The organism is Pseudarthrobacter adonitolis (genome assembly GCF_055412845.1).
The window spans coordinates 1-54,342 of sequence record NZ_JBVAYW010000015.1 but is presented as its reverse complement, the minus strand read 5'-3'; the positions used below and the strand labels follow the sequence as shown (position 1 = coordinate 54,342).

The window sequence follows — 54,342 nt, the reverse complement described above, 5'->3', positions numbered from 1 at the left end:
CGATGAACGCCTGCGCTACCTCCGCGAACTCGAGGACCGCCGTCGTGCCGTCCTCGAAGCGATTGCCGCGCAGGGGCAGCTGACCCCCGAGCTGCAGGCCGCGATCCTGGCCGCGGACACCAAGTCCCGGCTGGAGGACATCTACCTTCCCTTCAAGTCCAAGCGCCGCACCAAGGCCCAGATCGCCCGTGAAGCCGGGCTGGAGCCCCTCGCCGACGCGCTGCTGAAACGGCCCGACCTGGATCCGGAACGCGAGGCTGCCAAGTACCTGAACGCCGAACACTCCATTGATGACGCGGTCGCCGCGCTCGCCGGCGCCCGTTCCATCCTTGTCGAGCGGGTTGCACAGGATCCGGACCTGGCCGCATCCCTCCGCGAGCGGCTGTGGACGCAGGGACGGATGGTGTCGCGGGTCAAGAAGGGCAAGGAGGCCGACGGGCAGAAGTTCGCCGATTACTTTGAGTTCGCCCAGGCGCCCACCGGGATGCCCTCGCACCGCGTGCTTGCGCTGTTGCGTGGAGAGAAGGACGGCGTCCTGGAGCTGGATCTCGCCGAGGCGGATCCGAACGACGACGACGCCCTGGCCGCCGCGCGTTCCCGCTACGAAGCCGCCGTGGCCAGGTGCCTCGGGGTCGCCGACCGCGGCCGGCCTGCTGACGCGTGGCTGATCCAGACCGCGCAGCTTGCCTGGCGCTCGCGGGTGCTGGCCCGGCTGACTGCCGACCTCCGGGGACGGTTGTTTACGTCCGCTGAGGATGAGGCTGTCCGGGTGTTCGCCGCTAACCTCCGCGACGTGCTCCTGGCCGCACCCGCCGGAAACCGAGCCACTCTTGGGCTGGACCCCGGACTGCGGACCGGCGTGAAAGTGGCCGTCGTGGACGGCACGGGCAAGGTGGTGGCCACCGACACCGTGTACCCGCACGCGCCTGCCCGGAAGTGGGACGAGGCCCTCGCCACCTTGGTCCGGCTCGCCCGGAAGCACAACGTTGAACTGGTGGCCATTGGCAACGGAACAGCGTCCCGGGAGACAGACAAACTTGCCGCGGAACTGATCAAACTATTGCCGGCCGCGGAGGCGAAACCGCAGAAACTGGTGGTTTCCGAGGCCGGAGCGTCGGTTTACTCGGCCTCGGCGTTGGCCTCGGCGGAGCTGCCGGGCATGGATGTTTCCCTGCGCGGAGCCGTCTCCATCGCGCGGCGGCTGCAGGACCCGCTGGCGGAACTGGTGAAGATCGATCCCAAGTCCATCGGCGTGGGGCAGTACCAGCACGACGTCACGGCGTCGAAGCTGGACCGCAGCCTGGACGCAGTGGTCGAAGACTGCGTGAACGCTGTGGGCGTTGACGTGAACACAGCGTCACCCGCGCTGCTGAGCCGTGTGGCCGGCGTCGGACCTTTGCTAAGCGAGAACATTGTGGCGTACCGGAATGAACACGGACCGTTTGCCAAGCGCAGCGAACTGAAGAAGGTGCCCCGTCTGGGTGCGAAGGCGTTTGAGCAGTGCGCAGGCTTCCTGCGGATCACCGGCGGAGCAGAACCGCTGGACGCATCGAGCGTGCACCCCGAGGCGTATCCGATTGCCCGGAAAATCCTGGTGGCCGCGGGCTCGGCGCCGGCGTCGTCCCTTGATCCCCGCGCTTTCGTCGACGGCACCTTTGGCCTGCCCACGGTCCAGGACATCCTGGCGGAGCTGGACAAACCCGGCCGCGATCCACGACCCGCTTTTGCCGCGGCGACGTTCTCCGAAGGCATCGAGAAGATCTCCGACCTCAAGCCCGGCATGGTGCTTGAGGGGACGGTCACCAATGTGGCCGCGTTCGGCGCTTTCGTGGACGTGGGAGTGCACCAGGACGGCTTGGTTCACGTGTCTGCGCTGGCCAACCGCTTTGTCTCCGATCCCCGCGAGGTGGTGAAGTCCGGGCAGGTTGTCCGCGTGAAGGTGCTGGAAGCCGATCCGGAGCGGAAACGGATTTCGCTCACGCTAAGGCTCGACGACGAGCCATCGCCTTCCGGTGGGCGCGCGCCAGGCGGGCGTTCGGAAGGTACGCGTTCTGAAAGCGGTCTGTCAGTTGGGGGCCGCGCTGAAAGCGGTCGTCCGGCTGGGGGACGCCCTCCAGGGGGCCGTCCGGCAGATGCGCGCCGAGACTCCGGTGGGCGCGACTCGGGTGGGCGCGACTCGGGTGGGCAGCGCGGATCCGGGGCGCCGCGCCCGGGGAACAAGAATGCGTCTTCGAAGCCCGATCCGAAGGCTTCGGGCGGCCGGCCGCCGACGCCAAATCCGGCGCCCGCAAACACCGCTATGGCCGAGGCGCTCCGTAAGGCTGGCCTCGGCAAATAGCCAGGTGCTGATCGGCGCGCGCACGGAGTAACTCGTTCAGTCAGACGGTCATGTTGGCCGTAACGGCTATAAAGCGCGCTCAGTCGGGGAACGCGACTTCTGGCGCGGCCGGTCTGGGAGGTCGCCGTCACACAGCGGCAGTGCAGCAGCAGCTTTCGCGCATTTCGAGGTCACGATCCAGCTCACGGTGTTTGGACAGGTCTCGGTCCGGGCATCGCGGGGTCAGGATGTTCGGCCATATTCTTGGCCGTATGTTCGGCCATTGCCTGAAGGTGGTCTGGCCAGTGGGGTGGTTCCCAGTCGGGGTGTTCGCTGGGGTAGCGCCGTCCCGTGGGTGATGTCCAGCCGGGTGGTTTGTTCTTTGTGGCTGTGGTGGGTTTCCAGGCAGTGGTGTGCCTGAGTCTGTGGTGTTTGGGACAGGGCTGGCCTAGATTGCTGATGCTGGTGCTGCCGCCCTTGCCCCAAGCGAGGAGGTGGTCCGCTTCGTTGTCCAGAGAGTGGTTGCTGCTGCCCGGGAACGGACACTTCCCGTCGCGAAGCCTGAGCCATTGGCGTTGTGCTTTCGTGACCCGGTAGCTGGTCCGCCCGATTTCCAGCGGAGCCCCGTCCCGCGGGTCGATGAGGACACGGTGGAACGACTCGGCACCGTCGGCTACGAGACGCCGGGCCATGGACGGCGGGATCGGCCCGTACCCGTCCAGGGTGGCCGGTTCATCTGTGGCACCTAAAAGCGAGAGTGCGGGGACCGTGATCAACACCTGCGCCCGCGGCGACGGAACACCCCCGCTCATGGTGACGTCGTTGCTATTGGCTGCATCACCTGTGCCGCCGATGAGCCAGGTGGCGGTGATGTCGGCGCGGAGCTGGCTGAGGGTCCGGTCCTCATGAGGTCCTTGGAGCGCTCGGGCGGCGGTGGTGGTGCGGTCCCAGATCCCCGCGGCTTGATCGGCAGGGAGGTACGCGGAGAGCCAGGCCATACCGTCTCGATCCGGGGCATACTCCAACCGCCGGTCCGCCGCGCTCCGGGTGTGGCGTTTTTCGACGCTGACCGGATGATGCCGCTCCCGCCACGTACGGGCCTTGTGCCGAAACCTCCCGGGGATGAGCTCACCCGCCGGGCACCCACGTGCCGGATTTGCGACGTCCGGGTCCAGGAAGTGCGCCTCGAGGGCTTGGGCGCCGTCAGGGTCCAGGTTCACGGTTTCGTCGACCATGACCCTCGCGTGCTGCCACGAAATCTGCCCCGCCTGCAGCGCGGACATCGTCAGCGGCAGTGAGGTGGTGAGCTCATAGGCTTCCGCGAGCAGGGCAGCCGCGGTGCGTTCGCTTACCGTCAGCACACATGCGATCTCAGCGACCACCGCCATCTCCTGTCCGGTGTGGTCCTGCGGCGACTCTGCCGGGGCCGCCATTTCGCTGGCAGAGTCGGCATAGTCGGCGGCCGCATGGACTTTCAGAGCCGCCATTTTTGCATCCGCGCGGGCGACGGCGGCCAAAGTTTTCAAGGCAATATCGGCTTTACGGCGAAGCGGATCAGCACACGGACCCGAGGCTTCGGCAGCTTCACGTATCACAACAGCAAGCTCAGCGAAGGACGCCGAAAGGGCCTCCGCCGTCTCCACAGCTGCTCTGCTATCCATACTTAAAGGGTCGCAGTAGGGTCTGACAAAAACGGCGTGGATGAATGGCTACGTGCATAACTCTGCGAAGCAACGATCCGAGCTTCCAGACGGTCCCTTCAGTTCAGGGCCTTAAGTGTCCGTTCGCGCCCGGGGTTAGGGGTGGCGGACTCCGGTCCGCGCCAGAACTGCCCGGTAACCTTCACGGAACGTCGGGTAGGTGAACTCGAGCCCGGTCCCACGGAGCAAAGCGTTGCTGCAGCGTTTGTTGCCGCCGCGGGCCTCGCTGGCCCGACCGACAGGCGGTTCCGGATAGCCCATTTCGGCAGCCAGGAACCGCAGCACATCCCCAAGGTCAGCGGGAGAGTTGTCCACACCGACATATACCGGCGCAGGCGTAGCTTCCATGCAGGCCAGGTGGACTATCGCCGCAGCGGCGTCGTCCCGGTGGATCCGGTTGGTGAAACGTGGCTCGTCGGGAAGCTCGGCAGTCCCGTCGCGGACCTGGTCGATCAGCCTGGTCCGGCCCGGACCGTAAATACCGCCCAGCCGCAGCACAACGGGAGAAGTACCAGTGCCGCGCAACCGCGACACCAGGAGTTCCTCCGCCTCGAGGAGGATACGTCCGGAAAAACCGCCAGGTGCCGCCGTCGTACTCTCATCAACCCAGCCACCACCAGCGTCGCCGTAGACAGCGGTGGAGGACACAAAAAGCACGCGCCGCGGCGTCACGCCGTCGCGTTCCAAGGCGTCCAGAACGTGCGCAAGCCCGTCCACATAGGCGGCACGGTAGGCCGCTTCCGTGGGTGAGTCAGCCGCAACGGCAACGACGACAGCGGCCGTGTCCGCCGGGACAGTGGGCAGATCCGTAGAGCCCAGGTCCGCCGCCACGCCTTCGATCGCAGAGGGCAGTTTTTCGGGCGAACGGCGCCAGCCCACCACCCGCTGCCCTGCCGCGGCGAAGCGCAGGCCCGCTTCAGTGCCCAGGTCGCCGCAGCCGGCCAGGAGTATGGTCACGGACTCAGGGAGCGGGAACCGGGAAGAACACCCGGGGGTCCTGCAGGAGGGCCGGGTAATCGAATGCGGACCGGTCGATCACGTCGGTGACGCTGAAGGTGCGGCCGAACCGGCCGTCGTCGAGCGTGATGGGACGGCCAAGCACCTGTCCCACGGCGAACTTGTTGCCGTCCGCAAACGAAACCGCGACGGTGGTTTTGCCGGGGAGGGTAGCAAAAGCTTCCTCCTGCGCCTGGCGCTTCCGGGTGGGCTTCTTCACGAGCTGCTTGGGCGGCAGCTTGCGCGGCTGCTTGGACGGGCGGCGGGAACCGTCGTCGACGTATACGGGGGAGTAGCCGTCCTCAGGGGCGGCGGGTGCAACAGCGCCGCCGCGGCGGATCGGCGGCAGCGCCACGGTATCCAGCGTCTGCGGATCTATTTCGGCGTGCGGGTCGCGGAGGATCCAGAGGATGTCGCCCTCGGGTTCTGCCGGGTAGAACTCGTGCTTGGGCTCAGGCCAAATGAAGTCCAGGTCCAAGTCAGCGTCGGGGAACACCGTCTTGTAGAACTTTGGTTCCTTGCGGAGCAGCTTCGCGCGGTGGCTCAGGTGGAAATCAGGATTTCCGAGCCACTCCGGCAGCGGGATTTTGGCCGCGTAATCCGGGTGCGCAGCTTGGGGCGCGAACTCGGTGATGCTGGCGCGAGTGTTGTCTTCATGGCCGCGGGTGGTCCATTCGTCCACCATCGCCAGGCCGTACATGGTGAGCGCCGGAACGTGGCCCATCCACATGCGGACGGCCGGGTGGTCCAGCCAGCCGTACTCGGGAATCACCAGAGCCCGGAGGGTCTGCAGCGCCTCGACGCGCTGCTTGCCAAGCCTGGCGGTGTCCAGTGCTGCGGCGCTCTGCCGGAAATCGGGATACGGAAGGAAGGTTTGCATCCCTTCAGTCTGACGGCATGCGGCGGATGTGCCAATTGCAGTGCCCGGCGCCACACGCACGCGTTCCGGTGGCAGCGCCCTTAGGCGTGGCGTCGCCGCGGAATAGTTCACATAGTGGACCGATACATACAGCGGGTGCCTCTAAGCACTAAGATCACCGAAACGCCCCACCGTCCTGGAAGTCCTCTTATGACAATTTCACCTGAAGCGACCGCCGGTACAACGCAGCTTTTTGTGCCCAAATTCGGGCAGATGCTCGATCCGGAGGCCAAAGGCATCCTGGTCCTTGATGAATTTACCCTTGACCCGGCCGCGGCGCGGACAGAGCAGCACGGTTTTCGTGCGGCCATGGCCTCCGTGGCACTGACCCTTCGCCGGATCGTCGCGCTGCGGATCGTGATCGCGCTGGTGGCCATCGGCAACCTGCCCCTGTTCCTTATGTCTAGCGGCTGGTGGATCTACGCCGTTTCCCTCGCGTTGGTGATTGGCGTGCATCTTGCCGTCTCCTGGCTGAACAAGCACGAGCCCAAAATACGCCAGCGCCAGATGCTGGAACTGCACCTCCACCGCGAACGGAGCGCCAACTACCGCAAGGTCCGTGACGCCGTGAAGTTCATGATCGACACCCCCAGCCGCATGAACGAGCACCTCTACCTTGAGCTGCTGGCTGCTAAGCGTGTGGCGCTGAACCTCGCCCACGGCACGGTCGCCTTGCTGGACACCACCGACGACGCCGCGTGGAAGGTTCGCATTATCCGCGAGATTCCGGCCGTGGCCAAAGCAGCAGCCTAAGCGGGCAGGATCGCGGACAGGCGGGCAGGAAGGTCAGGCGCCTGCCAGTCATTCAGCACACAACAACGGACGACGCCGGAGCTCCCCTGTGAGGGGCGCTCCGGCGTCGTTGTTTCCCGGGGTTGTTGCTGCCGGGCTTTGTTGTCTCCGCGGGCCGTCGTTCTTGGGGAAAAGGGCGGTTCCCACGGAAAGTGTTGAAGCTTAGGCGGGAAGCTGGAGGACCTGCCCGGAGAACACGAGGTCCGGGTTGGCAATGGTGTCAAGGTTGGCGTCCGCCAGGCTCTGCCAGCCGCCCTCAACGCCAAGCTTGTCGGCGACCGTGCTCAGGGTATCGCCGGGCTCAAGAGTGTAGGTCTCGCCACTCAACTCCACGGGCGCCGCGTGCTGCGGAGCGGTCACGGCATCAGTCGCGGCCGGCACGGCAGGGGCCTGCTCCGCCGGCGCATGGACCGGAGTACTCTCCATCGGTGCCTGGACGGGCGCGCTCTGGACCGGCACGCTCTGGGGAGTCACCGCCGTCGTGCCCCCTCCACTGCTCAGGCCAAGCTCCGCGGCGCAGGACGGCCAGGCTCCCCAGCCCTGCGATGCCTGGACCTGTTCGGCCACGGCGATCTGCTGCTCGCGGCTGGCGTCGGCCGCGGAACCGGTGCCGCCGTAGGCAGCCCAGGTGCTGGCGCTGAACTGCAGGCCGCCCGAGTAGCCGTTGCCGGTGTTCGTGGCCCAGTTTCCGCCGCTTTCACACTGCGCCAGTGAATCCCAGGTTGAGCCGTCGGTGGCCGCGTTGGCTGCGGTGACGGAGAGTGCAAGGCCGGCTGCCGAAATGGCGGCAACGGCTACGCCACGGCGTGCGGCAGTACAAATGGTGGTGTTTTTCATAGTGTGATGCTCCTGAAGGCCACCAGCGCTCGGTCCGTCCCCGGAGGTTATCGCGCCACTGCCCGCCCCTGACGATTAGAGGTCAATTTTCGGTGTCTGCCGGCCGGGCAGTTCTGGTGGAGGCAGCACCGGGCATTCATTCGCCCGCTTGGCGGGCTTACGTTCCACGCTAGGACATCGCCGGTCCGTTATCAAACCGAGATGATTTCTGGTGGTTCGCTGACGACCAGCTGGGGAAGCGCAGCCGCCAGGTAGGGCGCGGTGCGGCTGGCGGTGGAACTCGCGACGTCGGCGGCGGTTCCGGCCGCGACAATCCGGCCGCCTGCGTCCCCGCCCGAGGGGCCCAGGTCAATGACCCAGTCCGCCGCCGCCACAACGGCCATTTCGTGTTCCACCACCACCACGGTGTTGCCGCTGTCCACCAGGCCATGGAGCTGGGCCATCAGGACTTCAACGTCGGAGGGGTGGAGCCCGGTGGTTGGCTCGTCCAGGAGGTAGAGGGTATGTCCCCGCTGGGCACGCTGAAGCTCGGTGGCCAGCTTGATGCGCTGGGCCTCGCCGCCGGAAAGCTCCGTGGCGGGCTGGCCCAGCCGGAGGTAGCCCAGGCCCACATTCCCGAGGCTCTTCAGGCTGCGGGTCGCGGCCGGAATGTCGGCCAGGAACCCGGTGGCCGCATCGACCGTCAGGCGCAGCACTTCCGCCACATTCTTGCCCCGGTACGTCACCTCCAAGGTCTCGGGGTTGTAGCGGGACCCGTCGCACTCAGGGCACGGCCCGTAGCTGCCCGGGAGGAAGAGCAGTTCAACCGCCACAAAGCCTTCGCCCTGGCAGGTTTCGCAGCGGCCTCCGGCCACGTTGAAGGAGAACCGCCCGGCGCCGAACCCGCGTACCCTGGCCTGCTCCGTGGCCGCGAATTCCTTGCGCACCGCGTCGAACAGGCCTGTGTAGGTGGCGAGGTTGGAGCGGGGGGTTCGCCCGATAGGTTTCTGGTCCACCGTGACCAGCCTGTCGATCCGTTCCGCGCCACTCACCGGTCCCACAGACAAGGCCGTGGCCGGGCCCGCATCATCATCATCAGGTTCGGCCAGCTGCGGAGCCTGGTGATTCTTCAGCCCGGATCCCACAACTTCCCCGAGGACATGCGTCACCAAGGTGGACTTGCCGGAGCCGGACACCCCTGTCACTGCCGTCAGAACGCCCAGCGGGAACCGCGCATCCAAGTCCTTGAGGTTGTGCCGGCTAATCCCCGCGAGCTCCAGCCATCCGTCGGGCTCCCGGGTCTGGCCTGCACGAGGTGCCGTGCCGCCATCGGATGTCCCGCCGTCGGGCCCGCTGGACCCTCCGCCGCCGCGCGCCCCGCCGTCGTCGAACAGGAAGGGCCGGGTGGCCGACGCCTCGATGGCCGCGAGCCCGGCAACCGGCCCGCTGTAGAGGACCTTGCCGCCGGCTTCCCCGGCGCGGGGCCCCACATCCACCAGCCAGTCGGCCCGGCGGACCACGTCCATATTGTGTTCCACCACGAACACCGAGTTGCCGGAGGCCTTGAGCTGGTCCAGTACCGCCAGGAGCGGTTCGGCGTCGGCCGGATGGAGACCGGCGGACGGTTCGTCGAGCACATATATCACTCCGAACAGTCCCGACCTGAGCTGGGTGGCGATCCGGAGCCGCTGCATCTCGCCGGGGGAGAGGGTGGGGGTGGCGCGGCCCAGCGCCAAGTATCCGAGGCCCAGATCCAGGAGCACGGTGATGCGTTGCAGGAGGTCGGCGGTGATGGCCACTGCCACCTCGTTTTCCTCGCCGGAGGACTGCCGGCGTGACGCGGTTCCGGCTTCCTTGAGCCCGGCGGTGGGGCGGATGATTTCGGCCAGCTCCGCCATCGGTGCGGCGTTGAGGTCGGCGATGTGGCGGCCGGCGAAGGACACCGCAAGGGCTTCGGGCCGGAGCCCGGTGCCGCCGCAGGGCGGACAGGGGCCGGACTCCATAAACGCCAGGACGCGCTCGCGCATGGCGGCGCTCTGGGAGTCCGCGAGGGTGTGCAGGACGTAGCTTTTGGCGCTCCAGAAGCGACCCTTGTACGGCTTGGCTACGCGGTCCCGCTCGGGCGTGACTTCCACGACGGGCTGTTCGTCTGTGAACAGAATCCAGTCGCGCTGCTTCCTGGGCAGCTTCCGCCAAGGCACGTCCACGTCGTAGCCCAGGTGGCTGAGGATGTCGCGGAGGTTCTTGCCTTGCCAGGCGCCCGGCCACGCCGCGATGGCACCTTCTCGGATGGTCAACGCGGGGTCCGGGACCAGGGATTCCTCGCTGACGGTGTGCGCGACCCCTAGCCCGTGGCATTCAGGGCAGGCGCCCGCCGCTGTATTCGGCGAAAACGCATCGGAGTCCAGCTGATCGGCGCCGACCGGGTAAGTGCCCGCCCGCGAAAACAGCATGCGGAGCGAATTGGAGAGCGTGGTCACCGTGCCCACGGTGGAGCGGTTGCTGGGTGCGCCGCGGCGCTGCTGAAGGGCGACGGCGGGAGGCAACCCGGAGATCATCTCCACCTTGGGATTATGGCCCTGCTGGATGAGACGGCGTGCGTAAGGGGCCACGGATTCGAAGTAACGGCGCTGGGCTTCGGCGTAGATGGTGCCGAAAGCCAGTGACGACTTTCCCGAGCCGGACACCCCTGTGAAAGCCACGATGGAGTCGCGGGGCACATCGACGTCCACGTTCCGCAGATTGTTCTCCCGCGCGCCCCGGACGCGGACGAAGCCGTCCGCCAGATGGCCGGGTGCGGGAAGGGAAAGATCCTCAGCCTGCTTAGGGTTGCGCATCGATCCGATTCTAGCCGCGAACCGGCCGGCGGGCGATATCCTGACCAGATGGACAACAACCGGGACACTGCAGCCGATCCGCTGCCACAGACGGAACCACCGGGTACGAAAGTGCCCGAGACGGAAGTTCCAGGGGTGGAACCTTCGGAGACGGATCTGCCCGAGACCGAAGCGGCGCGGTTCCTGCCCGTCGCAGAGCTGCACCTGCACATTGAGGGCACGCTGCAGCCGGAGCTGATCCTCGAACTGGCCGAGCGCAACGGCATCACTCTTCCGTACTCCGGCCTGGAGGAGCTCCGGGGATTGTACGAGTTCACTGACCTGCAGTCCTTCCTGGACCTGTACTACGCCAACATGGCGGTGCTGCAGACCGAGCAGGACTTCGCCGACATGACCCGCGCCTATCTGGCCCGCGCCGCCGCCGCGGGGGTCCGGCACGCAGAGATCATGATGGACCCTCAGGCCCACCTGTCGCGCGGCATCAGCCTGGAAACCTGCGTCAACGGGGTGGCGTCGGCCCTGGCCACCTCCCAGGAAGACTTCGGTATGTCCACCCTCCTGATCGCCGCGTTCCTGCGGGACCTGCCGGAGGAATCCGCGCTGGAAGTCCTGGACGGCCTGCTGGCCATGAACGCCCCCATCGCAGCCATCGGCCTGGATTCGGCCGAGGTGGGCAACCCGCCGGCCAAGTTTGAGCGGCTGTTCGCCAAAGCCCGCGAAGCGGGCCTGCGGCTGACCGCCCACGCAGGCGAGGAGGGGCCGGCGTCGTACATTATCGAAGCGCTGGACATCCTGGGAGTGGAACGGATTGACCATGGCATCCGCTGCATGGAGGACCCCGAGCTGGTCGAGCGGCTGGTGGAAGACCGGGTTCCGCTGACGGTCTGCCCGCTCTCGAACGTCCGGCTGCGTGCAGTGGACGCCCTGGCGGACCACCCGTTGCCGGCCATGCTCGCCGCCGGGCTCAACGTCTCCGTGAACTCGGATGACCCGGCCTATTTCGGTGGGTACGTGGACGACAACTTTTCCCAGCTGAAGGCCGTTTTTGACCTTTCAGACTTCGACAGGGCACGGCTCGCGGCCAATTCCATCCATTCGTCGTTCGCCTCCGAGGAGCGCAAAGCCGAGCTTCTGGACGAGCTGAACGGCGGGTAGCTCCGCGGGTCCCTGCTCGCTACACTGGTGCCCGGGCGCGTCCGGGAAGGGTCCGGCGATACCCGGAATTTGCGCTCCAGGTTTGAGGAATCAGCCCCCTAGCCGAGACTCCTGCCTCAGTTCTGCTGTAATCCGCGTCATAGTCGGTCACGACACGCAGAGTTAACCATTTCAAGTCGCGCGATTAACATGCTGTTGGCAGGATGCCTAGTGACAGATCGCATTATGCAAGGGGAATCATGGCCAAGTCCATCGCAGATAACACCGACGTCCGACTCAAGACCGTGCTGCACGTCCTGACCGAAGGCGTATGGTCCGGCGATTCACTCAATGCCGGCGAGGTCCTGGCGGAAGCCACCGCGCGCGTGCCGTTCAGTGATCACGAGGCGGCGCTGCTCAGCGGCGGCATTCCGCGTGGACACAAGACGCTTACGTCCGCCACGGCCAAGCTGGTCAAGGCCGGCTGGCTGATCAAGGGCCGTTCCGGCTGGACCATCACCGAGGACGGCATGCGCGCCACGGTCGCCTTCCCCGATGCGGATTCCTTCGCGGCAGCGCTCGACGCCGGCACTCCGGTTCCAGCCAATGTCGCCATTCCGCCGGCACCGGCAGTCAAGACGGCTCCCGCCAAGAAGGCTCCGGCGAAGCGGACTCCTGCTAAGAAGGCCGCCGACGCCGTCGAGAAGGCAGCCAAGGCCATCGAGGACGTTGTGGAGCCCGTGGTCAAGGCAGTCCGCTCGCGCAAGGCACAGGCTAAAGCTGCGCCCCAAGCAGCGCCTAAGGCAAAGGCAGAAGCGTCTGCTGTGGAGACTTTCCCGCAGCCTGAGGCCGTGGCGGTGGCCGGCGACTTCAACACCATCCTGGGCGCGCCGGAAAACTGGGCCCCGCAGTACGACGAGGCCCAGCTGACGCTCGATGCCCTGGACCAGCTGTGGAAGATCAGCGCCGACCTGCCCGCTGGCTCTTACACCTTCAAGATCGCCCTGAACCGCTCGTGGGACGTGAACTACGGCGCGTTCGGCACGTTCGATGGCCCCAACCACGAACTCCACCACGACGGCGGAACGGTCACCATCCGCTACGACCACCGCACGCGGGACATCACCATCAACTGACCGGGCCCGCCCCACCAGTTCCGTTCCAGGCCACACCTGCCCCCGCCTAGCCCCCGGAGTTTCGTCAGATAATGGCCGATGGGTGCGGATTTGGGGTCAGTACCTGGACAAAAACTGCGGAGTGAAGCAGTGTGGAAACCGGTCGTCCTGGCCGGTTTCCACACCTCTGTTTCCCACAAAGGAGTTGCAAAGTGACCCTACCTTCAGGCCTGACATCAGGCGTCTGGACCCTGGACATGTCGCACAGCGAAATCGGCTTCACTGTCCGGCACGCGGGCATCAGCAAGGTCCGCGGGCGTTTCACGGACGCCTCGGCCGAAGCCCGCGTTGGCGCATCCCTCGCTGAGGCTTCGCTTCACGCCACAGTCAAGACGGCCAGCTTCGATTCCGGCGACGCCAACCGCGACGGGCACGTGAAGGGGGCGGATTTCTTCGATGTGGAGGAGTACCCCGAGATGACGTTCCGGGCCACCTCGGTGGAGGGCGACGGCGAGGACTACACGCTTACGGGCGATCTCACCATCCGCGGAATCACCAAGCCGGTGGAGCTGGAGGTCGAGTTCACCGGCGTAGCCGTGGACCCGTTTGGTGCCACCCGCGCAGGTTTCTCCGCGGAGTGCGACATCAGCCGCAAGGAGTTCGGCCTGACCTGGAATGCTGCCTTGGAAGCCGGTGGCCTGCTGGTGAGCGACAAGGTGAAGATCAACGTCGAAGCTGCGCTGGTAAAGCAGTCCTGACTGCCATGAGTTTTTCCGGGCGCCTGGATGACTCCGGCGGCGATAACCCTAGCCGGGAGAACGGCGATATCCGGCTCTCTGCCCGCGTCTTTGGCGTGGTGCAGGGGGTCGGATTCCGTTTCTGGACGATGGGCAAGGCCGACGAACTGGCACTCAAGGGCGTGGTGAGGAACCTCGACGACGGCTCGGTGTCCATCGTGGCCGAAGGGCCGGAGCAGCAAGTCCAAAAGCTCCTGGACTGGCTGAGGTCGGAGAACGCCCCCGGCCGGGTGGAACGGGTGGAGGAGTCCATCTCCGCTGCCGACGGATCGTTCCGGGATTTCAGGGCCCGCTGAGAGGGCCCGCTGACAGCGCCCGCGGAGAGGCTCCCGCCAGCCCCGGGCGGGAGGCTATGGGGACGTGGCTTCTGCCAAGGCGGCGTGGTGTTCTTTCGGCCCCGGCGGGTAGGCGTGCCGCCGTCCGGCGAGGATCAGCACAAACGCGGCGACGGCGGGAATGGCGGCGGCGATCGGGATCAGGAGCGGCCCCGCGATAGTGAGGGCGGCGGCGCCGAACATCGCACCGATCATGATCCCGATCTGGATGGTCAGTACCGTGAGTCCGTTAGCGGCGTCCCTGTACTCGCCGCCGGCCCGGAGGATGGCGGACTGGTTGTAAATCCCCATCGCGCCGACGCCCGTGCCCCAGACCAACATCAGGATTAGCGTGACCGGCAGCGCCAAGACCGGCAGGACGCTTCCCACCAGCGGAAGCAGGGCCAGGGACACCACGACGCCGGCGACGGTGATCAGGAGCCAGCGCCGCGGCCGGGAATCCACGGTGGTGCCGGCGATCCAGATGCCCACCAGCCCGGCAACACCAAGAACACTGATGGACAGCGGGATGCTGAGGTCAGGCAGCCGGACCTCGCGCAGGAACGGCGCAATGTAGGTGAACAACGCGAAATGCGCCATAAGCATCAGGGGCCAGCCAACTGCGACTGCCTTCACTCCCGGCTGGCCGATCGCTTTGCGAAGGGACGGGTGGGGAGCGTCGGGGATGCGCCGTATCGGGGGAAGCAGCCAGACGGCAAGGAGCGCCAGCAGCACCCCCGAGGCGGCCAGGACCAGGAACGCCGCGCGCCAGCCGACGATGTTGCCCAGTGCGGTGCCCACCGGGGCGCCGATGGCCAGTCCCAGGCTGTTGCCGCTGAACACGATGGCCAGCGCCTTGCCCACTTTGTGGGCGGGGACGATCCGTGCCACAAACGGGGCCATGGCGGACCACAGCAGGCCGTGCGCGATGCCGCCCACCACCCGTGAACCCATGGCGGCACCGAAATCGGACACGATGGCCACCAGCGCGTTGCTGGCCGCGAAGAACAGTATTAAGGCGATGAGCAGGTAGTGCCGCGGGACCCGTGACAGCAGCAGCGACAAGGGGATTACGGTGACCACGATGATTGCCGCGTAGCCCGCCGTCAGGTACCCGGCGGTCGCCTCGGAGACCCGGAAGTCGGCGCTGATCTGGGGCAGCAGGCCGGAGGGCAGGAGTTCGGTGGTGATGGCGGTGAAGCCGATGGCGGCAAGGACTATCAGGGCGCCGACTGGCAACCTGTTGCTCTGGGATGTCACCCCACGAACTTACCCTGATTCAGCGGTGAGAACACGGTTTCTCAGGGTGTTGCGCGGCCGTGGATACCCGCGCTGAGGCCGATGAAGGCGCCAAGTTCCTCCAGTGCCGCCGGTTTGGCCGGCATGTAATTGGTGAGCTCGGGGGAGCGGATGATCACGGCACGCCACTGGCCCCGTGACACGGCCACGTTGATCCGGTTCCGGTTCAGCAGGAATTCGGCCCCGCGCGGAGCTTCGGCAACCGCGGAGCAGGCCATGGACACCAGGACAACCGGCGCCTCCTGGCCCTGGAACTTGTCCACAGTGCCCACCCGGACACCCGGCAGGCCGGCGTCGTGCAGGGCCTGCCGGATCAGCTGGACCTGGGCGTTGTAGGCGGCCACCACCAGGATGTCTTCCGGGTTCAGTGGCCTGGCCGGCTTGTCGTCGCCGGGAAGCCATTTCAGCCCGATGTGCCGCTGGGCCTGACGGACCACCTCGGCAGCTTCTTGAGCGGAGGACTTGGTGTTCCCGCTGTGGTCCACAAAGACTGTTTCCACTCCGGCCGGCAGTTCCGCGAGGCCGCGGAGGGATGCCGCCGGCGCAGCCTTGAGCTTTCCGTCGTAGCTGAGGACGGACACGGCCCGGCACAGGTCCGGGTGCATGCGCCAACTGTCCGCCAGGAAATAGCCCAGTTCGCCGGGGAGCGTGGCGTGCCCGGCAGCGAGCCAGCCCAGGGCCGACTCGTCCACGGGCTCCGGGTGCGAGCCCTGCGTGACCTGCGGCAGCTGCTGCGGGTCACCGAGGAGCAGGAGGCGCTTGGCGGCACGGGCCACGGCCAGGGTGTTGGCCAGTGAGAACTGGCCGGCCTCGTCAATGACCAGCAGGTCCAAGGATCCTGCGGGGACGGACTTGCCCGTCATGGTCCAGGCGGTGCCGCCCACCAGGCAGCCGCCTGCGGAGCCCAGCAGGGCCGCGACGTCGTCGTCGGACGTGCGGTGCCACAGCACCGGGTGCGGGGTGGCCAGCTTCTTCGCCACCCGCGCCGGATCCAGACCGGCGGTTTCGATCGCGGTGCACAGCATGTTCTCCACCACCGCGTGGGACTGCCCAACCACCCCGATCTTCCAGCCCTGCTCCACCAGCCTGGCAATGACGTGCGAGCCGACGTAGGTTTTGCCCGTCCCGGGAGGGCCCTGCACGGCAAGGTATGAATGATCGAGGTCCATCAGGGTGGCGGTGATCGCCGTGACGTAGTCCGCTGCACCGTAGACGTCCTTTCCGACGGGTGCGGGACCTGACATCGAATGGAAGCGCGGCGGAACCTTGCGCAGGATGTCGACGCCGGGATGTTCCGGAAGCGTGGGCACCGAGGCACCGACACTCTGCGCCAGCTCGGCCAGGGCGGCTTCGATGCTGGCGGTGCGGATCGGCTGGTCCTCGGTGAGCGCCGCCGGGATGTGCGGATAAGCGGGGACCTTTCCTGTTTCCCGTTCCTCGATCGTGATCATGGTCTGGCCGGCAACCCGCGGGTGGTCCTCCACCGCGGTCACCAGCGTGCCAAAGGTGAACCCGCGGCCCGTGGTGGTGCCCAGCGGATCGTCCAGGCCATCAGGGACAGGGGAGTCGTAGAGCCGGCACCAGGTGCTCCCGGGCTTGAACTCCGAACCCTCGCTCATGACTCCCGTCAGCCTCAGCGTGCGGGTGCGCATCCGGGCCGCAGGCTTTGCGAGCTCCCAGTCCGTCAGTATGTCCGCGGTATCCACAACGAACACGTTGCGGTGCTCAGACCAGTGGTCGATCTCGGACTCGGTGCGGTCGAAGTGCTCCCACCAGAACTGCTTGCGCTCGCGGCTGTGGTATCCCGTGGCCGCGGCCACCATGGCGATGGCCCGTTCGTCGTTGCTCCAAGTCCGGTCGTCCGGTAGCCCGGTCAGGTAAGCCTGCAGGCGGCGCTCGTCCGGTGTTGGCTCCGTTTCCGGAAGCGGTGGCGGGGCCGCAGCAGCGGACGACGACGGTGCTGGCCGCCCGCCGTCGGACGTTCCAGTGGGCGCCGCGCTTGAGGGGGCCGTTCCGCGGAGCTGGAGCAGCCAGTCGCGCAGGCGGAGGGTGGAGAGGCAGTCGTACTCGTTGTAGTCGGAGATGGAAGCCAGGATGTGTGCGGCCGTGGCGGCGTCGCCGTCGTCCCGGGCAGCGCAGTATCCGGCATACGCCACCACGGACGCTCCGGCGTCCTTGACGTCCCCGGAGCGGAGGTTTTCGCCCATGTACAGGGGCTCAAGCTTCTTGATGGAGTAGGACGGTTCGGAGATCCGGAGCGAATGCCGGGCGGTGGCGTAGAGGTCCACGAGCACGCCTTCGCGGAGCCAGTTGTCCACAATGTCCTCGCCGGCGAGGTGGGTGACGGACAGGTTCCGGAGTGCCGATTTCTCGTAGGCAGCGTAGTGGTAGACGTGCATGTCCGGGTACCTGGCGCGGCGCTCTTCCACGTAGCCGAGGAAGTCCAGGAAAGCCTGCCGCTCCTCGTGGCGCGAATGCGCCCAGAAGGGCCGGAAGGCGGGCTTGCCCACTGCGAGCGCGGCAGCATCCGGCGCCTCGATCACGCCGAACAGGTACTCCAGCCCCCACTTGCTGGTGGTGGGGTCCTGCCAGAGGGGATCGCCCTCGAAGTCGAAGAAAATGTCGCCGGGGCTGGGCTGCGGAATCCCTGCCAAGGCATTCTCCGGCAGCACCTTGAACGTGACGGTGTGCTCCTCGCCGTCCTTGGCGAAGGTGCGGGAACCGTCCGGAACGTCCCGGCCAAGCTGCATTCTGGCCTGGTCGCGGAGCCGGACCACCGAGCCGTTGGCCTTGCCTGCCGGGAGATCGGCCAGCGCGTCGATGGTGGTGATGTGATCGGCGATGAGTTTCTTCCGCCGGAGGGTGGTCATGCCGCCCACCATCAGGAGGTCGCGGTGGGACTGGACCTGCTCGGCGCAGTAGTTGCACCGCCCGCAGAACGCTACGCCGGGCTGTTGCCATTGCACCGCCGAGCCGGCCTCCCGGTGGGCGGCTGTCAGGGCACGGAAGCGGTCGCGGCGCTCGCGGAAGACCGGCAGCAGGTCCGGCAGGGAGTGGTGGCTGCGGACGTAATCGCCGTCCACCACGGCGCCCAGCACCAACGTGACCCGAGGCGACGGTTCCAGGCCCATGCCGATTAGCTGGTCGCCGTAGGCGGCAAGCTGCAGCAGCGCGCCCACCTTGGCGTGCCGTGCCAGCTTGGTGTCCCACACCTCGTAGCGTCCAGGGTTTCCAGTGCCTGCTGCCTCGTTGACGATGAAGTCCGCGTAGCCCAGGAACTCGCCGTCGAAGAAGGTTGCCTGGAAGACGACGTCGGCCCCGGCACGGAGCGCGAGTTCCGTTTCAGCGTGCCTGGCCAGCAGCTCGCCGCGCGTGTTCTCCCCACGCGCGATCGAGTACACCCCGGCGCCGCGTCCGGCGTCCCACTCGCCATACTGCGCGATCAGGCCAGCCAGGACCTTGGCCTCGTGCTTGTCACCGAGCGCCCCGGCACGGCGCTGCATTTCGTCGTCGGGAAACTGCGCCTTGGGGGACCGGCCCAGTTTCTCGTCCAGGATGCGGAGCGTGCGGTACTCACATTCGCTGGCTGCCACAAGATCGCTGGCGGAAAACACCAGGTCCTGCGGCGTGCCGGAGCCGGGACCAACGGTCCCGGGATCAGCGCTGGCTGGATCGAGCAGAAACACGGGGCCTCCCCATTGACGTGCCTGGCCGGAGGACAGTTTCCCTGGCGCTGGTTTGAATCTAGCAAGAGGGGCTGACAGTCAGGCCCCGGCTACTCCTGGTCTGCCCGCACCTGGGCTTCGTCATGCTCGGTGTGGGCTTTGCGGAGGAGGTCCATGAATTCGGTTTCGTTGCGGATGAGCCGTTTGTACTTCTCCGGCAGGCTGCGGAGCTGGTCTTCCTCGCGCACCATCCGGGCGAAGAGCTTGTCCCGTTCAGCCATGTCCGTCTCGTAGTTAAGATCCAGGTACTCGGTGGCGTGCCGTTTGGCGCCGGACACCGCGGTCTTGGCCTTGCCCTTGGGGCTGAAGATCGAGGCCAGAACGGTGACCGTCAGGACACCGAGGATCACGGTCAGGGAAACACCGGTGCTGACCTCCACCACGTTGACGTGCTCGCCGTCGTTGATGAACGGCAGGGTGTTCTCGTGCAGGGCATGGAGGATGAGCTTGACGCCAATGAAGCCGAGGATGGCGGCGAGGCCGTAAGCAAGGAAGATGAGCCGGTCCAGCAGCCCATCGATCAGGAAGAAGAGCTGGCGCAGGCCCATCAGCGAGAACGCGGTGGCCGTGAAGACGATGAAGACGTTCTGGGTGAGGCCGAAAATGGCGGGAATGGAGTCCAGCGCAAACAAGATGTCGGTGCCGCCGATGGCCACCATTACCAGGAGCATCGGGGTGAGGACGCGTTTGCCGTTCTCTTGGGTGAAGAGTTTGTCGCCGTCGTAATGGGCCGACGCCGGGAGGTACTTTTTGGCGAGCCTGACCACCAAACCTTCCGCGTCGTCGTCGTGATTATCCGGCTTGAGCAGGTTCCCTGCGGTGATCAGCAGGATCAGGCCGAAGATGTAGAACACCCACGCGAAACTGTTGATCAGGGCGGCGCCGAGGAAAATGAACGCCGTCCGGGCGATCAGCGAGAAGACGATGCCGAACAGCAGCACCTTCTGCTGGTCCGCGCGGGGGACCTTGAAGCTGGCCATGATGATCAGGAACACAAAGAGGTTGTCCACGGACAGGGCCTTCTCCGTGACGTACCCGGCGAAGTACTCGGTGCCCATGGTGGTGCCGCCGAATAACAGCACGCCTAGGCCAAATAAGAGGGCGATACCCACATAGATGGAGGACCAGATGGCCGATTCCTTGAGGGTGGGTGTGTGGGCCTTCCGGACATGGAAGAAGAAATCGAAGGCCAGCAGGCCCACGATTCCGACGATGGTCAGGGTCCAGACAAAAGGGGGGACGTCCATCTGTCCACCCTACCTAGGCGTTTGCCGTTAGTCCTGCTTCACTTGGATGACCCCCTCAATAAGGGTGGACTCGGACCGTCACACCGGGGAACATCGGTGCGTTGACGGTGAGAGCTTGAACCAAGGAGAGTGCAACGTGGCACGCAAGAATCCGCGCGTGGAAGAGGCCAACGAGGCTGACATCGAGGTCAGCGGCCACCCGAAGACGTGGGCCGCCGGCGTCCCGGGCGTCTACCATTCCCTGGAGCCGGCCCTGCAGCACATGGGCGTGGCCAGGACGGGGAAAACCCTGCTGGCGCTGAACCAGAAGGATGGCTTCGACTGCATGAGCTGCGCGTGGCCGGACCCCGGGCACCGGAAGACGTTCGAGTTCTGCGAAAACGGCGCCAAAGCGGTCACCTGGGAGGCCACCCCGGTGGTGATCGGCCCCGAATTCTGGGCTGAGAACCCTGTCAGTGAGCTGCGGCAGCGGTCCGAGTACTGGCTGGGGATGCAGGGGCGCCTCACCGAGCCCGTGCACAAGCCCGCGGGGGAGGACCACTACCGTCCCGTCAGCTGGGAGCAGGCCTTCACCATCGCGGCGGACAAGCTCAAGGTACTGCCGAGCCCGGACCAGGCCGCTTTCTATACCAGCGGCCGGACCTCCAACGAGGCCGCGTTCCTCTACCAGCTGTTTGTCCGGGCCTACGGGACCAACAACCTGCCGGACTGCTCCAACATGTGCCACGAATCCTCGGGCTGGGCGATGGGCCAGACCATCGGGATCGGCAAGGCCACCATCTCCTACGATGACTTCGCAAAGGCGGACCTGATCATTGTGATGGGCCAGAACCCGGGCACCAACCACCCGCGGATGCTGACCGCGCTGGAGGAAGCCAAGGAAGCCGGCGCCAGCATTGTGGCCGTGAATCCGCTGCCGGAAGCGGGCCTGATGCGCTACAAGAACCCGCAGAAGGTCAAGGGAATCATTGGCCGCGGCACGGAGATCGCCGATCAGTTCCTGCAGGTCCGCATCGGCGGGGATATGGCCCTGCTCCAGGCAGTTTCCAAGCGGGTCCTCGACGCCGAGGCTGCGAATCCGGGGACCGTGCTGGACCACGCCTTCCTCGCCGAGCACTGCCAGGGCCTGGAAGAACTCCGCGAGCACCTTTCCCAGCTGGACGAGGCTGCCGTGCTGGCGGCCACGGGTTTGCGCACAGATGAGATCGACGAACTTGCCGACCGCTACCTCAGGGCCGAGAAGGTGATCATCACCTGGGCCATGGGCATCACCCAGCACAAGAAGGGGGTGGCCACCATCAAGGAGATCATCAACCTCCTGCTGCTCCGCGGCAACATCGGCAAGCCCGGCGCCGGCGCGTCGCCTATCCGCGGGCACAGCAACGTCCAGGGCGACCGCACCATGGGCATCTGGGAGCAGATGCCGCCGGCCTTTATGGACGCCCTCGGCAAGGAATTCAGTTTCGAACCGCCGCGCGAACACGGCGTCGACGCCGTGGAAACCATCAGGCAAATGCGCGACGGCGGGATCAAGGTTTTCGTGGCCATGGGCGGTAACTTCGTGGGAGCCATTTCGGACACCCACGCAGCGTTCGCGGCGATGGAGAACACCGAGCTGTCGGTCCAGATTTCCACTAAGCTCAACCGCTCGCACACCGTCACCGGGGCAGAAGCGCTGATCCTGCCCACGATGGGCCGCACGGAGATTGACATGCAGGAATCCGGTCCGCAGTTTGTGTCCGTGGAGGACACGGTCTGCGCAGTCCACGCCTCGCACGGAACGGTGAAACCGGTGGCGCCGGGCCTACTGTCCGAGGTTGCCATCGTCAGCAGGCTGGCCCAAAAAGTGGTGGGTGGCTCAGTGCTGGCGGACTGGGCCGGGTTCGAGAAGAACTACGACCTCATCCGGGACCACATCTCCCACGTGGTCAGCGGCTGCGAGGACTACAACCGGAAGATCCGGCAGGACGGCGGCTTTGTGCTGCCGAACGGGCCGCGGGATTCGCGGACGTTCACCACCCCGACGGGCAAGGCCATGCTCACTGTCAACGAGCTCGAACATATGGAGCGGCCGGCCGGAACGCTGATCCTGCAGAGCATGCGCTCGCACGACCAGTTCAACACCACCATTTACGGCAACAACGACCGCTACCGGGGTATCAAGAAGGGTCGCGAAGTGGTTTTTGTCAGCCCGGAAGACCTCGCTGAACTGGGACTCAGCGACGGTCAGCACGTGGACATCCACGGCGTGTACCTGGACAACGTGGAGCGCGTGCTGCGGAATTTCCGGGTGGTCTCGTACCCCACTGCGGCTGGTTGCGCGGCAGCCTACTACCCGGAGGCCAACGTGCTGGTGCCGCTGGACAGTGTGGCCGAGGGCAGCCAGACGCCGGCGTCGAAGGCCGTGATCGTAAGGCTCGAGCCGGTTGCCGGTTAACGGTGGTCGAGACGGGTTCCGGTGGTTGAGCCTGGGGCCACGCCGCAGGGTTCCCTAACCGAGCTTGCGAGGAAAGGGAGCAGGTGGGGAGCGAAACCCGCTACTGACCGGTGTCCGCCCAGCCCTCAGCCGCCGGGCCGCCGTCGTGCCCGTCCTCGCACAGTCGGAAGGCGACGTCGGCCGCTTGGGTGACTGCCGCCGTCGACTCGGCCTTGGACCCGGCGCTGCCGTTGCCGGCGGCCAGCCCGGCTGCGTAACCCACCAGGAATGTCGTCACCGGTGCGGCCGCATGGATCACCGAGCCGGCGGACTTCCTGGCCAGGTCAAGAAGGAGCTCCTGATCCACGTGCAGGTCCAGGATCTGCAGTGCCTGGGCCAGCCGGTGGGTCCACTGGTCCAGGACCTGCGCTTCGTTCTCGTCAACAGCCATGTTCGCTCCTAAGTTCCCGGTTCGCTGCTCGTGGGCGGCAGGGGGAGTCCTTGCCCATTGCCCACGACACTACAAGGCCAAGGCGGCTACGTCACCGGGCTGCCGCAGCTTCCTTGACAGTCCGTTTTGCCGTGAGGAACATCGAAGGTGCCGGTGCAGTTGGCGGCCTCTTGGGAGTCCAGTTACTGACCGGCCCTGTGAAGGGACGTGGGATGCAGGCAGCCGTTCATGGTTCCAGCTCCTCCCGCCTTGCGGCCGCCGTGGCAGCGGCCGCGCTGGTGGGCTCGCTCGCAGGCTGCACCAGTGCCCCCGAGCCGCCTGAGCAGCGGACCCCGTCCGTTCAATCCACGGCGACGGCGACGGCCCCGAAGGAGCGGGCTTTCGTGGCAGTGCTGGAAAAGTACAGCGAGGAGATCCGCGCCGGAGGAGCGACGGCGGTCATCATCCAGTTGAAATCAAGGCTGGGCGAATGGTCCTCGGCCGAAGGCGTCCGCAGCCTTGAGACCCTGCAACCCGTGCAGTTGAGCGACCAGACCCATATCGGTGACATCACCATGACCATGGTGGCGGTGTCGGTCATGAAGCTGGTGGAGGAAGGAAAAGTCCGGCTGGATGACCCCATCCAGAAATATCTGCCGGACTTCGAGAGCATCATCAAGCCGCCCGGACCCATCACCATACGCAGCCTGCTCAGCCACCGGTCCGGGATGCCCCACTATTGGGTTTCGCCCATCCACATAGGGAACGGGCCCTTCACGCATGAGGAACGTGTGTCGTTTGTAGCGGGCATGCCTTGGACCGGCGGATCGGGCAGCCTTTATAGCTACTCCGCCACCAATTATTCGGCGTTGGCCCTCCTTGTGGAGAAGTTGCGGGGCCAGGACATAGGAGCTGTCATTCACACCGACAACGTGGAGCCTTTGGCCCTGCAGGACACACTCATGACGGGGGACGAGCCTGGCCCACAGAGGTTGCTCCACGGCTACACCCGGACGGAAACCGGCGAGCTGGCGGACAACACGCTGGCTCCGTTCCACGCAGGTTCCCCCGATACGGGGATGATCTCCACGGTCCCCGAACTCAACACCTATTTCGCGGCCCTGCAGAAAGGGACCTTGCTGACGCTCCAAAGCGTGCAGGAGATGCATCAGCCAAAATACGAAACGTTCGGCCTTGGACTCGTCAGGCAGTACGACTCGTGCTCCAACAATGACTACTTCGGCCATGTCGGGGTGGTGCGGGGATACGCGGCGCTTGCGTTGATCAGCGCGGACGGGTCCCGGCAGGTGGCCATGGCGGTGGCCCGTGCACCCGTCCCGGATCCAGTTGGTTTCGATGACTGGCGGTCGCTCGAGATGGCCGAAGCAGCCGTGAAAGCGCTCGATCTGGCCTGTTAGACGGGATCGAAATAGGGCGGGGTGCCGGGGTTAGGCTGTACCGGAAGCCGAACCGAGGAGATCCCGTGCACGATGTCACCATCCGCCACAACCTGGAGCGGCAGCGCTTCGAAGTGCTGACCGGCGGGAACGTTATTGGTAAAGCCGTGTACAAGGAGTACGACGCCGGCGGCTCACCTCAGCGGATTTTCTACCACACGGTGATCAACGAGGAATACGGCGGTCAGGGGCTCGCGGGCAAGCTCGCCAAGGTGGCGCTCGATGAAACGGCTGACGAGGGGCGTGCCATCGTCCCGGTATGCCCGTTCATCAAGAAGTACCTCGGCAAGCACCCGGAGTATGCCGCAGCAACGGTGGCTACCACGCCGGCGCACCTGGAGTTCCTGGACGCGGCCTTGGCCGCCCGGGCCTGATCCTGCCCGGGCCTGATACGGCGCGGGCCTGACCCGGCACTGGCGGGAGGAGAAACCTTAGGGCTCTTGACCCTAGACCCCTCGGAGCCGCCGTGCCTACACTGGCCGGACCTCCCAACTTCAGGAAACATCCAGCTGCTCAAGCAACGGGCAGGCCCTGCACCTTGGGGGATCCATTGCAACACTTCACAACTCACGGCTACCCCACGAGGGCGCGCCGTGCCGAGGAGAGGAAAGCAGGATGTCAGGAAACAAAGCCGTTGCCTACAAGGAACCCGGCAAGGTGGAACTGATCGATATCGAATACCCCACCTTTGAACTCAAAGACGGGCCGGGCGTCAACCCGGCGAACGTGGGGCGCACGGTACCCCACGGGGCCATCATCAAGACCGTGGCCACCAACATCTGCGGTTCTGACCAGCACATGGTCCGCGGACGCACCACCGCCCCGTCCGACCTGGTGCTGGGGCACGAGATCACCGGCGAAGTGGTGGAGGTGGGTCCCGGCGTCGAGTTCATTAAAGTGGGGGACATCTGTTCGGTGCCCTTCAACATCGCCTGCGGCCGGTGCCGGAACTGCAAGGAACGCAAAACCGGGATCTGCCTGAACGTTAATCCGGACCGTCCGGGCAGCGCCTACGGCTACGTCGACATGGGTGGCTGGGTGGGCGGCCAGGCCAACTACGTGCTGGTCCCGTACGCGGACTGGAACCTGCTGAAGTTCCCGGACAAGGACCAGGCTATGGCGAAGATCCTGGACCTTGCCATGCTCTCGGATATCTTCCCCACAGGCTTCCACGGCGCGGTGTCGGCCGGGGTGGGCGTGGGCTCCACGGTATACGTGGCGGGGGCCGGACCTGTTGGCCTCGCAGCGGCCACCAGCGCTCACTTGCTGGGTGCCGCCGTCGTGATTGTGGGGGATCTGAACGAGGAACGGCTGAAGCAGGCGCGCAGTTTCGGGTGCGAAACCATTGACCTGAGCAAGGGCGGACCGGCGGAGCAGATCGAGCAGATCCTGGGTGTTCCGGAGGTGGACTGCGGCGTTGACGCGGTGGGCTTCGAGGCCCGCGGCCACGGCCATGACGCCAAGGAGGCCCCGGCAACCGTTCTGAATTCACTGATGGAGATCACCGCGGCCGGCGGGGCCCTGGGCATTCCCGGGCTCTATGTCACAGGTGATCCCGGCGGTGTGGACGAGGCGGCCAAGAAGGGTGCGCTGAGCCTGAGCCTGGGCACGGGCTGGGCGAAGTCGCTGAGCTTCACTACGGGGCAGTGTCCGGTGATGAAGTACAACCGTCAGCTGATGATGGCCATCCTGCACGACAAGGTGAGCATCGCCAAGAACGTCAACGCCAAGGCGATCAGCCTTGAGGACGCGCCCAAGGGCTATGCCGAGTTCGACGCCGGCGCGGCCACCAAGTACGTCCTCAACCCGAACGGATACATCAACTGAGCCCCTGCCGGGTTTGGTGCGTTGGAGCCGGGTGACCTGGTGGCGGGCGCCGGCGGCGGGTGATTCACCAAAGCGGCGGTGCCTCCACCTCATGTGGGGGCACCGCCTCTGCCAGGTGTATGGTCCACGCTAGAGTTGCCGCGGATCCAGCGGCTGCGGAACGATCGGCTGGTCGTTAGCCGTGAGGTCGATGCCCAGGTCCTTGGCGAAGACCAGCCGGGTGTCCTTGTAGATTCCGGGGTGGTTCTCATCCAGCTCAAAGACACGGGCCCCGCGCAGGCGGTTCCGTTCGGCGCCGGAGAGCCCATAGGCGCCGAACCCGGTTCCGGGCGCATAACCAAGCTGCACCCCGTAGTAGTTGCCCACGTACGTGTTGACGTGGTCGTGGCCCACAAAGTAGCCCAGCACATCCCCGCGCTCCAGGAAGGCGTTGAACAGGCCGGAATTGATGGGGCCCGGGCACTCGTCCTCGTTCCGCTCGCCAACGATGTTGTGTTTCGTGACGGCACGGGCGTGATCGGCGTCCGTCCGCGTGTCGAGGCTGGCGAACCACATGTTGCGGTGCTCGTGGAGCGCGATGTGGCCCCACATGAGGGAGGGGACCTTCTTGCTGTATTTTTGCTCGGTGGCGATAGAGAGGTTGCGGTACCAGGTGACCTGGTCCATGCGTACCCAGTCCCAGTCGGGGTAGCCCTCGAAATCCTGTCCGTTGATGGCATCCGGAGCATACCGGCCGGTGTCGATAAGCCAGAGTCCGAACGCCGGTGCCTTGGACTTGGCGGACTGCACCAGGAGCAGCGAGTTCGATGTCCCGGTGAGGCCCGGGGTGGAGTCGCTGTTCATATTGAATTCGTAGGTCTGCAGGAACTGCAGCATTTTGGCCTCGGTCATGCCGGTCCGGGTTGCTGAATCCTCGTCGTGGTTGCCGAACGTGATGGCCCAGGGGATCTGCCGGCGTTCCATGGGCTGGACCACGTGGTTGAGCGCCTGCTTGACCTCCAGCTCGGAATCGCAGCCGCCGTTGATCACGTCACCGTTGATCACCACGAAGTCCGGCTTCTCCGCGTCCAGGGTCTTATCCATCAGCTCGATAGTGCGGCGGTCCGTCTGCTCGTCGTCCTGGGTGTCGTTGAACTGGACCACCTTGAAGCGGCCGTCGGTCCGGAAGGCGAGGCTGGGCTTGGGTGCCTTCGGACCCGGGGCCGCGCTGCTTCCGGCGGCTGCGGCCACTGTGAGTCCCAGCGCGCCGAGCGTTCCGGCAGCAGCCAGCGCGGCCCTCCGGCTGAGGTTGTACTGATGGAGTCCGGTGGTCATGGTTGCCTCTTTCACTGGTGCGGCCGTACTTCCGGCCGTCGACCCTGTGACAGTATGCAAGCCAAGTTTCGGGTTCCGGAACACTTGGTGAACGCCACATGCGGGACTGAGTGATTACCGGCCAAGTCCGCCGATGATGGCCGCATGTCATCTTACGCAGTCACTCGCTGCGCTCTCGGCGGCCGCGATGGCCAACAAAGCCTGACCCGGCGGGCCGACGCTGGCGCTTGCCCGGCGTCAGCCGTTGAGGATCTGTTCCCGAAGGATGTCTGCGTGCCCGCAATGCTGGGCGAGTTCGCGCAGCACGTGCAGGTATACCCAGCGCAGGGGGAGCGGGCCGCGGCGGTTACCGCGGAGCACGTCGTCGAGATCTAACAACGACGTCGCGTGGCGTGATGCCTCGCAAGCCTCCCGGTGAGCCTGCCGGACGCTGGCGATGGTGTCCTGGTCCGTGAGGATGAACGACTCGTCCGGCGTGGCCGGGATGCCGATCTCTGGGCGCGACCGGCACGTGATGGCTTCGTCGAACCAGACCTTCTCCACCATGATCGCGTGCTTAACCAGGCCCAGCAGCGTGGTGCGGGATGCCACCAGCGACCGGCGCGCCTGCTCCTCGGTGAGACCCTCCAGACATGCATTGAGCATGTTCCGGTGGTCATCAATGAAGGCCTCGAACTGGGCGCGGACGGGCTGGTGGATGGCGTTCTCGGCGAACGCGGCTGAGGGAGCAGACATCCCCGAAGTATTACAAAGGCAGGGCCCCGCGGCAATGCGCGGCTCGCTGGGGGGGGAGGCCCGACGCCGGCCGCCCACCCATGGTGATCGCCGCGCCGCGCGCCTACGGTGAAGTTATGTCTGATACCTTTTCGTCCTTTGTGGACACCTTCAAAAACATCGGCGTCACCAAGGCCTATGGCCCGGCCGTCCAGGTGGGCGGGGAGGAAATCATCCCGGTTGCCCTGGTGTCCTTCGGGTTCGGGGGCGGCGGCGAAGCTGGTGACGGTGCCTCCGGCGGGGGTGGCGGCGGGATGGTGCTGCCGCTGGGTGTGTATCGGAGCGTCGGGCCGCGCGGCGTTCCGTCCGAACACCTTGGTCACCCTGATGTGCCTGGTCCCGGTGATCCTGGCTGCCGGCGCCGCTGCGGGCCGGGCCATCCGCGCCGCGCGGTCCTAGCCATACTGCCCGTCCAGAAGCCCGCCTAGCCGGAGGCGCGGCGGTTGCGTGCCTGGCGTGCCAGCCGGATGAACGCATAGACAAAGACGGCCTCGATCAGCACCATCAGCCCGAGCAGCAGCCACTGCCCCTGGGCGATGAAGACCACCGCGCCGGTGAGGACCAGCGTGGTGCCGAGCGCCAGCGCGTACACGGCGAAGCCGAGGGCCACTTTGGCGCTGCGCACACCCGTCCGGAAGCCAAAGCCCACCGGTTCGCCGCCGGGGTAGCCTGCCACCCGGTCAGGGACTGCGGGCTTTTGCCTGTCGAACTCCTCCCAGGGGTCCGGGTCGTGTGTACTCATACTTCCATTATCCCGCGGGGTCCCGGCCCACCCGCCGCGAGACCAAGGGCTCGCGGCGGCTACGTCACCGCCTGGCCAGGGTCCCCTGGCTCCGGCTTGAGAAACCGTCACCTAAGGGGTCGGAGAGGGCCGGTTCCTGGTGGGTAATTACGACGGCGTCGCTCACCACGTCAGCCAGCCTGCCGTGGCGCGCGTAGGCCTGCCGCTGCAGCCTGGCGCCGGTTCCGTTGCTGAAGATCCGGTGCAGGGATTCCTCGACGTAGGCTGCGTCGCCCGCCTCGACCAAGGCGTCGCGGACATGATTATGGAGCGCGGCGATGACATTGCGTGCGGACTCCGGCTTGTGGGTCAGCGGGTGGAGCAGCTCGCCCTGGATTCCCCACCGGCTGGCCAGCCAAGACCCCTGGCGCAGGATGATGGCCGAAACCAGGTCCGGTGCCTGGCCAGATTTCCATTCCCGGGCAGCGGTCTCCACCAGGCCCCGCACCAGGGCGGCGATCAGGACGGTGTCGCGGGGATCGAGGCAAACATCGGACACCCGGATCTCCACGGTGGGGTGGCGGGCAGACAGGCGGGCGTCAAAATCAGGGTTGTTGACTACGCCGGTGCCGGCGAGGTCCGCCACCCGCTGGTGGTAGGCCTGCGCCGAGCCGAAGATTTCCGTCGGCCCGGCCGAGGACCACCGGTTCCAGGCCTGGGTGCGGAAACTGGCGTAGCCGCTGTCAGCGCCGTCCCAGAACGGGGAATTTGAGCTCAACGCCATCAGCGGCGGAAGCCAGGATCTGATGCGGTCCAGGACCGCGACGCCTTCCTCATCGGAGTCGACAGAGACATGGATATGGCATCCGCAGGTCAGTTGCTCACGGGCCGTGAGGGCAAACTTTTCCAGCAGCGCGTCATATCGGGTGTTGCTGGTGGAATGGGGTGTCACCGCCAGCGGGGACGTGGCGAGGGCGGCGATCCTGGCGCCCGCTTTTCGGGCAAGCGAGTCCGCGAGAGCGCGGCCGGACAGGATCTCGGCGGAGAGCCCGCTCAGGGTGATGTGAGGGTGGGTGATCACTTCGATCTGTTCCTGGTGAAGCTCGACGGCGAGCATCGGGTGCCTCGAAGGGTCCGCCGTCTCGCCCGGGTCCTGGAGTCGCACCAGATCTGCGGCCAGGGGCAGGGGACTGCCGTTGGAGGGATCAACGATCAGGAATTCTTCTTCAACACCAAAAGTACGCACCTGCTAAGTGTGCGCCAACAAAAGGAGCACCAGACGCCACACTTGTTCCCGGCAGCCGTGGGGGCCTCCGGGAGGGCCGCCCGAAGCGGTTGAAATCCCCTATATCCGCAGGCGCCCTTTCAGTTCCATAATGGCCACATAGGCTTCGGGGACCCTCGCGCCGATGATGGCTGGCGCGGCGCAGGAGGGTCCCAGGTGGCCGCTCTGGCACTTGGCGCAAGGGGCGGCCACGCGGCACCGGACAACGAGGTTCCGGGTCCGCCACCGGGGGAGAGCATCGCCACCAACGCGAAACAAGGCACAAAGGAAATCATCATGCTCAAGGATTCATCGATCATGGCCGTCCTTCCCGCGAAGGACATCAACAGGGCGAAGGATTTCTATCGGGACAAGCTGGGGCTGGAACCGTCCGATTCCATGGAGGACGACAGCCTGCTGTACCGCGGCGGCAACGGGACGGGCTTCCTGATTTACCAGACAGAAAATGCCGGGACGGCCAAGAACACCCAGATGGGCTGGGAAACGGACAACCTCGAACGGGAGATGGAGGAACTGCGGGGCCGCGGCGTCGTCTTCGAAGACTACGACCTGCCCGGCCTGAAGACGGAGAACGGCGTGATTGATGATGACTGGGGAAAGGGCGCCTGGTTCCTGGACAGCGAAGGCAACATCCTCAGCCTCACCCAGCGCAAGTAGCAAGCCGCAGGACTATTGGCGCACCAAGGGGCCGCACCTGCCGCGAAGGCAGGTGCGGCCCCTTGGTGGCTACTGGCTGCCCTTGATCTTCCGCCAGCCGCCGGCGCGGTTGTTGGCGATGATCGCCCGGAACATCGCCACCAGGGCTTCCTCGTTCACCGGCTCACCCTCGTGGAACGCAACGGTGCGGCCGGTCTTGTTGTTGTGCCCGGCCGTAATGATGCTGTGCGGATCCGGGACGATGCCGCCGTCGTACAGGAAAACGTTGACGTGATCCTTCGCCGAGAGAAAGGCGCAGATATTGCCCTGCAGGACGAAGTAGGGCTGTACGGTGCGTTTGATGGTTTCTTCGACGTCGGGATCGGCGGTGTGAACCAGCCCCCGGACCTGTTGGCAAATGACCTGCTGCCAGGCCGGGAGGGCTTCGATGTAGTGGTCAACGCGGGGATCTTTGACGTAGTCCATGGCTTCAATCCTTGATGAAGGGAGACCTGTTGGAAGTATCCCAAGACCGAGGCCTAGCAGCAATCACCCCGCCTCACGCTTCGGGAACAGAATGGCCGCCATGGGCGCCGTTGACGATTCCTTGGCCGACGTGTCTGAGCCGGACCGCGGCTGCCTGCAACATGTGATCGACATTGCCCGGACGTTGGTGCCCGAAGCTGTGGAGGGGATGAGCTACGGGATGCCCGCCATGAAATTTGAGGGAAAGCCACTTCTGGGCGTCGTCCGGGCAGCAAAGCACCTCTCCGTCTTCCCGTTTTCCCCGGCGGGGATTGACGCCGTCGCCGGCCGGCATCATCCGGCTGCGCCGCGCGGAGATCCTGACATAGGGTCTGGAACCGGCAAGGCGTTCCCTTGAGCGGGGACCAGCCGGTGGGCTGGTCCCTGGCACTACAGTGGTTCAGTGTTTCAATAATGACTCTTGAAGCAGTCCGAGCTGTCCCAAAAAATCCATCTGATCAAAGTAGAAGTGGTGAGATGTAATCAGGCCACCCTCCACCTTGGCGATGTCGCAGCTTCTGACTCTGATGTGCTTGCCGGTGGGCTGAAGGTTTTCCCCGGAAGGCAAGCTCAACGGCCCGGTGTTGGTTCCGGTGACGAAACCCTCATCGATGGCCACATCCCCGGCCTCATGTTTATCGGCGTACTCATACGTGACGTCCGGCAGTGCTTCCCAGAAGTGGTAGAGGTAGTTGCTGATTCCCTCCCGCCCGGTGATCTCGCCTTCATCAGGGGTGAAAGCGACGGCGTCCTCGGCGTAGCACGCCGCCAGCGTCTCTTTGTCTTTTGTTGACATGGCCGTGGTTAAGCGGTCCATGACCTCGCGTGCCTGTCCCATTTCGACCTCCATTTGTTAGGGGCGGCCTCACGGAAGCGTGGGCCGCTTCGTGGTGTGCGTTTTGTGGTTTGGCTTCTGCTTCGCAGGCGCCATTTTAAGTACACGTCCGCCGTAGTGGCGTGTCAACGAACGGGGATACCCTCTCTGAATACCGCGGAGGAAGGGGGAACCATGGACACAGCTGAGGCAGTTCTGCATGACGGCTCCACCATCCCCGGCACCGTTCAGGGAGACGGGCCTGCCATCCTCCTGCCGGTCAGCCTGGCGCCGCACACGACGGCGGAGGCGGAGGCACTGCGCCAATGGGGCGGTTACCTGGGCCTGGGACCTAACCTCATTCTGGAGAGCATCGCGAAGGATCTGCTGGCAATTGCCGATGCCGCCGGCGTCGACCGTTTTGCACACCGACCGAGTCGGGGCGCTCGCGATGGGCGGCTTCCTGCCGCTCGAGGGGCCGTACCTGAGCATGCTGGCGGTCACCCGGGCAGCGCATGCTATGTCCGTCAAGGCTGCCGGCGAACCGGCCGGGCCGGACCCCAAACCCAATCCGGGCGACTGGGACCCGGTTTCGGTCCAGACCACCGAGGCACAGACGCAGCAGTTCGTCACCCTGTACGAAGCGCTGCAGGATTTTGACGATTCGCCCACCGTCCTCCCGGGGGACCTGGCCAAACTCGCGTTTTCAAACCGCTGGGTCAAGTAGCAACTGGCTAGGCTGTTGACCATGGACTTTCTCATCCGGCAGGCCACTCCCGAGGACGCTGAGACGGTGGTGCGCATGCACACCCTGGCCCACGAGGAGACCTACCGGGACCAGCTGTCAGCGGAGTTCTTCCGCACCCGGCGGGCCGGCATTCCCGAACGTGTGGAACGTCGCCGACCATTCCTGGCCGGCAGCGACCCGCGGATCATCGCCGTGGACGCCAACCATGAAGTGGTGGGGTTCTCCGACGCGGGTCCCGGACGGGATGAGGACGGCCCCGAGGCGCTGGAGCTGTATTCGCTGTACACGCTCCGGCGGACGCACGGCAGCGGGCTGGGGGCCGCTTTGCTGAGCGCAGCCATCGGTGAGAGTCCGGCATATCTCTGGGTGCTGGAGAGCAATCCCCGGGCACTGGCTTTCTACCTTAAACACGGCTTTCGCCCTGACGGCAAGCGTGGGCTGCTGCCACCCGAGTGGGAAGAGCTGCCCGAAATCCGGATGGTCCGGTCGGCGCGGGCCGGGTGGTGACCATGCGGACAGGGTCGTGGCCGGGTCAAAGGTCCCTACCGCACTGGGCCAAGATCGCCGTCGTCGTTTATCTGTCGGTGACGGTTGCCGTTGTTGCCGCTGCGCTCCTTACCGGCTCCCTCGACCTGGATCTGGATGCGACGGTCAGGGAGTGGCTGATGCGGTCCGTGGTGGTTCTGACGCTGCCCGTTTCGGCGGCGTAGTTCGCCATTGGCTTCCTCCTTGATTTCTCGCGTCCGCCATCGTCGGGCGGGGTGAGCCCGACGGCGGTCCTCTACCTGGGATACGTCCTCCTTGCGGTGGTCAACGCAGCGCTTTTCCGGCGGATCATCCTGAGCGTCCGGAAGCCGGTGCCAGCCGCCGGCATTCCTGGCACTCTGCCTCAGGGTCCGGGCGTGACAATGCGCGGGGTCACTCGGAACGTTCGGAACCTCTGGTGGACGGTACCTCTGGCAGTTTTGCTGAGCCTTCCCCCGTGGCTGGTGGCGGGTCTTGCCTGGTGCGGGATCAGCGGTTGCAGCGGCGGAGGTTTCGGGGTTACCCACGGGAACCGAATGGTTGGCGGTCACTATGAGCGTCGTGAACGGGTTCATCCTTGCCGTGGCCGTTTTCGCAGTCCGCTGGCTTTATCCAACGTGGAGGCGCGCCCTGATTGCCATCGCGGCCGGAACGCTGTTCGGGCTTGTGGGTGCTGCAGTCACGCACGGGTAGCAGCGCGGCATCGGGCGGACTACCGGGCCACGCCGGATTCGGGACGGACGGTCCGGCCTGAAGGGGCCTGGTCCGTGACTGTAACGATGGGCCGGTGCGGGATCGACGAGGCGAGGGCCAGCACAACAACGAACGACGTCGCCAATACGGCAACCCAAGCGCCGCGCGGTTCGGTGAGGGCGAGCGCAGGGCCCGCGATTCCGGGGCCGGTGAGCGCAAGTGCTGCGAGGAGTGCTCCGCTGGCGAGGCCGGAGACCAGCCTGCCCCAGAGCGGACCCCGACGCGAGAGGGCGTACCCCCCGCCGAGCGCCATCAGGGCGACGGCGATCGCCCCTCCGCCGAGACCTTGGGTCAGGAGGGCGGCAACCGCGCCGGGCATCAGCATCGGGCCGACGGCAAACGCGAGTGGGACAAGGGCGAGCCAGCGCCATCCGCGCCGGCCGCCGGTGCGCCGGAGTGCTTCCGCCCAGCCCAGCAGGCCGCCCGCAATGGCGCCCGGCAGGAGGATCGCGCCGAACGTCCCCCACCAGCCGAAGGTGGATGCCGGCCCCGCGAGCTCCACCATGTAAGCCCGGAAACCCGCGGCCCAGGCAATCCCGCAGATTGTGCCAACTGCTGTGAGCCCTCCACTTTGAGCGCGGTATGTACGCATGCGGTTCTTTCCTTACGAGGCGTATTACGGCGCCGGGTTGGGCAAGGAAGGGCGTTGGCTCCGGCCGCCCTGTCGTGGCTCCGGATTTTTCCGGGCCGTGCCCTCGGAATGCCTCATCAGTGCCCAGCCCAGGGCCGCGAAGAGGAGCATCCAGCCGGCTATCGCGAACCTGGCGCCAACGAAGGACAGTGCCAGGGCCGGGAGCATGGGAACAAAGACCCACACGCCCAATGTGAGCGGAATCCAGCGCCGCCAGCCCTGCCAGACTTTGGCCTTCAGAACGGAGATGCCCTCCAGCACCAGGGCGGCACCGAGCAGAAGGCTGAAGACGCCATATGCTGCGCCAAGCAAACCTACGAGTGGCGAGTCTGTGGTGTCGTGGGCGGCCGCAATGGCCGCGAGTTCCGTCACTGCGAACCCGAGCATGCAGGCGACGGCAACGGGATGTCCGATGCGTGCAAGAGTGCTTTGACCCAGAGCTCCGGTCCACCCCAGGGCAAGCAGGCCGAGCAGGAGGCCCATATGCTGCAGGGCGAACCACACCTGAATGGCGGTGAAGGCCGTGACGTTAAGGGGGTAGCTCCATTGATTTTCAGGTACCGCGGGCTGAACGAAGGCTAAAAGGACACCCGAGGCTGCACCCAGAACGCCAGCCCAAAAGCAGAGCATGCCAGCGGCCCGGATGGTGGGGAAGGAGTGCTGGGTCTGCGTTTTCATGACACATTCCTTGTCTATGAATTTCACTGAAGTAACGCTCTAGTGAGATACTCCAAATATGGACCCGGAGACACGACCCGTCAAGAGCATCCGCAGGAAGAAGGCGGACGCCACAAGGCGCAAGATCATTCAGGCGGCGCACCAGGAATTTATTGCCCGCGGGTTCCATGGGGCCACCATGGCGGGCATCGCTGCCCGTGCGGGAGTGGCCTCGCAGACCGTGTACTTCGTGTTCCATACAAAGCCCGAACTGATCAGTGCCGTCATTGACGCCGCGGTCCTCGGTGAAGAGGATCCCCGCCCGCCGCAGGCCCAGCCGTGGTGGGCGGAAATGGTGGGTGAGCCCGGCGCGGTGGAGGCTCTGCGGATCTTTATCCGTGGCGCCGGCGGCGTTTTTGCCCGCGCCGCAGCCATTGCCGAAGTGCTCCGCGCTGCCGCCCTCACCGACGACGAAGTGCGCCGGACCCACCAGTATCATGAGGCCCTCCGCAGGGACGGGTTCGGCCAGGTCCTGGCGATACTGGCGGCTAAGGGGCCGCTCCGGGACGACCGGTCATTCGACGAGCTGACCGACGCGTTCATGACCGTTTATGGCGACAGCACCTACAACCTGCTCGCCGCGGAGCGCGGTTGGAGCCACGACCAGATCATGGCATGGCTCTGCGATGTCCTTCCCGGGATGCTCCTGGCCAGCCCGGCTCCGGTTGGAAATTGATTCGACGGCCGTGCTGTTTCACGGTGGTCAAGACCGACCGCTAGCCCGGGCACCAGTACGTGATGCGTTCCTGTCACCGGCAGGGCTGGTTAACTGTCAGGTGAGCCGAGAGAAGGAGCACCCATGTCCGCTTTGCCCGCATCGCCGAAACTACGGGTCAGTCTGCCCCGCCAGAACCTGATGGCGGCACTTGAGCCGTCTGCCGACGTCGAACTCTTCCTGTGGGACCTGACCGGCCCGGCACCGGCGGAGCAGTTCGACATTGTGGTTCCGCCCTACATGGGCGGGGCGGGGGCGCTGACGGTGCTGGACTCCGTCGACGTGGGGCTGGTGCAGAGCCAGTCGATCGGGTACGACGGCGTTGCGGCAGTCCTGCCCGCGGGGTGCCGTTTTGCGAACGCCGCCGGCGTGCATGAGACGTCGACGGCGGAACTTGCGTTAGGCATGATCATCGCCAGCCAGCGGGGGATCCCTGACTTTGTGCGCAATGCCGCGACGGGAACCTGGGACAACTCCCAGCGCCCCAGCCTTGCCGACCGGCGCGTGCTCCTGGTGGGTTACGGGGGAGTGGGGACGGCGATTGAGGCCAGGCTGCTGCCGTTCGAGACCGAGGTGACGCGGCTGGGCAGCCGCGGCCGCGAGGATGAGAGCGGCAGGATTTACGGGATTGACTCCCTGTACGAGCAGCTGCCCTTGCACGACATTGCGGTGGTCAGCGTTCCCCTGAGCGAGCAGACCCGGCACCTGGTTGACGACCGGTTCCTGGCGGCGATGCCGGACGGGGCACTGCTGGTGAACGTGGCGCGTGGGCCGGTGGCTGACACCGAGGCTCTGCTGCGCGAGACGTCGTCCGGCAGGCTCCGGGCCGCCCTGGATGTCACGGACCCGGAACCGCTGCCGCGCGACCACCCCCTGTGGACCGTGCCCGGCGTCCTGATCACCCCGCACGTGGGCGGGGCGAGCACGGCCATGCTGCCGCGGATGGCGCGGCTGATCCGGAAGCAGATCGGGTTGCTGCAGGCCGGGCAGGAGCCGGTGAACGTGGTGCTGGGCGGGGCACTCAGGAGGTAGCCGACGCAGGGGAATTCCGGAGGTCAGCCGTGTCTTGGACTTTTTCTCCAACGAATTGCGCCTACGAATTCCTTACTGATTTTGCAATCCAGGGGAATCGCACAAGTTTCGTGGTGCCGGACCTTCATCTTCAGCCACCTAAGGATCCAATGCGCAACCGCGATTTCTGCCTGTCCGGTCCGCGCTGGTCCGCCAGGTTCGGGCTAAATGACGCCGTCGCTGGACCGGGCTTGACCAACGCCGAGCCTCAGTCGAGGAAACCGAGGAACGCCGTCGCATCTTCTGCCACCTGGTCCGGGCACTCCCACAGCACCAGGTGCGCCACATCGGGGTAGACCTTCAGAACTGAGCCGGGGATCCTGGCGGCCAAGGATTCCTGGTCGCGGTGTGGCAGCAGACCATCCTGGCCGCCCCACAGGATCAGCGTGGGGGCGTGGATGGTGCTTGATTCCGTGGGCGGTATGGCCTCGCATAGGCCATTCAGGATGCCTTTCCAGGCACGGGCGGGCATCCTGAGACCGTCACGCACGCGGTCCTCGATGTACCGGGCCGGGACCTCGTGCAGCAGGGGAAACCAGGTCAGGGAATTCTGTACCCAGTCCTCGTCGAGGGGGTCGGTCAGGGCGTCCACCTCGTCTGCGAAGGGGACCCGTCCGTGGAGGCTGAGGGGAGCACCCACCAGTACCAGCCCCGCGACCTTTTGTGGATGGGCAATGGCGAGCTGCTGGGCGACGTAGCCACCACTCGAGGAGCCTACGACGAACGCCCTCGGCACGTTGAGGGCGTCCAGGATCGCTGCGCCGTCCTCAGCCTGGTCCGCGAGGGAATACCCGCCCTCCGGTTTGTCTGCCTCGCCCTGACCGCGGAGGTCAGGCGCGTAGACCCTGAAGCCGGTCAGTAGGGGTATCACGCGGTCAAAGCTGTTGCGGGATTCGCCCCACGCGTGCAGCAGCAGCACTGGTTTCGCGTCTGCGTCGCCGTGGACGAGGCACGGCACCGTGATGCCCGTGCGGAGCCTAAGATACCGGACTTCGGAGTCCATAGATTCAGGCTACGCCGGGTGCCCTTCCCGGGTCAGCCGTTCTTGTTTTTGCCTCTGCCCTCGGTGCCTTTTCCCTGTTCCGGTGCAGGGGCTGGTGCCGGTACAGGTGCCGGCACGACGGGCGCAGTGTCTTCCTGGGCGGCCTGCGCGGCGGCTTCCGCGTCGGCCTTGGTCTTCTCCGCTTCTGCCGCGGCAGCCACTGCTTCTTCAGCTGCTTTCGCTGCCGCTGCGGCGGCTTCTACGGCGGCATTGAGGTCGGTCCTGACGGCGGTGATGCTGGTCATGATGCTCCGGCGCCGTTCCTCGGAAACCTGGCCGTTGCCGGCTGCAGTCGCCACGTCCGCTTCCAGGCTGTCCAAGGTCCTGAGCGCGGCCGTGTGATCGTTGGCGGCCGCTGCCTGGCTCACGCCGAGCACGAGTTCCTGGAGCTCGTGGGCGGTGTCGCGCTGCATGCCGGTATCGGCCAGGCCGCAACCAGCGAGCGAGGCGGCCAGCGCCAGGGCGGCGGCAAGGCCGGCTCCCCGTGCTCCGGTGCGTTGGTTCTTGGACTGAAACGGGGTCATGGTTCCACACTCCTCTGAAGTTCCACGAGGTGGTCACCGAGCGTGCCGGTGACCGCAGGATAAGGCACGACGCCGGATGTGGACTCTGGGGCCTGGCCCGCTGTGAGTGCCGCGGCCCCGCCTGCCAGCGCAAGAAGGATCAGGGTGGCTACCACCGGGAGCCGCACCTTCTGTCCCGCACGGGATGACCTCCGTCGGCGCGTTCCCGGGGGGCGGCTGGGCTGATCTTCTCCGGGCGCCAGCCTTGACTGGCCGGCGTTGGCGGAATACCCGCCGTTGGGGCCTTCGTTGGTTGGCCTGGCCTGCAGATTAGGGGAGGGCGATTCTGCTGTGACCGACGGTGTCCTGAACGGCATGGCCGGCAGCACACGCGTGGTTTCCGGTGTAAGTTCGCCGGGAGTGGATGTCGGCGAGACAAGGGCCTGCCGCAGCGCCGTCTCGATGTCCGCAGCTGTCGGGCGTTCCAGCGGCTCGATTGCCGTCATCGAGCGGATCAGGTCGGCCCACTCGGCAGGGAGATCCGCTGGAATTTTGGGCGCGCGGTGCAGCCTGGCCACGGCAGATTCAACCGCGCTGCCGGGGTACTCCATTGTCTGCTTGATGCATTCGAGCAGGACCAGGCCCAGCGAATAGATGTCTGTGGCAGGGGCGAGCGGGGAGCCCATGGCCTGTTCGGGGCTGAGGTACGCCGCGGTGCCCACCATTGCTCCCGTAACGGTAAGGCGTGTTGCGTCGGCGATTCGTGCTATGCCGAAGTCTGCGACCTTGGCCCGCAGTGGCTCCCCGGGTCGGGTCTGCACCAAGAGGATGTTGCCCGGCTTGATATCGCGGTGGAGGATGCCGAGTCCGTGGACGTAGGCCAGTGCGTCAGCGATGCCGGCTCCTATGACGGCGAGCTCGGCCAAGGGGACTTCACTGTGCCTGATCCGGCTGCGCAGATCCCGTCCCTCGACCAGTTCCATCGTCAGGAACGGCCGGGGCTCATCCGGGATACGTGCGTCGATACCGACATCGAACAATGTCACGAGGCTGGGATGGTTCAGCGTCGCCAGCAGCGTGACTTCAGCTGCCTGGCGTTTCAACTCGTCTGCATCGGGGGCCTGGGGTGCGAAGAGCTTCAAAGCCACGTCCCGACCCAGATTCTCATCCCTTGCACGGTAGACGGACGACATGCCGCCGCGGCCGATCACCTCACCCAGCCGGTAACGTCCGCCAACCACGTCAATTCTGATGGAGCTCGGCGATTCCGCCAACATACCCGTTCCTTCCGGTGCGCTGCGGCAATGTATACCTAAAATCATAAGGCCACTTACTACATTGGCCGCTCGGGTGAGGCCAGCCATCACCGGACGGCCGTCGGAATCCGGAACCGGCGATGTGGTGCACCCTCCAGGAACCGGCGATGTGGTGCACCCTCCAGGAACCGGCGAGTGGCGCCCACATCGCCCCATGACTCACGGGCATATACTGAGTTTCCAGAACCGCGACTCCGGTGGGAGGGAGCCCGGCGTGGCACCTGCTGCAGGAGGCTCCTCATGTCTATCCAGACCCAGCATTCGCTTCGCGCAGGCGTCGTGGCGATCGCGCCAGTGATCCTGCTCGCCGCTCTCAGTTACCACCCGTACCTGCCCGGCCTACCGCCGAACATCGATGCGTTGGTCGCGGAGGTCACCGCCGACCCGACGCGCTGGGGGGTTGTGCACTTGGCGTCGGGAGTCGCCTCAGCAGGCCTGGCCGTGGCATTCCTCGCGGTCAGGAGTCACCTGCATGGTCTAGGCGAAGACCGCTGGAGCGCCGCCGCGCTGCCCTTCGTCATCATCGGCAGCACGCTGTACGCGATGCTGCCAGCAATGGAATTCGCACCGCTCGCCGCGAGTGAAGCGGGCGGAGACGTCGGGGCGGCTCAAGATGCCCTGCTCCCATGGTTCATCCCGCTGCTGATCGCCGCGGCGGTCATATTTGCTGTCGGGATGGTCGGCTTTGCCATCAGTGTCTGGCGTAGCGGACTGCTGAGCCCTTGGCTTACCTGGGTCGTCGTCGTGGCGCTGCTCGTCATGGCCCTGTCGCGCGTTGTCCCGCTGTCCGCCGTCCAGTTCTACGTCCACGGTGTCGCCGCTCTCGTGGCCATGCTGCCCGTGGCGTACAGCATGTGGAAGCATCCAACAACATCCGTCCCTGACACCCAGCGTGCCGTGAAGTCGACCTGACGGGCACTGACGGGCGCTGGCCTTGGCCCTCGCGCGGACGTTTCTTGAACGCCTCGGTCAGATAGAGCGCGCTGTGTAGCTGGGTCGCGCCATGGGTCTACGACGAAGTCAGGCTGTTGCCGGGCATGGCCCGCACCGATGGTGGCTTCCGTGTTTATTCGTAGGATGACTTCGACCGTCTCATGGTGATCAACCCGATGAAGCCTTTGGGGTTCTCGCTGGAGGAAATGGCCGAAATCCTCGGCATCCTCTCCGCAGGTCAGGGCCATGAGGTTCCAAAGGAAGGCCGGGCGAGGCTCTCGGATTTCTTGGAGGAGGCCGTCCAACGGCGGGCCAAAATGGCCCGGAACCAGGCCCAAGCGGACGAGTTCATCCAACAGCTCAACGCACAGCCGTGACGGGCCTCCACTGTCGCTGCACCCGCCGCCATGGCGGCGGCGGTTCGTCGTCGCTGCGCAGGCCGCAGATGGCGGGGCCCTCGCAGAGCTCCGAGTCGCTGTGGGGCACGCAGCTGTACGTGTTGTACGTAGTCGCGGCTGAGCATGGGACCGGTGCCGGAGCCGCCTCCTGGATGCCGTCGTCGGACCTGACGATTCGGCAGCGCTCTGGGTGGTCGATCCGAATCTCCGGGCGCAGGCGTTCTAACGCAAGCACGGGTTCGTGGCGGACGGGACCGTGAGTGTGGAGGACGGTGTGCGCGAGATCCGCATGGTGCGGATCTCCTCCGGGCGTGGCCCGCACTCGGACTCTCCCTCGTAATCCCGCACGTGTGCAGGCTGCGTTCAATCTTTCAGACGGTATTGATCCAGTAGCGTCGCTTGCCGTTGCGCGTATCCTCGCAGACGCCGCCGTTCTTCTCGATGGTCGCCCGGGAGCCCGCGTTATGCTCGTCGCAGGTGAGAAGAACCCGGGCGATTCCCAGTTTCCGGGCCATCGGCAGGGCGTCGGCCAAAGCGGCAGCGGCGTGGCCGCGACGCCTGGCAGAAGGCCTCACGCTGTAGCCGATGTGCCCGCCCTCCTGGAGGAGGAAATCGTTCAGCTCGTGCCTGATGGCCAGCGAGCCAAGGAACGTGTCACCCTCCACTATCCATAAGTACGTGCAGGGCACGTGCCCCGGCTTGCGCGGGCTCTCCGGCAGGGCATCGTTGACGAGGGCATCGACAACGTGGCGGAACGTCTGGGCATCTTTGAGTTCTTCCAACGACCAGTCCTCCGGGCCCCCGCCGTCCCGGTGGGCGCCGTCAAATTCCGCGGATCCTTCCAGCCAGGAGGCGTGATAGCTGACGTCCGGAGCGATAAGAACAGGCATCACACGAGTGTAATCGACGGGTCCGCCGTTTCCTGGTGGCCCCGAGCGTTAGCGGATCACCCGGTAGCGGACGTGGGTGACGAGGCTGGTGCCGCTCACTTCCGTCGGCTCAAGCTTGAGGTTCGTGACGCCGTCGAGCAGCCGTTCGCCCGCGCCCAGGATCATGGGCGCGGTGTGGAGCCGGAGCTCGTCGATCAGCCCCGCCGACAAGTATTGCTGGGCTCCGACGGCGACACTCCGTCGGCTCAGTGGCGGGGCGTGTGACGCTGACGTTCGAACCGCTGCCGGGACCCGACAGCGGCGTGACCACGGTGAAGAACGCGATGTTCGGCTTTGCGCCGGAGTTCCGGATCGGAAGGGCGCCGGCACACTCTGACCTTTTGGCATGGACTTCGACGGCATCCCGGGTCCGCTGGGACTCTTTACCGTCACTGGCCGTGATCGCGCTGAGCGTGGCCCTCACGCCGCCGGCGATGGACGGGATGGTGATGTAGCGTCAGCTCCGTTGAACCTGGGAGGGCGTTTCCGCGGGTGTCTGTTCCGCCCGGTGCAGGAAATCGCGCAGCACCTGCAGGTAGAGCTCAGGTTCCTCGAGATGGGGCACATGGCTGCTCTCCTCGAAGATGACCAGCTCCGATCCCGGCACCAGGCTGTGGTACCAGGCCGTGTCCTCCGGCCGCATCTCGTCGTAGCGGCCGCACAGGAACAGTGTGGGAACCGTTAGTTCACCCAGGCGACCGGTAATGTCATAGTCCTTGTGGATGCCCGTGATCTGAAACTCGCTCGGCCCCTGCATCGCTCGTAGATCGCCTGGTTTAGCTGGCTAAAAGTCCGCACCACAAGATCCGGCCACGGATCCAGCCGGCAGACGTGCCGACGATAGAACTCCATCGCGGCTTCCTGGAATTCGTCGGAGTCCATCGTGCCTGCCGCCTCGTGCCGGTCCAGCACCGCGCGGACATCCGCGGTCCGACCCCAGTCCCGGATTGTTCCCCCTACCTGCTGGAATATGACCAATCCGCGTGCATCAGTGGCTACGAATTCCCGTCAGAAGCGATGTCTCCCGCCTGGGAGAGGCGCTGTCATGAATGATTCCGGCAGGCGAAGGGTTTCCGATGACCGACTCGAAGTACACACGTTTCCTTGCTGACTGCATCACCGTCGAGCCAGAGGAGGCTTCCGGGCTCACCGAGGACGAAATGTACGGTGTCTACGTCAGCTGGTGCTTCCTAAACCGGCTCAATCCTGGTACGCCGCGTGTGTTCTGGGCCGCGATGGCGCAGAGAGGGCATGATCGGCGCCAGCTCGACGCAGGCCGCTACTTCAGGCCGGGGCTGGGCATGACCGGCCCGGCCGCCGTGGATTACATCCTGTCGAGCCAGCCGAGCCTGGTTTGATTGTCCCGTCGAGGAGCCGCGGCGTGGTTTGAGCCTATCGTCCTGATCGAGCCTGTCTCAGCCCGTGGTTGTGGTCGGAACTGACGTTGGGTCAGAAGCTTCACCCAAGGTTCGTCTAGGCAAGCCGCTATTGAGCGTTCGTTGCATACAGTACGTCCGGCGGGGGTACTGTGAGGCCATGGAGATGCGCCTTGAAGTTGTGCAAGTACCGGTGGCCGATGTCGACAGGTCGAAGTCGTTCTATACGGAGAAGCTGGGCTTTGTCCTTGACCACGATGTGGAGCACATCCCTGGAATGCGAGTCGTGCAGCTGACGCCGCCAGGTTCTGCTGCCTCGATAGTCATAGGTACGGGAATGACGAGCATGACGCCTGGCAGCCTCGAGGGGCTGCAGCTTGTCGTACCCGACATTTTGGCGGTCCGTGCCGAGCTCGCCCGCCGGGGCGCCGATGTCAGCGAAATACAGGACATGGGCGGAGTGCAGTTCTCATACTTTGCTGACCCGGATGGCAACCGCTGGGTCATTCAGGGCGCAACACCATCGGACGTCCGGGATGCACACCTGAACGAGTCCGCGTCATAGACGCATCTGTTCTTCTGGAGGGGACTGCGTTTGATGAGGGAAAGCATGGCCGGGTCCGGCGGGCGTAGGATGCCGCTATGGGACTAATAATTGCGCTTCTGGTCATCTGGCTTGTTCTTTCGATCATTGGCTTTGCCGTGAAGGGCCTTATTTGGCTGGCAATCATCGGCCTCGTCCTGTTTGTCGCTACGGGCGTGTGGGGCTGGGTCAAGCGGAAGGCCAACGCCTGACCAGGGGACTAAGCGTGGGGTGTCGAAAACCGCTGACCACGGATGCAGGATGCACCACTGGTTCGCAGCCCCAATAGACCACCTGCCTCATGCGGCACCTAAGCGATACCTGGCGGGTTGAAGGATCCCCAAGCGTCCCCTGGGTCTTGTCGAGTTCGGAGCCAAACGTTCAATTTCGTGCGCCAGTTCAGATACTGATCGGCGGGCATCGAGTTCGAGGGTTGCCCCCATGCGAAGCAGGGGTTCGACGTGGACGACATAGCGCCGAACCTCTGCCTGGTCTTCCGAGGACTTGCCATAGGGGTTGTTGTCGCGAGCTGAAAGGCGCTCGATCAGAACGTCTACGGGTGCGCTGAGAAGAACAATGTGCTCGAACCGATCGTAGAAGGCACCTTGGTTTTCCACCGTGGCTGAGACCACGATTGCCGCCTGCTCTGCGAGGGCTGCCGACATTCGAGGCTCATCCCAGGTACCGCTAGGAAGGGTCCAGCCGTCGTAATCCGTATCGATTGTTGTATGCCCGCGGCGCGCAAGCTCAACGAGCAATGTCGATTTACCTACACCGGACATCCCCGTCAGAAGGATATGAGGCATAGCAGCCATCATAAGGGGCACCTTCAATTATCGAAGCGGCCCGTTCTGCCTAAGTCCGGCCAAAACACCGTCCCGTAAGACCCGTACGGTGAAGTATCCGGTGAGGGGCGGCACACCCTACGGGCCTACTTTTCTCGCCGTGGAATCGTGGTCCATGGCGGGGCTGCGACCGCTCCGCGAGAGAGTCAACCCGCATCGAGCCAGAACTCGGATTACGACGAGGAGCGCCGAATCCGTCGATTTCGGGGAGCTATTCGTTCGAAAGCTACTCCGCAAGCTACCGGTATTCACGGGTGTATCTGATGCGGATTGAGCATCAGCTTTTCAGCGGATCACCCGGTAGCGGACGTGGGTGACGAGGCTGGTGCCGCTCACTTCCGTCGGCTCAAGCTTGAGGTTCGTGACGCCGTCGAGCAGCCGTTCGCCCGCGCCCAGGATCATGGGCGCGGTGTGGAGCCGGAGCTCGTCGATCAGCCCCGCCGACAAGTATTGCTGGGCGGTCTGCGCTCCGCCGGCGATGGCCACGTCCTTGCTGGCGGCGGCCTTCCGGGCCTGGGCCAGCGCCGATTCGATCCCATCTGAAACGAAGTTGAACGTGGTGCCGCCCTGCATTTCCAGGGGATCGCGTGGGTGATGGGTGAGTACGAACACGGGTGCGTGATAGGGCGGCTCCTCACCCCACCATCCCCGCCAGTCCTCATCCCACGCCCCGGGCCCCGCGAACATGTTCCGTCCCATGATGTAGGCGCCGGCGGCGAGGATGCCTTCGATCGCGGCCGCATTGGACTCGGGTTCTTCGAACATCCACCGGTGCAGGAGCTCTCCGCCCTCGCCCAAGGGGTCCGCCTGGCTTTGGTTCGGGCCGGCGAGGAATCCGTCAAGGGAGATGGTCAGGTCGCACGTGACTCGGCTCATGCGCCCATCATGCCACCCGGGTCCGGCCCCTAGGTAGGGGTCGGATGCTCGATGGTGACGGTGCCGGCGTCGCCATCCATGCGGGCGTCCCTACTGCCCGCTGTGGGGCACCTTCGGTGAATCCACATACTGGCACTGCCGCAGACCGGAGGCCATAGACTCGGGGGCATGTCAGCTCATTGGGGGATGCAGACTCGGCGCGGAAGAGTCCTGCTGGTTGTGGCCGCTCTCGTCATTCCGCTTGCGGGCTGTGAGTACAGTGGCCTGGATGAGCGGCCGGCTCAACCATCCTCGCTGGCAGCAACACCCCAGCCCCGGTCCTTCGAGGAAAACGCCGATGAAGTGGTGCGTCTGCTCGGGGCACCGGCATCGGATTCCGGCATGCCGTCCGAAGCGGAGCCCGCCGGGAAGCTTTCCCTTGTTCTGGCGCCGGGGGACTATATGGTCATGGGTGCATGTGCCGGGGTTTACGGGGCCAAGCTCACCATTGTGAAGGCTGACGGCATACCGGAGGCATCGCGCTTTGAGTGCGACGCCCCGCTGGACCGGTTCATGAGGCACCCCGGCGGGCCCGTCACCATCAGCGCGGTCCCGCCGACGGGTAGGCCGGCCGCAACGGGCGTCAAGGTGGAGACGAACGCAGACCCGCGCGCCTCAGAGATGGCGGATTTCGGAGAGTGGTCATCGAAGCAGCTGCGACCGCATTTGCCCGGCGAGTTGAGTGGTGCCAACAGAGCGAACACACCAACCACCGGGACGCTGATGGCCGAACCCGGCCAGTACGAACTCCACTTCGTCTGCGAAGGACCAACGGGGGCCGAGCTGTCGGTGTCCACCGCGGCAGGTACTGAAGTTCTCGCCCCCGTGCAGGTCCCGTGCGACGGGCAGGTGTTCAGGGCGCCGGTGCTGCTGCCCACTGAGGGAGCAGACGTGAGAATGAGCCCGGCCGGTGGCCGGGACGCCAGATATGCATACAAGCTCATGCCGACCGGCCAGCCCTGATTTTCGTCCCGAAGGGGAATGCTCACAGCGGGGATGCCCCGTGTCTTTGGATTCACTCCGCCGTGGCGCACATAAGCTCGATACATGGGCAAAAACCAGCACAGCGAGTTGGAAGGGCAGACCTCCATCAATGAGCTGCTCGACAAGCCCATCGGCGACACCCACATCCAGCTGGTGCTGCCCATCCATGTCCAGCTCCGTCCAGGCGAATTCCGCCGCGTGTCCTGACGCGGTGAAAGACCGCAAAATCACGACGGCGGCGCTTGGGCCGGGTGCCGACGGTCGCCTGATGGCGCCGCCAGGCCGTCACCGAATCCGACCAAACCGACAGGACAACCATGGGCTACGAGCGCAACCTGACCTTCAACCTCAGATTGCGTGGGTTGTCGGAACCTGAGATCGCCGACGTACTTGATGAGGTGCGGGCGCATGAGGCCACCGCCGGGACTGCCGCGGAAGCCGAATTTGGCAGAGGCGAAGAGTACGCAAAGCAGTTTCCCAAGAAGAAGCGGCGGACGCGGGGAGCATCATCACGGCCGTCGGCCTGGCAATAGCGCTCGCCTATGTCCTCCTCGTGGTCCTCCTGACGGTTCTCGTCAGAATCGACATCCGCGAGTTCGTCGGCCCGGTGACGCTCCTGCCGGCCACCGGGGTGATCCTGGCCAGTGTCCTTGCCGGGTTCCTGACCGATTACTTTCAGCCTGCGCGTAGCTCCCGCGCGGCGCGCTAAGTTCTCAAAGAAGATCCTCCGCGGTGGAGGCGTGTTTCGTAGCTCCGGACGACAAGACGACGTGGTGGCCCTTCAGGACCAGATCGCGCGCTCCGGCCACTACGCCCAATCCACGATTTGCGGTTCTCGACCGGGCCGGCCACAACGCACATCTTGACCAGCCGGGGCTCAACGGTGTCTTCCTCAGCGAGTGGCTTGTCCGCAAGGAGGATGGGATGCGAGGCGACCACTCTCGCCTCAATGCTTCGTTGCCTTCCACCTGATTATTGCCAGTCTTTTACCGGCGGACCTTCCTGATTTTCAGACTGCGTCGTCTCGCCGGAGTTTCAGTGTTCTGGTCCGCGATCCGACGGAAGCGGCGCCCGCGCATGCCGGTACGGTGGTGAACCTGGTCAGTGGGAAGCGCTGCTGAACGTACCCGCGTCGATCCACTCCTACGGCGCCGGGACCGGAGGATAACGACTACCGTCACGCCCAGCCAGGCGAACGCTGCTCCGATGACGAGGAAAACCGCCGGGATCGTGTCCATGATTAAGTCTAGATCGAAATCCATAAGGGCACTTACTAATGTCTCTACGCACGCGGTTCGACGCGGCAGCAGTCCACTGACCGGCCGGAGGCGGACCTCCTGGCGGCCGGCGTACGACGTGACGACCTCTACGTGGATCATGGAGTGTCCGGAGCAGAGCGTCGCGGCCCCAGTTCAATCGGGCGCTAGAGGCACTCGTTGACGGTGACACGCTTGTGATTTCGACGCTGGATCGGCTTGGGCGATCTACCCAGAACATGCTTGTTTTCGGAGACGAGTTGCGTGGCCGGGGCGCTGGTCTTCGCGTTTTGAGCCTTGGCGGAGGAGACATGGACACGACAACACCTATGGGCTCGATGTTATTCACGATCATGGCCACTCTCGCGCAAATGGAACATGAGATTAAACGCGAACGCGTCACAGACTCCATCAGCAAAACGCAGAGAGGCCGGCAAGGACTTAGGCGGCAGACCTCTGCGGATTACCGACAGTCAGATTCGCAGCGTCGGACGTCTGGTCGAAGGCGGCGAACCCGCTGCCCAGGTGGCCCGGGATCTCGGGATGTCCCGAGCAACGTTCTACAGACAATCACGAGCACTCACCGACTAATCGCGCTTTCCCAACCCGCAGGAAGGGCGCCATCAAGCGAGCACAGAACACCGCCACGAAAGAGCTAACATCCACAGTGGCTGCCCGCACACCCCCTGAAGTGTCTTGCGAACGAACGATTTCGCGACATCCTCCGGCATCAGTTGGTCGCAGCGTGACCGGGCTCTGTCGCTGAAGGGTCCTGCGAAAATTCGCACCGCAAGAACCGGTGTCGTTTTTGGGGCGGATCGGTGGTGACAACGGGGGCGCACGATGCCAGGTCCGGAAGGTGCCGGGCGACGACGGCGATGCGGTGATACGGGGTGTCCGGCGCCGGGACAACGTGCATGTTCGTCCGGAACTCAATCCGGATTAGTCCAGCCCGTCAAGAGGGGAGGTTGGCAGGTGCCTGGGCGATGGCTTCAGCTCCGCAGGCAATACATCCGTGCCGCGCGGAAAAATCCCCCGGTTTCCGGGGGCCAGCGGCCGTGCCGCGACACCCCACCGCGGCCCCGCGGAGGGGAAACGGCCAGCATCCTCGGTTGTGCACGTTTGTGCAGAAGGCTTGAACATATTCCCGCCTTGTTCCAAGAATGAACGGGAAGACGCCCCAGGGCGCGAAGAAAAAGCTGCAAGGGAGCAACGTTTGAGCAAGCATGAATCCACCGGTGACCACAGTCCGGCCTCTTCCCGCACGACGGTTGAGAGTCTGCGTGAACGCCCCTGGGCGAAGGTGCTGATCATCGGCGGGGGCATCAACGGGGTCGGCACTTTCCGGGACCTGGCGCTGCAAGGCGTGGATGTGGCCCTGGTGGAACGGGGGGACTACTGCCAGGGTGCGAGCGGCGCCTCGTCCCATATGATCCACGGCGGGATCCGCTACCTTGAAAACGGCGAATTCCGCCTCGTCAAGGAATCGGTCACCGAACGCAACCGGCTCCTCAGGCTTGCCCCGCACTATGTCAAGCCGCTGAAAACCACGATTCCAATCTTCAGCACCTTTTCCGGCGTGCTGGCCGCCCCGCTGAGGTTCCTGACGCACAAACAGCACGGCGCACCTAAGGAGCGGGGGGCCTTCCTGATCAAGATCGGGCTGAGCCTGTATGACTCGTTCTCCCGGGCCGGCGGCTCCGTCCCGCGGCACGAGTTCAAGGGGCGAGCCAAGGCCTTGGCGGAACTTCCTCATCTCAATCCGGGCGTGAAATATACGGCCACGTACTTTGACGCGTCCGTGCACAACCCTGAACGGCTCACACTGGATGTCCTCCAGGACGGACAGAAGGCCGCCGGCTGCGGCAATGGCACGGCCCGCGCCGCCAATTACGTCAGCGTCACCGGCATCGGCGACGAAGGGGTCCGGCTCCGTGACGAACTCACGGGTGAGACGTTCTCCTTCGCGGCCGACGTGATTGTGAACACGACCGGGGCCTGGGTCGACCTGACCAATGAGGCGCTGGGCTCGCCTTCCCTGTTTATGGGAGGGACCAAGGGATCCCATATCGTGCTGGATCACCCCGCACTGTCCGATGCCTGCCAGGGCAGCGAAATCTTCTTTGAACACACGGACGGCAGAATCGTCCTGATTTACCCCATGGGGGACCGTGTCCTGGTCGGCACCACGGACATCCGCGCCGACATGGACGAGGACGCCGTCTGCACCGACGAGGAGATCACATACTTCTTCGACCTGATCAAACACGTCTTTCCTGATATCACGATCACCCGGGAGAGCATCGTGTACAGCTTCGCCGGGGTGCGCCCGCTCCCGCGTGATGAAGCCGAGCACCCCGGGTTCGTCTCCCGCGATTACCGCATTGAACGCCGCGACCGTGAAATCGCCGGCACCAACGTTCCGGTCCTGAGTCTTGTCGGGGGCAAATGGACAACCTTCCGGGCCCTGTCCGAGCATGTGACCAACGATGTCCTGGCGATCCTTGGTCACAAACGGAGCATCTCCACCGCCAAGCTTCCCATCGGCGGCGGAGCGGACTTCCCGCCCACCGAGACTGATGTGCAGGCCTGGATCACAGGGCACGTGTCCGATGATTTGGACTCCGTCCGTGTCGAAGGACTGCTGACCCGCTACGGCACCCGTGCAACCGACGTCATCACATACCTCACCGCCGGCGAGGACCGCGTCCTGAGCTCGACCCGCGAGCTGAGCCTGCGCGAAATCGAGTTCATGGTCCGGCACGAGCAGATCGGACACCTGATCGATGTCCTCATCCGGCGCACGTCCCTGGCCTTCCGGGGCCTGGTCACCGCCGAACTCCTCACCGAGCTGGCCCAGGCCCTCGCGGGACCGCTCGGCTGGGATACGGCCAGGGTCACGCAGGAAATCACGCACGCACAAGACGTGCTGCAGCGTTTCCACGGGGTCCCGGTAGAAAGCCAGATTTCCTGACTCACAGCAAGGCCACGCATTAAAGGCCGGACCGCTGCTTTGGCGCGGATTCGGACCAGTACGATCCGGACCAGTACAGGGGACCGGGTGGGCGGAACGAGGCCTGGCGCACCCGCCCCTGACCGCCGGTCATCACCCGAGACCGGCCACAAACAGAACAATATGAGGAGTCAATAATGTCTCTTGGAATTATCTTCCTGTCCGAAGTATTCGGCACAGCGATGCTGACGCTGCTCGGCTGCGGTGTCGTCGCCAACGTTGCCCTGAAAGGAACGAAGGGAAACAACGGCGGGTTTCTGATGGTCACCTGGGGCTGGGGCATCGCCGTCTTCGCCGGTGTGTTCATCGCAGCCAAATCAGGCGCCCACCTCAACCCGGCCGTCACGTTGGGCCTGATCCTCAACGGCAAGAAGGAATTCGTCCCCGGCATCCCGGTTGATTTCCTGTCGACCATCACCTATTTCGGCGGCGAACTGACCGGCGCCTTCCTGGGCGCCGTGGTCTGCTGGCTGGCGCACAAGCAGCACTTCGACGCGGAGCCCCTGGCAGTCAGCAAACTGGCGGTGTTCTCCACCGGCCCGGCCATCCGCTCCACCGGCTGGAATCTCGTTACCGAAATCATTGGCACCTTCGTCCTGGTCTTCGTCATCCTGACCTTCGGTGGCACGCCCTCCGGACTCGGACCGCTGGCGGTGGCCCTGCTGGTGGTCGGCATCGGTGTTTCCCTCGGCGGCCCCACCGGCTACGCCATCAACCCGGCCCGTGACCTCGGACCACGCATCGCACACGCATTGCTCCCGATCAAGGGCAAGGGCAAGAGCGACTGGTCCTACTCGTGGATTCCCGTCGTCGGTCCCCTGGCCGGCGGAGGACTGGCCGGCATCGCTGCCGCCGCCGCGCCCATTGTATTCACCGCCGCACCGTAACCGTCGCGCCACCCGAACACCGTCATTCACTAAGACAAGGAAGTCATGATGAAGCAGTATGTAATCGCAATCGATCAGGGCACGACCAGCAGCCGTGCCATCGTTTTTGACCACAACGGCAATATCGTCTCCAGCGGCCAGAAAGAACACGAACAAATCTTTCCCCAGGCCGGCTGGGTCGAACACGACCCCGTCGAAATCTGGGACAACATCCGCGAGGTCATCGGCTCAGCCCTGTCCAAGGCAAACCTGACCAGCCACGACATCGCCGCCGTGGGCATCACCAACCAGCGCGAGACCGCCGTCGTCTGGGACAAGACGACGGGGCGTCCGGTGTATAACGCCATCGTGTGGCAGGATACCCGCACCCAGGACATCGTGGACGAGCTGGCAAGGTACGGCGGTGTGGACCGTTTCAAGAAGCAGGTCGGGCTGCCGCTGGCCACGTACTTCTCCGGCACCAAGATCAAATGGATCCTGGACAACGTCCAGGGTGCGCGGGCCAAGGCCGAAGCAGGGGACCTGCTCTTCGGCACCACCGACTCCTGGGTGACCTGGAACCTGACCGGCGGCAGCACCGATGGCGGCATTCACATCACCGACGTCACCAACGCGTCCCGGACCCTGTTCATGGACCTGGAAACACTGCAATGGGACAACAGCATCCTTGAGGAGTTTGATGTACCCAGGTCCATGATGCCCGAAATCAGGTCCTCTTCCGAGGTCTACGGCACCGTCCACCACTCGCAGCTGCTGCGCGGAGTTCCTGTGGCCGGAATCCTTGGGGACCAGCAGGCTGCCACCTTCGGCCAGGCCGCGTTCGGCAAGGGCGAGGCCAAAAATACCTATGGCACCGGGTGCTTCCTGATCTTCAACACGGGCGAGGAGATCGTTCATTCGAGCAACGGCCTGTTGACCACGCTCGGCTACAAGCTGGGCAATGCGAAGCCGCATTACGCGCTGGAAGGTTCCATTGCCGTCACCGGATCGCTGATCCAGTGGCTGCGGGACAATCTGGGCCTGATCGATTCCGCCCCAGAGGTTGAGGCCCTGGCCGCGTCAGTGCCGGACAACGGCGGCGCCTACTTCGTACCGGCGTTCTCCGGCCTCTTCGCACCCTACTGGCGTCCGGATGCCAGGGGCGCCTTGGTCGGACTGACCCGTTTTGTCACCAGGGCCCACATTGCCCGGGCGGCACTGGAAGCGACCGCGTTCCAGACCCGCGAGGTGCTGGCGGCCGTCAACGCGGACAGCGGCGTGTCGCTAACCGAGCTGAAGGTCGACGGCGGCATGGTCGCCAACGAGGCCCTCATGCAGTTCCAAGCCGACATCCTCGGAGTCGCCGTGGTACGGCCCAGGATCGTTGAAACCACGGCGCTCGGCGCCGCCTACGCAGCTGGCCTGGCCATCGGCTTCTGGAAAGACCTTGGAGAGCTCACCGCCAACTGGGGCGAGGACAAGCGCTGGACACCGAAAATGGACGACGCCGAGCGTTTCCGCCAGCTCCGGCTCTGGAAAAAGGCCGTCACCAAGTCCATGGACTGGGTAGACGAGGATGTGAAATAGGGCCCATCGCCCCCGCCAGACAGCGGCGGCGGCCGGGAGCCTATCCCGTGCAGGTGGCGGCTGCGGGCCGCCACCTGCGCGCCCCGAGCCGGCCCGATGGCCGGGCGCTCCAGTGTTGCCAAGGCTTCCGGCAACGGCCCCGCCACCACCGGAACACAGATCCGCCGCACGCTGACCGCCACGCATCCCCACTACCGTTCAAGAATGAGGTCGCTATGTCTGACGCTTCCAGATCAACCCGCTATTCAACTCTGTCCCCGGCGCTGGCCGTGGGGGACGACGAACCCGACCGGAACCTGGCGCTGGAACTCGTTCGCGTGACCGAAGCGGCCGCCATTGCCGGTGGCCACTGGGTAGGATTCGGCGACAAAAACAAGGCCGACGGCGCTGCCGTGGACGCCATGCGTTCCCTGCTGTCCACCGTCCATT

At 65.2% G+C, this 54,342-nt stretch carries 57 protein-coding genes and 2 pseudogenes (1 of these 59 only partly in view); 34 read left to right on the top strand and 25 right to left on the bottom strand.

Going from position 1 to position 54,342, the window contains the following annotated elements:
- Positions 1-2,338, top strand: the 3' portion of a protein-coding gene (locus ACZYZ4_RS14465) for a Tex family protein (protein WP_463862015.1). Its footprint begins 179 nt before the window's first position; 2,338 of the gene's 2,517 nt are visible here — the last part of the coding sequence; its start codon lies off the left edge, out of view; its stop codon occupies positions 2,336-2,338.
- Positions 2,339-2,520: 182 nt separating this feature from the next.
- Here the strand turns inward: ACZYZ4_RS14465 and ACZYZ4_RS14460 are convergent, their stop codons facing one another.
- The 3 genes from ACZYZ4_RS14460 to ACZYZ4_RS14450 all read right to left on the bottom strand — a co-directional run bounded on the left by ACZYZ4_RS14460 (position 2,521) and on the right by ACZYZ4_RS14450 (position 5,893).
- Positions 2,521-3,978 (bottom strand): HNH endonuclease signature motif containing protein, encoded by a 1,458-nt coding sequence (locus tag ACZYZ4_RS14460; RefSeq protein ID WP_463861961.1) that lies wholly within the window; start codon positions 3,976-3,978, stop codon positions 2,521-2,523.
- A gap of 135 nt (positions 3,979-4,113) precedes the next feature.
- A complete protein-coding gene (locus ACZYZ4_RS14455) occupies positions 4,114-4,974 on the bottom strand; it encodes an NAD-dependent epimerase/dehydratase family protein (RefSeq protein WP_463861959.1) in 861 nt (286 codons plus the stop codon).
- Between the two features lie 4 nt (positions 4,975-4,978).
- On the bottom strand, positions 4,979-5,893 hold the full coding sequence (locus tag ACZYZ4_RS14450) for an MSMEG_6728 family protein (RefSeq protein ID WP_463861957.1): 915 nt from the start codon (positions 5,891-5,893) through the stop codon (positions 4,979-4,981).
- Between the two features lie 189 nt (positions 5,894-6,082).
- Between ACZYZ4_RS14450 and ACZYZ4_RS14445 the strand changes: the two genes are divergently transcribed.
- Complete coding sequence (locus tag ACZYZ4_RS14445; protein ID WP_463861955.1) at positions 6,083-6,685, top strand: hypothetical protein; 603 nt, start codon at positions 6,083-6,085, stop codon at positions 6,683-6,685.
- 201 nt (positions 6,686-6,886) lie between these two features.
- Here ACZYZ4_RS14445 and ACZYZ4_RS14440 read toward each other — a convergent pair whose 3' ends face one another.
- Both ACZYZ4_RS14440 and ACZYZ4_RS14435 read right to left on the bottom strand, forming a co-directional pair.
- A complete protein-coding gene (locus ACZYZ4_RS14440; protein ID WP_463861953.1) occupies positions 6,887-7,561 on the bottom strand; it encodes a transglycosylase family protein in 675 nt (224 codons plus the stop codon).
- Between the two features lie 191 nt (positions 7,562-7,752).
- Entirely contained in the window at positions 7,753-10,377 is a 2,625-nt protein-coding gene (locus ACZYZ4_RS14435) for an excinuclease ABC subunit UvrA (RefSeq protein WP_463861951.1), read from the bottom strand.
- 48 nt (positions 10,378-10,425) lie between these two features.
- Between ACZYZ4_RS14435 and ACZYZ4_RS14430 the strand changes: the two genes are divergently transcribed.
- The 4 genes from ACZYZ4_RS14430 to ACZYZ4_RS14415 all read left to right on the top strand — a co-directional run bounded on the left by ACZYZ4_RS14430 (position 10,426) and on the right by ACZYZ4_RS14415 (position 13,719).
- On the top strand, positions 10,426-11,532 hold the full coding sequence (locus ACZYZ4_RS14430; RefSeq protein ID WP_463861949.1) for an adenosine deaminase: 1,107 nt from the start codon (positions 10,426-10,428) through the stop codon (positions 11,530-11,532).
- A 239-nt stretch (positions 11,533-11,771) separates the two neighbouring features.
- Positions 11,772-12,647 carry a pullulanase X25 domain-containing protein gene (locus tag ACZYZ4_RS14425; RefSeq protein ID WP_463861948.1) on the top strand — a complete coding sequence of 292 codons (876 nt, stop codon included), beginning with the start codon at positions 11,772-11,774 and terminating at the stop codon, positions 12,645-12,647.
- Positions 12,648-12,838: 191 nt separating this feature from the next.
- Positions 12,839-13,384 carry a YceI family protein gene (locus ACZYZ4_RS14420; RefSeq protein WP_463861946.1) on the top strand — a complete coding sequence of 182 codons (546 nt, stop codon included), beginning with the start codon at positions 12,839-12,841 and terminating at the stop codon, positions 13,382-13,384.
- A 5-nt stretch (positions 13,385-13,389) separates the two neighbouring features.
- On the top strand, positions 13,390-13,719 hold the full coding sequence (locus tag ACZYZ4_RS14415) for an acylphosphatase (RefSeq protein ID WP_463861944.1): 330 nt from the start codon (positions 13,390-13,392) through the stop codon (positions 13,717-13,719).
- Between the two features lie 54 nt (positions 13,720-13,773).
- Here ACZYZ4_RS14415 and ACZYZ4_RS14410 read toward each other — a convergent pair whose 3' ends face one another.
- The 3 genes from ACZYZ4_RS14410 to ACZYZ4_RS14400 all read right to left on the bottom strand — a co-directional run bounded on the left by ACZYZ4_RS14410 (position 13,774) and on the right by ACZYZ4_RS14400 (position 20,008).
- Positions 13,774-14,997: an MFS transporter gene (locus tag ACZYZ4_RS14410; RefSeq protein WP_463861942.1), complete on the bottom strand. Its 1,224-nt coding sequence runs from the start codon at positions 14,995-14,997 to the stop codon at positions 13,774-13,776.
- Between the two features lie 41 nt (positions 14,998-15,038).
- Complete coding sequence (locus tag ACZYZ4_RS14405; RefSeq protein ID WP_463861941.1) at positions 15,039-18,722, bottom strand: TM0106 family RecB-like putative nuclease; 3,684 nt, start codon at positions 18,720-18,722, stop codon at positions 15,039-15,041.
- A gap of 89 nt (positions 18,723-18,811) precedes the next feature.
- Positions 18,812-20,008, bottom strand: coding sequence for a TerC family protein (locus tag ACZYZ4_RS14400; RefSeq protein WP_463861939.1), 1,197 nt, complete (start codon positions 20,006-20,008; stop codon positions 18,812-18,814).
- Positions 20,009-20,144: 136 nt separating this feature from the next.
- On the opposite strand from ACZYZ4_RS14400, the gene ACZYZ4_RS14395 reads away from it, so the two are divergent.
- On the top strand, positions 20,145-22,445 hold the full coding sequence (locus ACZYZ4_RS14395; protein WP_463861938.1) for an FdhF/YdeP family oxidoreductase: 2,301 nt from the start codon (positions 20,145-20,147) through the stop codon (positions 22,443-22,445).
- A 100-nt stretch (positions 22,446-22,545) separates the two neighbouring features.
- Here ACZYZ4_RS14395 and ACZYZ4_RS14390 read toward each other — a convergent pair whose 3' ends face one another.
- Positions 22,546-22,875, bottom strand: coding sequence for a DUF6457 domain-containing protein (locus tag ACZYZ4_RS14390; protein WP_463861936.1), 330 nt, complete (start codon positions 22,873-22,875; stop codon positions 22,546-22,548).
- A gap of 212 nt (positions 22,876-23,087) precedes the next feature.
- Between ACZYZ4_RS14390 and ACZYZ4_RS14385 the strand changes: the two genes are divergently transcribed.
- The 3 genes from ACZYZ4_RS14385 (at position 23,088) to fdhA (ending at position 26,138) form a co-directional block, all read left to right on the top strand.
- Positions 23,088-24,272 (top strand): serine hydrolase domain-containing protein, encoded by a 1,185-nt coding sequence (locus tag ACZYZ4_RS14385; RefSeq protein ID WP_463861934.1) that lies wholly within the window; start codon positions 23,088-23,090, stop codon positions 24,270-24,272.
- Positions 24,273-24,337: 65 nt separating this feature from the next.
- Positions 24,338-24,685 (top strand): GNAT family N-acetyltransferase, encoded by a 348-nt coding sequence (locus ACZYZ4_RS14380; protein ID WP_463861933.1) that lies wholly within the window; start codon positions 24,338-24,340, stop codon positions 24,683-24,685.
- Between the two features lie 241 nt (positions 24,686-24,926).
- A complete protein-coding gene (gene fdhA, locus ACZYZ4_RS14375) occupies positions 24,927-26,138 on the top strand; it encodes a formaldehyde dehydrogenase, glutathione-independent (protein ID WP_463861932.1) in 1,212 nt (403 codons plus the stop codon).
- 129 nt (positions 26,139-26,267) lie between these two features.
- Here fdhA and ACZYZ4_RS14370 read toward each other — a convergent pair whose 3' ends face one another.
- Together ACZYZ4_RS14370 and ACZYZ4_RS14365 are read right to left on the bottom strand one after the other, a co-directional pair.
- Positions 26,268-27,452 (bottom strand): metallophosphoesterase family protein, encoded by a 1,185-nt coding sequence (locus tag ACZYZ4_RS14370; protein ID WP_463861930.1) that lies wholly within the window; start codon positions 27,450-27,452, stop codon positions 26,268-26,270.
- A 237-nt stretch (positions 27,453-27,689) separates the two neighbouring features.
- Positions 27,690-28,187 carry a DinB family protein gene (locus tag ACZYZ4_RS14365; RefSeq protein WP_463861929.1) on the bottom strand — a complete coding sequence of 166 codons (498 nt, stop codon included), beginning with the start codon at positions 28,185-28,187 and terminating at the stop codon, positions 27,690-27,692.
- A gap of 116 nt (positions 28,188-28,303) precedes the next feature.
- Between ACZYZ4_RS14365 and ACZYZ4_RS14360 the strand changes: the two genes are divergently transcribed.
- A complete protein-coding gene (locus ACZYZ4_RS14360; RefSeq protein ID WP_463861928.1) occupies positions 28,304-28,654 on the top strand; it encodes a hypothetical protein in 351 nt (116 codons plus the stop codon).
- Here the strand turns inward: ACZYZ4_RS14360 and ACZYZ4_RS14355 are convergent.
- Both ACZYZ4_RS14355 and ACZYZ4_RS14350 read right to left on the bottom strand, forming a co-directional pair.
- Complete coding sequence (locus ACZYZ4_RS14355) at positions 28,651-28,968, bottom strand: hypothetical protein (RefSeq protein ID WP_463861927.1); 318 nt, start codon at positions 28,966-28,968, stop codon at positions 28,651-28,653. The two genes, ACZYZ4_RS14360 and ACZYZ4_RS14355, sit on opposite strands and share 4 nt — an antisense overlap.
- A gap of 64 nt (positions 28,969-29,032) precedes the next feature.
- Positions 29,033-30,193, bottom strand: a complete 1,161-nt coding sequence (locus tag ACZYZ4_RS14350) for a glutamate--cysteine ligase (protein WP_463861926.1) — start codon at positions 30,191-30,193, stop codon at positions 29,033-29,035.
- A gap of 315 nt (positions 30,194-30,508) precedes the next feature.
- Here ACZYZ4_RS14350 and ACZYZ4_RS14345 point away from each other — a divergent pair, with 315 nt between their 5' ends.
- The gene (locus ACZYZ4_RS14345; protein ID WP_463862013.1) at positions 30,509-30,889 is read left to right on the top strand and encodes a VOC family protein; all 381 of its coding nucleotides are present in this window, start codon (positions 30,509-30,511) and stop codon (positions 30,887-30,889) included.
- Between the two features lie 69 nt (positions 30,890-30,958).
- Here the strand turns inward: ACZYZ4_RS14345 and ACZYZ4_RS14340 are convergent, their stop codons facing one another.
- Positions 30,959-31,354 carry a DUF1801 domain-containing protein gene (locus tag ACZYZ4_RS14340; protein ID WP_463861925.1) on the bottom strand — a complete coding sequence of 132 codons (396 nt, stop codon included), beginning with the start codon at positions 31,352-31,354 and terminating at the stop codon, positions 30,959-30,961.
- A 100-nt stretch (positions 31,355-31,454) separates the two neighbouring features.
- Between ACZYZ4_RS14340 and ACZYZ4_RS14335 the strand changes: the two genes are divergently transcribed.
- On the top strand, positions 31,455-31,751 hold the full coding sequence (locus ACZYZ4_RS14335) for an iron chaperone (RefSeq protein ID WP_463861923.1): 297 nt from the start codon (positions 31,455-31,457) through the stop codon (positions 31,749-31,751).
- A gap of 42 nt (positions 31,752-31,793) precedes the next feature.
- On the opposite strand, the gene ACZYZ4_RS14330 is transcribed toward ACZYZ4_RS14335, so the two are convergent.
- A complete protein-coding gene (locus tag ACZYZ4_RS14330) occupies positions 31,794-32,231 on the bottom strand; it encodes a nuclear transport factor 2 family protein (protein ID WP_463861921.1) in 438 nt (145 codons plus the stop codon).
- Between the two features lie 370 nt (positions 32,232-32,601).
- Here ACZYZ4_RS14330 and ACZYZ4_RS14325 point away from each other — a divergent pair, with 370 nt between their 5' ends.
- The 4 genes from ACZYZ4_RS14325 to ACZYZ4_RS14310 all read left to right on the top strand — a co-directional run bounded on the left by ACZYZ4_RS14325 (position 32,602) and on the right by ACZYZ4_RS14310 (position 34,173).
- Positions 32,602-32,934, top strand: a complete 333-nt coding sequence (locus tag ACZYZ4_RS14325) for a hypothetical protein (RefSeq protein WP_463861919.1) — start codon at positions 32,602-32,604, stop codon at positions 32,932-32,934.
- A 21-nt stretch (positions 32,935-32,955) separates the two neighbouring features.
- The gene (locus tag ACZYZ4_RS14320; RefSeq protein ID WP_463861918.1) at positions 32,956-33,462 is read left to right on the top strand and encodes a GNAT family N-acetyltransferase; all 507 of its coding nucleotides are present in this window, start codon (positions 32,956-32,958) and stop codon (positions 33,460-33,462) included.
- Between the two features lie 2 nt (positions 33,463-33,464).
- Entirely contained in the window at positions 33,465-33,665 is a 201-nt protein-coding gene (locus ACZYZ4_RS14315; protein ID WP_463861917.1) for a hypothetical protein, read from the top strand.
- A 367-nt stretch (positions 33,666-34,032) separates the two neighbouring features.
- The gene (locus ACZYZ4_RS14310; RefSeq protein WP_463861915.1) at positions 34,033-34,173 is read left to right on the top strand and encodes a hypothetical protein; all 141 of its coding nucleotides are present in this window, start codon (positions 34,033-34,035) and stop codon (positions 34,171-34,173) included.
- Positions 34,174-34,192: 19 nt separating this feature from the next.
- Here the strand turns inward: ACZYZ4_RS14310 and ACZYZ4_RS14305 are convergent, their stop codons facing one another.
- On the bottom strand, positions 34,193-34,825 hold the full coding sequence (locus ACZYZ4_RS14305) for a hypothetical protein (protein ID WP_463861913.1): 633 nt from the start codon (positions 34,823-34,825) through the stop codon (positions 34,193-34,195).
- A 24-nt stretch (positions 34,826-34,849) separates the two neighbouring features.
- On the bottom strand, positions 34,850-35,542 hold the full coding sequence (locus ACZYZ4_RS14300; RefSeq protein ID WP_463861911.1) for a hypothetical protein: 693 nt from the start codon (positions 35,540-35,542) through the stop codon (positions 34,850-34,852).
- A 58-nt stretch (positions 35,543-35,600) separates the two neighbouring features.
- On the opposite strand from ACZYZ4_RS14300, the gene ACZYZ4_RS14295 reads away from it, so the two are divergent.
- Complete coding sequence (locus ACZYZ4_RS14295; RefSeq protein WP_463861910.1) at positions 35,601-36,257, top strand: TetR/AcrR family transcriptional regulator; 657 nt, start codon at positions 35,601-35,603, stop codon at positions 36,255-36,257.
- Positions 36,258-36,380: 123 nt separating this feature from the next.
- Positions 36,381-37,328: a 2-hydroxyacid dehydrogenase gene (locus ACZYZ4_RS14290; protein ID WP_463861909.1), complete on the top strand. Its 948-nt coding sequence runs from the start codon at positions 36,381-36,383 to the stop codon at positions 37,326-37,328.
- Between the two features lie 247 nt (positions 37,329-37,575).
- On the opposite strand, the gene ACZYZ4_RS14285 is transcribed toward ACZYZ4_RS14290, so the two are convergent.
- From ACZYZ4_RS14285 to ACZYZ4_RS14275, 3 genes are read right to left on the bottom strand one after another with little or no spacing between them, the layout of a single operon-like run.
- Complete coding sequence (locus tag ACZYZ4_RS14285; protein WP_463861908.1) at positions 37,576-38,370, bottom strand: alpha/beta fold hydrolase; 795 nt, start codon at positions 38,368-38,370, stop codon at positions 37,576-37,578.
- Positions 38,371-38,402: 32 nt separating this feature from the next.
- Positions 38,403-38,933, bottom strand: coding sequence for a hypothetical protein (locus tag ACZYZ4_RS14280; protein WP_463861907.1), 531 nt, complete (start codon positions 38,931-38,933; stop codon positions 38,403-38,405).
- Positions 38,930-40,189, bottom strand: coding sequence for a serine/threonine-protein kinase (locus tag ACZYZ4_RS14275; protein ID WP_463861906.1), 1,260 nt, complete (start codon positions 40,187-40,189; stop codon positions 38,930-38,932). The genes ACZYZ4_RS14280 and ACZYZ4_RS14275 overlap by 4 nt, the downstream gene beginning before the upstream one ends.
- Positions 40,190-40,468: 279 nt before the next feature.
- Between ACZYZ4_RS14275 and ACZYZ4_RS14270 the strand changes: the two genes are divergently transcribed.
- Positions 40,469-41,140 carry a hypothetical protein gene (locus ACZYZ4_RS14270; RefSeq protein ID WP_463861905.1) on the top strand — a complete coding sequence of 224 codons (672 nt, stop codon included), beginning with the start codon at positions 40,469-40,471 and terminating at the stop codon, positions 41,138-41,140.
- 182 nt (positions 41,141-41,322) lie between these two features.
- Positions 41,323-41,538 (top strand): MerR family transcriptional regulator, encoded by a 216-nt coding sequence (locus ACZYZ4_RS14265; protein WP_463861903.1) that lies wholly within the window; start codon positions 41,323-41,325, stop codon positions 41,536-41,538.
- A gap of 392 nt (positions 41,539-41,930) precedes the next feature.
- Here the strand turns inward: ACZYZ4_RS14265 and ACZYZ4_RS14260 are convergent, their stop codons facing one another.
- On the bottom strand, positions 41,931-42,449 hold the full coding sequence (locus tag ACZYZ4_RS14260; RefSeq protein WP_463861901.1) for a GNAT family N-acetyltransferase: 519 nt from the start codon (positions 42,447-42,449) through the stop codon (positions 41,931-41,933).
- Between the two features lie 48 nt (positions 42,450-42,497).
- A pseudogene (locus tag ACZYZ4_RS14255) lies at positions 42,498-42,686 on the bottom strand (dihydrofolate reductase family protein); the annotation flags it as partial.
- Between the two features lie 23 nt (positions 42,687-42,709).
- Here ACZYZ4_RS14255 and ACZYZ4_RS14250 point away from each other — a divergent pair.
- On the top strand, positions 42,710-42,943 hold the full coding sequence (locus tag ACZYZ4_RS14250; RefSeq protein ID WP_463862021.1) for a hypothetical protein: 234 nt from the start codon (positions 42,710-42,712) through the stop codon (positions 42,941-42,943).
- 2 nt (positions 42,944-42,945) lie between these two features.
- Here the strand turns inward: ACZYZ4_RS14250 and ACZYZ4_RS14245 are convergent, their stop codons facing one another.
- The gene (locus tag ACZYZ4_RS14245) at positions 42,946-43,245 is read right to left on the bottom strand and encodes an alpha/beta hydrolase family protein (RefSeq protein WP_463861899.1); all 300 of its coding nucleotides are present in this window, start codon (positions 43,243-43,245) and stop codon (positions 42,946-42,948) included.
- Positions 43,246-43,564: 319 nt separating this feature from the next.
- Here ACZYZ4_RS14245 and ACZYZ4_RS14240 point away from each other — a divergent pair, with 319 nt between their 5' ends.
- From ACZYZ4_RS14240 to ACZYZ4_RS14230, 3 genes are all read left to right on the top strand, one after another.
- Entirely contained in the window at positions 43,565-43,846 is a 282-nt protein-coding gene (locus ACZYZ4_RS14240; protein WP_463861897.1) for a hypothetical protein, read from the top strand.
- A 178-nt stretch (positions 43,847-44,024) separates the two neighbouring features.
- The gene (locus tag ACZYZ4_RS14235) at positions 44,025-44,429 is read left to right on the top strand and encodes a VOC family protein (RefSeq protein ID WP_463861896.1); all 405 of its coding nucleotides are present in this window, start codon (positions 44,025-44,027) and stop codon (positions 44,427-44,429) included.
- 77 nt (positions 44,430-44,506) lie between these two features.
- Positions 44,507-44,659, top strand: coding sequence for an LPXTG cell wall anchor domain-containing protein (locus tag ACZYZ4_RS14230; RefSeq protein WP_463861894.1), 153 nt, complete (start codon positions 44,507-44,509; stop codon positions 44,657-44,659).
- Positions 44,660-44,746: 87 nt separating this feature from the next.
- Here the strand turns inward: ACZYZ4_RS14230 and ACZYZ4_RS14225 are convergent, their stop codons facing one another.
- Together ACZYZ4_RS14225 and ACZYZ4_RS14220 are read right to left on the bottom strand one after the other, a co-directional pair.
- Entirely contained in the window at positions 44,747-45,253 is a 507-nt protein-coding gene (locus ACZYZ4_RS14225; protein WP_463861892.1) for an AAA family ATPase, read from the bottom strand.
- Positions 45,254-45,577: 324 nt separating this feature from the next.
- Positions 45,578-46,168, bottom strand: coding sequence for a dihydrofolate reductase family protein (locus tag ACZYZ4_RS14220; protein ID WP_463861890.1), 591 nt, complete (start codon positions 46,166-46,168; stop codon positions 45,578-45,580).
- A gap of 168 nt (positions 46,169-46,336) precedes the next feature.
- Between ACZYZ4_RS14220 and ACZYZ4_RS14215 the strand changes: the two genes are divergently transcribed.
- From ACZYZ4_RS14215 to ACZYZ4_RS14175, 9 genes and pseudogenes are all read left to right on the top strand, one after another.
- Positions 46,337-47,170 carry a hypothetical protein gene (locus ACZYZ4_RS14215; protein WP_463861889.1) on the top strand — a complete coding sequence of 278 codons (834 nt, stop codon included), beginning with the start codon at positions 46,337-46,339 and terminating at the stop codon, positions 47,168-47,170.
- 84 nt (positions 47,171-47,254) lie between these two features.
- Complete coding sequence (locus tag ACZYZ4_RS14210) at positions 47,255-47,398, top strand: hypothetical protein (RefSeq protein ID WP_156380336.1); 144 nt, start codon at positions 47,255-47,257, stop codon at positions 47,396-47,398.
- A gap of 110 nt (positions 47,399-47,508) precedes the next feature.
- A complete protein-coding gene (locus tag ACZYZ4_RS14205; RefSeq protein WP_463861887.1) occupies positions 47,509-47,724 on the top strand; it encodes a hypothetical protein in 216 nt (71 codons plus the stop codon).
- Between the two features lie 20 nt (positions 47,725-47,744).
- Positions 47,745-47,900: a hypothetical protein gene (locus tag ACZYZ4_RS14200; RefSeq protein WP_463861885.1), complete on the top strand. Its 156-nt coding sequence runs from the start codon at positions 47,745-47,747 to the stop codon at positions 47,898-47,900.
- 574 nt (positions 47,901-48,474) lie between these two features.
- A pseudogene (locus ACZYZ4_RS14195) lies at positions 48,475-49,038 on the top strand (recombinase family protein); the annotation flags it as partial.
- Positions 49,039-49,663: 625 nt separating this feature from the next.
- Complete coding sequence (locus ACZYZ4_RS14190) at positions 49,664-51,421, top strand: glycerol-3-phosphate dehydrogenase/oxidase (RefSeq protein WP_463861883.1); 1,758 nt, start codon at positions 49,664-49,666, stop codon at positions 51,419-51,421.
- Positions 51,422-51,597: 176 nt separating this feature from the next.
- The gene (locus tag ACZYZ4_RS14185) at positions 51,598-52,347 is read left to right on the top strand and encodes an MIP/aquaporin family protein (RefSeq protein ID WP_463861881.1); all 750 of its coding nucleotides are present in this window, start codon (positions 51,598-51,600) and stop codon (positions 52,345-52,347) included.
- 48 nt (positions 52,348-52,395) lie between these two features.
- Positions 52,396-53,913 (top strand): glycerol kinase GlpK, encoded by a 1,518-nt coding sequence (gene glpK / locus ACZYZ4_RS14180; RefSeq protein WP_463862011.1) that lies wholly within the window; start codon positions 52,396-52,398, stop codon positions 53,911-53,913.
- 215 nt (positions 53,914-54,128) lie between these two features.
- The coding region (locus tag ACZYZ4_RS14175) for a fructose-bisphosphatase class II (RefSeq protein ID WP_463861879.1) at positions 54,129-54,342 on the top strand (214 nt) is incomplete at its 3' end.

Coding starts and splice junctions, on each gene's coding strand:
- ACZYZ4_RS14315 (WP_463861917.1), top strand. CDS start 33,465: ATGCGGACAGGGTCGTGGCCGGGTCAAAGGTCCCTACCGCACTGGGCC.
- ACZYZ4_RS14280 (WP_463861907.1), bottom strand. CDS start 38,933: ATGACCCCGTTTCAGTCCAAGAACCAACGCACCGGAGCACGGGGAGCC.
- ACZYZ4_RS14210 (WP_156380336.1), top strand. CDS start 47,255: ATGGGCAAAAACCAGCACAGCGAGTTGGAAGGGCAGACCTCCATCAAT.
- ACZYZ4_RS14275 (WP_463861906.1), bottom strand. CDS start 40,189: ATGTTGGCGGAATCGCCGAGCTCCATCAGAATTGACGTGGTTGGCGGA.
- ACZYZ4_RS14335 (WP_463861923.1), top strand. CDS start 31,455: ATGGGCGCCGTTGACGATTCCTTGGCCGACGTGTCTGAGCCGGACCGC.
- ACZYZ4_RS14245 (WP_463861899.1), bottom strand. CDS start 43,245: ATGCAGGGGCCGAGCGAGTTTCAGATCACGGGCATCCACAAGGACTAT.
- ACZYZ4_RS14290 (WP_463861909.1), top strand. CDS start 36,381: ATGTCCGCTTTGCCCGCATCGCCGAAACTACGGGTCAGTCTGCCCCGC.
- ACZYZ4_RS14260 (WP_463861901.1), bottom strand. CDS start 42,449: ATGCCTGTTCTTATCGCTCCGGACGTCAGCTATCACGCCTCCTGGCTG.
- ACZYZ4_RS14415 (WP_463861944.1), top strand. CDS start 13,390: ATGAGTTTTTCCGGGCGCCTGGATGACTCCGGCGGCGATAACCCTAGC.
- ACZYZ4_RS14265 (WP_463861903.1), top strand. CDS start 41,323: ATGGTGATCAACCCGATGAAGCCTTTGGGGTTCTCGCTGGAGGAAATG.
- fdhA (WP_463861932.1), top strand. CDS start 24,927: ATGTCAGGAAACAAAGCCGTTGCCTACAAGGAACCCGGCAAGGTGGAA.
- ACZYZ4_RS14445 (WP_463861955.1), top strand. CDS start 6,083: ATGACAATTTCACCTGAAGCGACCGCCGGTACAACGCAGCTTTTTGTG.
- ACZYZ4_RS14450 (WP_463861957.1), bottom strand. CDS start 5,893: ATGCAAACCTTCCTTCCGTATCCCGATTTCCGGCAGAGCGCCGCAGCA.
- ACZYZ4_RS14305 (WP_463861913.1), bottom strand. CDS start 34,825: ATGCGTACATACCGCGCTCAAAGTGGAGGGCTCACAGCAGTTGGCACA.
- ACZYZ4_RS14355 (WP_463861927.1), bottom strand. CDS start 28,968: ATGAGTACACACGACCCGGACCCCTGGGAGGAGTTCGACAGGCAAAAG.
- ACZYZ4_RS14360 (WP_463861928.1), top strand. CDS start 28,304: ATGTCTGATACCTTTTCGTCCTTTGTGGACACCTTCAAAAACATCGGC.
- ACZYZ4_RS14240 (WP_463861897.1), top strand. CDS start 43,565: ATGACCGACTCGAAGTACACACGTTTCCTTGCTGACTGCATCACCGTC.
- ACZYZ4_RS14365 (WP_463861929.1), bottom strand. CDS start 28,187: ATGTCTGCTCCCTCAGCCGCGTTCGCCGAGAACGCCATCCACCAGCCC.
- ACZYZ4_RS14390 (WP_463861936.1), bottom strand. CDS start 22,875: ATGGCTGTTGACGAGAACGAAGCGCAGGTCCTGGACCAGTGGACCCAC.
- ACZYZ4_RS14215 (WP_463861889.1), top strand. CDS start 46,337: ATGTCAGCTCATTGGGGGATGCAGACTCGGCGCGGAAGAGTCCTGCTG.
- ACZYZ4_RS14285 (WP_463861908.1), bottom strand. CDS start 38,370: ATGGACTCCGAAGTCCGGTATCTTAGGCTCCGCACGGGCATCACGGTG.
- ACZYZ4_RS14425 (WP_463861948.1), top strand. CDS start 11,772: ATGGCCAAGTCCATCGCAGATAACACCGACGTCCGACTCAAGACCGTG.
- ACZYZ4_RS14340 (WP_463861925.1), bottom strand. CDS start 31,354: ATGGACTACGTCAAAGATCCCCGCGTTGACCACTACATCGAAGCCCTC.
- ACZYZ4_RS14185 (WP_463861881.1), top strand. CDS start 51,598: ATGTCTCTTGGAATTATCTTCCTGTCCGAAGTATTCGGCACAGCGATG.
- ACZYZ4_RS14220 (WP_463861890.1), bottom strand. CDS start 46,168: ATGAGCCGAGTCACGTGCGACCTGACCATCTCCCTTGACGGATTCCTC.
- ACZYZ4_RS14270 (WP_463861905.1), top strand. CDS start 40,469: ATGTCTATCCAGACCCAGCATTCGCTTCGCGCAGGCGTCGTGGCGATC.
- ACZYZ4_RS14385 (WP_463861934.1), top strand. CDS start 23,088: ATGCAGGCAGCCGTTCATGGTTCCAGCTCCTCCCGCCTTGCGGCCGCC.
- ACZYZ4_RS14400 (WP_463861939.1), bottom strand. CDS start 20,008: ATGGACGTCCCCCCTTTTGTCTGGACCCTGACCATCGTCGGAATCGTG.
- ACZYZ4_RS14430 (WP_463861949.1), top strand. CDS start 10,426: ATGGACAACAACCGGGACACTGCAGCCGATCCGCTGCCACAGACGGAA.
- ACZYZ4_RS14205 (WP_463861887.1), top strand. CDS start 47,509: ATGGGCTACGAGCGCAACCTGACCTTCAACCTCAGATTGCGTGGGTTG.
- glpK (WP_463862011.1), top strand. CDS start 52,396: ATGAAGCAGTATGTAATCGCAATCGATCAGGGCACGACCAGCAGCCGT.
- ACZYZ4_RS14300 (WP_463861911.1), bottom strand. CDS start 35,542: ATGAAAACGCAGACCCAGCACTCCTTCCCCACCATCCGGGCCGCTGGC.
- ACZYZ4_RS14230 (WP_463861894.1), top strand. CDS start 44,507: ATGGGACTAATAATTGCGCTTCTGGTCATCTGGCTTGTTCTTTCGATC.
- ACZYZ4_RS14295 (WP_463861910.1), top strand. CDS start 35,601: ATGGACCCGGAGACACGACCCGTCAAGAGCATCCGCAGGAAGAAGGCG.
- ACZYZ4_RS14435 (WP_463861951.1), bottom strand. CDS start 10,377: ATGCGCAACCCTAAGCAGGCTGAGGATCTTTCCCTTCCCGCACCCGGC.
- ACZYZ4_RS14370 (WP_463861930.1), bottom strand. CDS start 27,452: ATGACCACCGGACTCCATCAGTACAACCTCAGCCGGAGGGCCGCGCTG.
- ACZYZ4_RS14320 (WP_463861918.1), top strand. CDS start 32,956: ATGGACTTTCTCATCCGGCAGGCCACTCCCGAGGACGCTGAGACGGTG.
- ACZYZ4_RS14330 (WP_463861921.1), bottom strand. CDS start 32,231: ATGGGACAGGCACGCGAGGTCATGGACCGCTTAACCACGGCCATGTCA.
- ACZYZ4_RS14345 (WP_463862013.1), top strand. CDS start 30,509: ATGCTCAAGGATTCATCGATCATGGCCGTCCTTCCCGCGAAGGACATC.
- ACZYZ4_RS14440 (WP_463861953.1), bottom strand. CDS start 7,561: ATGAAAAACACCACCATTTGTACTGCCGCACGCCGTGGCGTAGCCGTT.
- ACZYZ4_RS14225 (WP_463861892.1), bottom strand. CDS start 45,253: ATGCCTCATATCCTTCTGACGGGGATGTCCGGTGTAGGTAAATCGACA.
- ACZYZ4_RS14310 (WP_463861915.1), top strand. CDS start 34,033: ATGAGCGTCGTGAACGGGTTCATCCTTGCCGTGGCCGTTTTCGCAGTC.
- ACZYZ4_RS14460 (WP_463861961.1), bottom strand. CDS start 3,978: ATGGATAGCAGAGCAGCTGTGGAGACGGCGGAGGCCCTTTCGGCGTCC.
- ACZYZ4_RS14235 (WP_463861896.1), top strand. CDS start 44,025: ATGGAGATGCGCCTTGAAGTTGTGCAAGTACCGGTGGCCGATGTCGAC.